This window comes from Subsaximicrobium wynnwilliamsii, assembly GCF_007997225.1.
GTDB lineage: Bacteria > Bacteroidota > Bacteroidia > Flavobacteriales > Flavobacteriaceae > Psychroserpens > Psychroserpens wynnwilliamsii.
This window is the reverse complement of the sequence record NZ_VORM01000017.1, coordinates 1-57,671: the sequence shown is the minus strand read 5'-3', so window position 1 is coordinate 57,671 and position 57,671 is coordinate 1. Positions and strand designations below refer to the sequence as shown.

56 protein-coding genes (1 of these 56 running past the window's edge) are annotated in these 57,671 nt (G+C 39.7%); 18 read left to right on the top strand and 38 right to left on the bottom strand.

The window, feature by feature from the left end:
- From rplE to rpsL, 17 genes are all read right to left on the bottom strand, one after another.
- Nucleotides 1-62, bottom strand: the start of a protein-coding gene (gene rplE, locus ESY88_RS14050; protein WP_147087389.1) for a 50S ribosomal protein L5. Its footprint begins 490 nt before the window's first position; 62 of the gene's 552 nt are visible here — the first part of the coding sequence; the start codon lies at nucleotides 60-62; its stop codon lies beyond the left edge, outside the window.
- Nucleotides 63-64: 2 nt separating this feature from the next.
- Nucleotides 65-376, bottom strand: a complete 312-nt coding sequence (rplX, locus tag ESY88_RS14045; protein ID WP_147087388.1) for a 50S ribosomal protein L24 — start codon at nucleotides 374-376, stop codon at nucleotides 65-67.
- A 36-nt stretch (nucleotides 377-412) separates the two neighbouring features.
- A complete protein-coding gene (gene rplN, locus ESY88_RS14040; protein WP_147087387.1) occupies nucleotides 413-781 on the bottom strand; it encodes a 50S ribosomal protein L14 in 369 nt (122 codons plus the stop codon).
- A 2-nt stretch (nucleotides 782-783) separates the two neighbouring features.
- Complete coding sequence (gene rpsQ / locus ESY88_RS14035) at nucleotides 784-1,041, bottom strand: 30S ribosomal protein S17 (protein WP_147087386.1); 258 nt, start codon at nucleotides 1,039-1,041, stop codon at nucleotides 784-786.
- 18 nt (nucleotides 1,042-1,059) lie between these two features.
- Nucleotides 1,060-1,251 (bottom strand): 50S ribosomal protein L29, encoded by a 192-nt coding sequence (gene rpmC / locus ESY88_RS14030; protein ID WP_147087385.1) that lies wholly within the window; start codon nucleotides 1,249-1,251, stop codon nucleotides 1,060-1,062.
- Between the two features lie 11 nt (nucleotides 1,252-1,262).
- Entirely contained in the window at nucleotides 1,263-1,682 is a 420-nt protein-coding gene (gene rplP / locus ESY88_RS14025) for a 50S ribosomal protein L16 (protein WP_147087384.1), read from the bottom strand.
- Between the two features lie 17 nt (nucleotides 1,683-1,699).
- Nucleotides 1,700-2,425, bottom strand: coding sequence for a 30S ribosomal protein S3 (rpsC, locus tag ESY88_RS14020; RefSeq protein ID WP_147087383.1), 726 nt, complete (start codon nucleotides 2,423-2,425; stop codon nucleotides 1,700-1,702).
- A gap of 8 nt (nucleotides 2,426-2,433) precedes the next feature.
- Nucleotides 2,434-2,841, bottom strand: coding sequence for a 50S ribosomal protein L22 (gene rplV / locus ESY88_RS14015; protein ID WP_147087382.1), 408 nt, complete (start codon nucleotides 2,839-2,841; stop codon nucleotides 2,434-2,436).
- Between the two features lie 8 nt (nucleotides 2,842-2,849).
- Nucleotides 2,850-3,128, bottom strand: coding sequence for a 30S ribosomal protein S19 (rpsS, locus tag ESY88_RS14010; protein ID WP_147087381.1), 279 nt, complete (start codon nucleotides 3,126-3,128; stop codon nucleotides 2,850-2,852).
- Between the two features lie 10 nt (nucleotides 3,129-3,138).
- Nucleotides 3,139-3,966, bottom strand: a complete 828-nt coding sequence (gene rplB / locus ESY88_RS14005; protein ID WP_147087380.1) for a 50S ribosomal protein L2 — start codon at nucleotides 3,964-3,966, stop codon at nucleotides 3,139-3,141.
- A 10-nt stretch (nucleotides 3,967-3,976) separates the two neighbouring features.
- The gene (gene rplW, locus ESY88_RS14000; RefSeq protein WP_147087379.1) at nucleotides 3,977-4,267 is read right to left on the bottom strand and encodes a 50S ribosomal protein L23; all 291 of its coding nucleotides are present in this window, start codon (nucleotides 4,265-4,267) and stop codon (nucleotides 3,977-3,979) included.
- A 6-nt stretch (nucleotides 4,268-4,273) separates the two neighbouring features.
- Entirely contained in the window at nucleotides 4,274-4,903 is a 630-nt protein-coding gene (rplD, locus tag ESY88_RS13995; RefSeq protein ID WP_147087378.1) for a 50S ribosomal protein L4, read from the bottom strand.
- Nucleotides 4,903-5,520, bottom strand: coding sequence for a 50S ribosomal protein L3 (gene rplC, locus ESY88_RS13990; RefSeq protein WP_147087377.1), 618 nt, complete (start codon nucleotides 5,518-5,520; stop codon nucleotides 4,903-4,905). Before rplC ends, rplD begins: the two co-directional genes overlap by 1 nt.
- Nucleotides 5,521-5,787: 267 nt before the next feature.
- Nucleotides 5,788-6,093, bottom strand: a complete 306-nt coding sequence (gene rpsJ / locus ESY88_RS13985) for a 30S ribosomal protein S10 (protein WP_147087376.1) — start codon at nucleotides 6,091-6,093, stop codon at nucleotides 5,788-5,790.
- Between the two features lie 11 nt (nucleotides 6,094-6,104).
- Nucleotides 6,105-8,231, bottom strand: coding sequence for an elongation factor G (gene fusA / locus ESY88_RS13980; protein WP_147087375.1), 2,127 nt, complete (start codon nucleotides 8,229-8,231; stop codon nucleotides 6,105-6,107).
- A gap of 6 nt (nucleotides 8,232-8,237) precedes the next feature.
- On the bottom strand, nucleotides 8,238-8,714 hold the full coding sequence (gene rpsG, locus ESY88_RS13975) for a 30S ribosomal protein S7 (protein WP_147087374.1): 477 nt from the start codon (nucleotides 8,712-8,714) through the stop codon (nucleotides 8,238-8,240).
- A 79-nt stretch (nucleotides 8,715-8,793) separates the two neighbouring features.
- Nucleotides 8,794-9,168 (bottom strand): 30S ribosomal protein S12, encoded by a 375-nt coding sequence (gene rpsL, locus ESY88_RS13970; RefSeq protein WP_010181934.1) that lies wholly within the window; start codon nucleotides 9,166-9,168, stop codon nucleotides 8,794-8,796.
- Nucleotides 9,169-9,428: 260 nt separating this feature from the next.
- Between rpsL and ESY88_RS13965 the strand changes: the two genes are divergently transcribed.
- The 5 genes from ESY88_RS13965 (at nucleotide 9,429) to rlmB (ending at nucleotide 18,786) form a co-directional block, all read left to right on the top strand.
- Nucleotides 9,429-11,030, top strand: a complete 1,602-nt coding sequence (locus ESY88_RS13965) for a BamA/TamA family outer membrane protein (RefSeq protein WP_223270832.1) — start codon at nucleotides 9,429-9,431, stop codon at nucleotides 11,028-11,030.
- Nucleotides 11,031-11,186: 156 nt separating this feature from the next.
- Nucleotides 11,187-14,390 (top strand): SusC/RagA family TonB-linked outer membrane protein, encoded by a 3,204-nt coding sequence (locus tag ESY88_RS13960; protein ID WP_147087372.1) that lies wholly within the window; start codon nucleotides 11,187-11,189, stop codon nucleotides 14,388-14,390.
- Nucleotides 14,391-14,393: 3 nt separating this feature from the next.
- Nucleotides 14,394-15,980, top strand: a complete 1,587-nt coding sequence (locus ESY88_RS13955) for a SusD/RagB family nutrient-binding outer membrane lipoprotein (RefSeq protein WP_147087371.1) — start codon at nucleotides 14,394-14,396, stop codon at nucleotides 15,978-15,980.
- Between the two features lie 390 nt (nucleotides 15,981-16,370).
- Nucleotides 16,371-17,990, top strand: coding sequence for an aryl-sulfate sulfotransferase (locus ESY88_RS13950; RefSeq protein ID WP_147087370.1), 1,620 nt, complete (start codon nucleotides 16,371-16,373; stop codon nucleotides 17,988-17,990).
- Nucleotides 17,991-18,051: 61 nt separating this feature from the next.
- A complete protein-coding gene (rlmB, locus tag ESY88_RS13945; protein ID WP_147087369.1) occupies nucleotides 18,052-18,786 on the top strand; it encodes a 23S rRNA (guanosine(2251)-2'-O)-methyltransferase RlmB in 735 nt (244 codons plus the stop codon).
- A 136-nt stretch (nucleotides 18,787-18,922) separates the two neighbouring features.
- Here rlmB and ESY88_RS13940 read toward each other — a convergent pair whose 3' ends face one another.
- Nucleotides 18,923-19,690, bottom strand: coding sequence for a rhomboid family intramembrane serine protease (locus ESY88_RS13940; protein WP_147087368.1), 768 nt, complete (start codon nucleotides 19,688-19,690; stop codon nucleotides 18,923-18,925).
- An 88-nt stretch (nucleotides 19,691-19,778) separates the two neighbouring features.
- Between ESY88_RS13940 and ESY88_RS13935 the strand changes: the two genes are divergently transcribed.
- Complete coding sequence (locus ESY88_RS13935; protein ID WP_147087367.1) at nucleotides 19,779-21,059, top strand: replication-associated recombination protein A; 1,281 nt, start codon at nucleotides 19,779-19,781, stop codon at nucleotides 21,057-21,059.
- A gap of 239 nt (nucleotides 21,060-21,298) precedes the next feature.
- Here ESY88_RS13935 and ESY88_RS13930 read toward each other — a convergent pair whose 3' ends face one another.
- From ESY88_RS13930 to radC, 4 genes are all read right to left on the bottom strand, one after another.
- Nucleotides 21,299-22,201, bottom strand: a complete 903-nt coding sequence (locus tag ESY88_RS13930; protein ID WP_147087366.1) for a hypothetical protein — start codon at nucleotides 22,199-22,201, stop codon at nucleotides 21,299-21,301.
- A 57-nt stretch (nucleotides 22,202-22,258) separates the two neighbouring features.
- On the bottom strand, nucleotides 22,259-22,948 hold the full coding sequence (locus tag ESY88_RS13925; RefSeq protein ID WP_147087365.1) for a YjjG family noncanonical pyrimidine nucleotidase: 690 nt from the start codon (nucleotides 22,946-22,948) through the stop codon (nucleotides 22,259-22,261).
- Nucleotides 22,949-22,993: 45 nt separating this feature from the next.
- Nucleotides 22,994-24,316, bottom strand: a complete 1,323-nt coding sequence (locus ESY88_RS13920; protein ID WP_147087364.1) for a polysaccharide deacetylase family protein — start codon at nucleotides 24,314-24,316, stop codon at nucleotides 22,994-22,996.
- Nucleotides 24,317-24,429: 113 nt separating this feature from the next.
- Nucleotides 24,430-25,128 carry a RadC family protein gene (gene radC, locus ESY88_RS13915; protein ID WP_147087363.1) on the bottom strand — a complete coding sequence of 233 codons (699 nt, stop codon included), beginning with the start codon at nucleotides 25,126-25,128 and terminating at the stop codon, nucleotides 24,430-24,432.
- Nucleotides 25,129-25,394: 266 nt separating this feature from the next.
- On the opposite strand from radC, the gene ESY88_RS13910 reads away from it, so the two are divergent.
- Nucleotides 25,395-26,111, top strand: a complete 717-nt coding sequence (locus ESY88_RS13910) for an FMN-binding negative transcriptional regulator (protein WP_223270831.1) — start codon at nucleotides 25,395-25,397, stop codon at nucleotides 26,109-26,111.
- A 202-nt stretch (nucleotides 26,112-26,313) separates the two neighbouring features.
- Here ESY88_RS13910 and ESY88_RS13905 read toward each other — a convergent pair whose 3' ends face one another.
- The 4 genes from ESY88_RS13905 to ESY88_RS13890 all read right to left on the bottom strand — a co-directional run bounded on the left by ESY88_RS13905 (nucleotide 26,314) and on the right by ESY88_RS13890 (nucleotide 30,453).
- Nucleotides 26,314-27,234: a pseudouridine synthase gene (locus ESY88_RS13905; RefSeq protein WP_147087362.1), complete on the bottom strand. Its 921-nt coding sequence runs from the start codon at nucleotides 27,232-27,234 to the stop codon at nucleotides 26,314-26,316.
- Between the two features lie 192 nt (nucleotides 27,235-27,426).
- On the bottom strand, nucleotides 27,427-28,329 hold the full coding sequence (locus tag ESY88_RS13900) for a geranylgeranylglycerol-phosphate geranylgeranyltransferase (protein WP_147087361.1): 903 nt from the start codon (nucleotides 28,327-28,329) through the stop codon (nucleotides 27,427-27,429).
- A gap of 11 nt (nucleotides 28,330-28,340) precedes the next feature.
- Entirely contained in the window at nucleotides 28,341-29,270 is a 930-nt protein-coding gene (locus tag ESY88_RS13895) for a mevalonate kinase family protein (protein ID WP_147087360.1), read from the bottom strand.
- A gap of 94 nt (nucleotides 29,271-29,364) precedes the next feature.
- Complete coding sequence (locus tag ESY88_RS13890) at nucleotides 29,365-30,453, bottom strand: diphosphomevalonate/mevalonate 3,5-bisphosphate decarboxylase family protein (RefSeq protein WP_147087437.1); 1,089 nt, start codon at nucleotides 30,451-30,453, stop codon at nucleotides 29,365-29,367.
- A 364-nt stretch (nucleotides 30,454-30,817) separates the two neighbouring features.
- On the opposite strand from ESY88_RS13890, the gene ESY88_RS13885 reads away from it, so the two are divergent.
- On the top strand, nucleotides 30,818-33,061 hold the full coding sequence (locus tag ESY88_RS13885) for a response regulator (RefSeq protein ID WP_189702608.1): 2,244 nt from the start codon (nucleotides 30,818-30,820) through the stop codon (nucleotides 33,059-33,061).
- Between the two features lies 1 nt (nucleotide 33,062).
- Here ESY88_RS13885 and ESY88_RS13880 read toward each other — a convergent pair whose 3' ends face one another.
- The 7 genes from ESY88_RS13880 to ESY88_RS13850 all read right to left on the bottom strand — a co-directional run bounded on the left by ESY88_RS13880 (nucleotide 33,063) and on the right by ESY88_RS13850 (nucleotide 41,032).
- Nucleotides 33,063-34,271 carry a BaiN/RdsA family NAD(P)/FAD-dependent oxidoreductase gene (locus ESY88_RS13880; protein WP_147087358.1) on the bottom strand — a complete coding sequence of 403 codons (1,209 nt, stop codon included), beginning with the start codon at nucleotides 34,269-34,271 and terminating at the stop codon, nucleotides 33,063-33,065.
- Nucleotides 34,272-35,311: 1,040 nt separating this feature from the next.
- Complete coding sequence (gene clpX, locus ESY88_RS13875) at nucleotides 35,312-36,544, bottom strand: ATP-dependent Clp protease ATP-binding subunit ClpX (protein ID WP_147087357.1); 1,233 nt, start codon at nucleotides 36,542-36,544, stop codon at nucleotides 35,312-35,314.
- Between the two features lie 326 nt (nucleotides 36,545-36,870).
- The gene (gene clpP, locus ESY88_RS13870) at nucleotides 36,871-37,545 is read right to left on the bottom strand and encodes an ATP-dependent Clp endopeptidase proteolytic subunit ClpP (protein WP_147087356.1); all 675 of its coding nucleotides are present in this window, start codon (nucleotides 37,543-37,545) and stop codon (nucleotides 36,871-36,873) included.
- Between the two features lie 88 nt (nucleotides 37,546-37,633).
- A complete protein-coding gene (gene tig / locus ESY88_RS13865; protein WP_147087355.1) occupies nucleotides 37,634-38,956 on the bottom strand; it encodes a trigger factor in 1,323 nt (440 codons plus the stop codon).
- A gap of 107 nt (nucleotides 38,957-39,063) precedes the next feature.
- The gene (locus ESY88_RS13860; RefSeq protein ID WP_147087354.1) at nucleotides 39,064-39,411 is read right to left on the bottom strand and encodes a phage holin family protein; all 348 of its coding nucleotides are present in this window, start codon (nucleotides 39,409-39,411) and stop codon (nucleotides 39,064-39,066) included.
- 61 nt (nucleotides 39,412-39,472) lie between these two features.
- Nucleotides 39,473-40,246 (bottom strand): alpha/beta fold hydrolase, encoded by a 774-nt coding sequence (locus tag ESY88_RS13855; protein WP_147087353.1) that lies wholly within the window; start codon nucleotides 40,244-40,246, stop codon nucleotides 39,473-39,475.
- 69 nt (nucleotides 40,247-40,315) lie between these two features.
- Nucleotides 40,316-41,032, bottom strand: coding sequence for a pyridoxine 5'-phosphate synthase (locus tag ESY88_RS13850; RefSeq protein ID WP_147087352.1), 717 nt, complete (start codon nucleotides 41,030-41,032; stop codon nucleotides 40,316-40,318).
- Nucleotides 41,033-41,121: 89 nt separating this feature from the next.
- Between ESY88_RS13850 and ESY88_RS13845 the strand changes: the two genes are divergently transcribed.
- The 8 genes from ESY88_RS13845 (at nucleotide 41,122) to murI (ending at nucleotide 49,545) form a co-directional block, all read left to right on the top strand.
- Entirely contained in the window at nucleotides 41,122-41,778 is a 657-nt protein-coding gene (locus tag ESY88_RS13845; RefSeq protein WP_147087351.1) for a CBS domain-containing protein, read from the top strand.
- Between the two features lie 4 nt (nucleotides 41,779-41,782).
- On the top strand, nucleotides 41,783-42,658 hold the full coding sequence (locus ESY88_RS13840) for an NAD kinase (protein ID WP_147087350.1): 876 nt from the start codon (nucleotides 41,783-41,785) through the stop codon (nucleotides 42,656-42,658).
- A gap of 99 nt (nucleotides 42,659-42,757) precedes the next feature.
- Nucleotides 42,758-43,447 (top strand): type IX secretion system protein PorG, encoded by a 690-nt coding sequence (porG, locus tag ESY88_RS13835; RefSeq protein WP_147087349.1) that lies wholly within the window; start codon nucleotides 42,758-42,760, stop codon nucleotides 43,445-43,447.
- A complete protein-coding gene (locus ESY88_RS13830; protein WP_147087348.1) occupies nucleotides 43,447-44,187 on the top strand; it encodes an isoprenyl transferase in 741 nt (246 codons plus the stop codon). Before porG ends, ESY88_RS13830 begins: the two co-directional genes overlap by 1 nt.
- Before the next feature lie 10 nt (nucleotides 44,188-44,197).
- On the top strand, nucleotides 44,198-46,744 hold the full coding sequence (locus ESY88_RS13825; RefSeq protein WP_394343963.1) for a BamA/OMP85 family outer membrane protein: 2,547 nt from the start codon (nucleotides 44,198-44,200) through the stop codon (nucleotides 46,742-46,744).
- A 166-nt stretch (nucleotides 46,745-46,910) separates the two neighbouring features.
- On the top strand, nucleotides 46,911-47,951 hold the full coding sequence (locus ESY88_RS13820) for an OmpH family outer membrane protein (RefSeq protein ID WP_147087346.1): 1,041 nt from the start codon (nucleotides 46,911-46,913) through the stop codon (nucleotides 47,949-47,951).
- Between the two features lie 33 nt (nucleotides 47,952-47,984).
- Nucleotides 47,985-48,494, top strand: a complete 510-nt coding sequence (locus ESY88_RS13815) for an OmpH family outer membrane protein (RefSeq protein WP_147087345.1) — start codon at nucleotides 47,985-47,987, stop codon at nucleotides 48,492-48,494.
- A gap of 268 nt (nucleotides 48,495-48,762) precedes the next feature.
- Complete coding sequence (murI, locus tag ESY88_RS13810; protein WP_147087344.1) at nucleotides 48,763-49,545, top strand: glutamate racemase; 783 nt, start codon at nucleotides 48,763-48,765, stop codon at nucleotides 49,543-49,545.
- 373 nt (nucleotides 49,546-49,918) lie between these two features.
- Here the strand turns inward: murI and ESY88_RS13805 are convergent, their stop codons facing one another.
- The 3 genes from ESY88_RS13805 to ESY88_RS13795 form a co-directional block, all read right to left on the bottom strand.
- Nucleotides 49,919-50,431 carry a gamma carbonic anhydrase family protein gene (locus ESY88_RS13805; protein WP_147087343.1) on the bottom strand — a complete coding sequence of 171 codons (513 nt, stop codon included), beginning with the start codon at nucleotides 50,429-50,431 and terminating at the stop codon, nucleotides 49,919-49,921.
- A 140-nt stretch (nucleotides 50,432-50,571) separates the two neighbouring features.
- Nucleotides 50,572-51,306 (bottom strand): LytR/AlgR family response regulator transcription factor, encoded by a 735-nt coding sequence (locus ESY88_RS13800; RefSeq protein ID WP_147087342.1) that lies wholly within the window; start codon nucleotides 51,304-51,306, stop codon nucleotides 50,572-50,574.
- 243 nt (nucleotides 51,307-51,549) lie between these two features.
- Nucleotides 51,550-53,706 carry a histidine kinase gene (locus tag ESY88_RS13795; protein WP_147087341.1) on the bottom strand — a complete coding sequence of 719 codons (2,157 nt, stop codon included), beginning with the start codon at nucleotides 53,704-53,706 and terminating at the stop codon, nucleotides 51,550-51,552.
- Between the two features lie 438 nt (nucleotides 53,707-54,144).
- Here ESY88_RS13795 and ESY88_RS13790 point away from each other — a divergent pair, with 438 nt between their 5' ends.
- Both ESY88_RS13790 and ESY88_RS13785 read left to right on the top strand, forming a co-directional pair.
- Nucleotides 54,145-55,158 (top strand): SIMPL domain-containing protein, encoded by a 1,014-nt coding sequence (locus ESY88_RS13790; protein WP_147087340.1) that lies wholly within the window; start codon nucleotides 54,145-54,147, stop codon nucleotides 55,156-55,158.
- 46 nt (nucleotides 55,159-55,204) lie between these two features.
- On the top strand, nucleotides 55,205-56,359 hold the full coding sequence (locus tag ESY88_RS13785; protein WP_147087339.1) for a vWA domain-containing protein: 1,155 nt from the start codon (nucleotides 55,205-55,207) through the stop codon (nucleotides 56,357-56,359).
- Between the two features lie 184 nt (nucleotides 56,360-56,543).
- On the opposite strand, the gene ESY88_RS13780 is transcribed toward ESY88_RS13785, so the two are convergent.
- Together ESY88_RS13780 and ESY88_RS21905 are read right to left on the bottom strand one after the other, a co-directional pair.
- Nucleotides 56,544-57,551, bottom strand: a complete 1,008-nt coding sequence (locus ESY88_RS13780; protein WP_147087338.1) for a PorP/SprF family type IX secretion system membrane protein — start codon at nucleotides 57,549-57,551, stop codon at nucleotides 56,544-56,546.
- 5 nt (nucleotides 57,552-57,556) lie between these two features.
- Nucleotides 57,557-57,671 (bottom strand): T9SS type B sorting domain-containing protein (locus tag ESY88_RS21905; RefSeq protein ID WP_147087337.1); only part of this gene is annotated, 115 nt, incomplete at its 5' end.

Genomic DNA, 57,671 nt, shown 5'->3' with positions numbered 1-57,671 from the left:
TCTGTAAGAGCAGTGACAACTTTGTCCTGGTACTCTTTTTTTAATCTAGGAGTATAAGCCATAACTATATTACTTCATTTGATTTTTTAGAATATCTTACTTTCTTATCGCCTTCCATTTTGTAACCTACACGGGTAGTTTCTCCCTTAGCGGTCAACAAGGATAGATTGGATATATGCAAAGCAGCTTCCTTTTCTACGATTCCACCTTGAGGGCTTTGTGCTGTTGGTTTAGTATGTTTCTTAACCATATTCACGCCTTCTACGATGGCTTTGTTCTTATCTTTCAATATCTTGATAATCTTACCTTCAGATCCTTTGTGATCTCCGGCTATAATTTTAACGATATCTCCCGATTTAATTTTAAACTTTGTCATTTTTGTCATTTATTTACAATGGAGCCCGCTCTATTGTTACAGCACTTCAGGTGCTAATGATACAATTTTCATGAATTGCTTATCACGAAGTTCTCTAGCTACTGGGCCAAAAACACGTGTACCTCTCATTTCACCCGTTGGGTTTAAAAGCACGCAAGCATTGTCATCAAATCTTATATAAGACCCATCTGGACGTCTTACTTCCTTCCTAGTGCGCACAACTACTGCTGTAGAAACCGCTCCTTTCTTGATGTTTCCGTTTGGTGTTGCATCCTTAACAGATACTACAATCTTATCACCTATAGAAGCATATCTTCTATTTGTCCCACCTAGAACACGAATGGTCAAAACCTCTTTTGCTCCAGTGTTATCAGCTACCTTTAATCTTGATTCCTGTTGTACCATAATTACTTAGCTCTTTCAATTATTTCTACTAATCTCCAACATTTGGATTTACTCATAGGTCGTGTCTCCATGATCTTAACAGTGTCACCAATGTTGCAGTCGTTTGTTTCGTCATGAGCAACATATTTCTTTGTTTTCAAAACGAATTTTCCGTACATAGGGTGTTTTACCTTTTTTACTTCGGCAACAACGATTGATTTCATCATTTTGTTACTAGTAACAACTCCTATGCGCTCTTTTCTTAAATTTCTTTTTTCCATCTTTCAGCCAGAATACAATTATTGTACTTCTCTTTTAGTTAATTCCGTTGCAATTCTTGCTACCGTACGTCTTACGTTGCGTAACTGAATTGGATTCTCTAAAGGGGATACTGCATGTGCCATTTTAAGGTCTGCATAACTTTTTTTGGTTTCGCCGAGTTTGTCATTCAAATCAGCTACCGATAGCTTTTTAATTTCTGCTTGCTTCATAATTCTTTAAATTAAGCCTCGTAATCTCGAGCTATTAAAAACTTAGTTTTGACTGGTAACTTTTGAGCTGCCAAGCGTAACGCCTCTTTTGCAACTTCAAGTGGCACGCCACCAATTTCGAATAAAATTCTACCCGGTTTCACAACTGCCACCCAATATTCAACAGCACCTTTACCTTTACCCATACGTACTTCTAATGGTTTTTTGGTAATTGGTTTATCTGGGAACACCTTGATCCACAATTGGCCTTCCCTCTTCATGTAACGCGTTGCCGCGATACGTGCTGCCTCAATTTGGCGCGAGGTTAGGAAGTTTGTATCCATCGATTTTATACCAAACATACCATAGGATAGTCTGTGACCTCTTCCGGCATTTCCTTTCATACGTCCTTTCTGGACCTTACGAAATTTTGTTCTTTTAGGTTGTAACATTTTTGTTTGTCTTTAAATTACTTTCTGCGACGGGGCTTAGTGTTCCCACCACGACCTCCTCCTGCAGTTTTGCCGCCTTGTTTTTTAGACAGGCCAACTAAAGGAGAAAGATCTCTTTTACCATACACTTCACCTTTCATGATCCATACTTTCACACCCAATCTACCATAAGTAGTGTGTGCTTCAACTAAAGCATAGTCAATGTCTGCTCTAAATGTAGATAACGGAATTCTACCTTCTTTGTAATGCTCATTACGCGCCATTTCAGCACCATTTAAACGACCACTAATTTGAATTTTGATTCCTTCAGCATTCATTCGCATTGCTGCTGCAATAGCCATCTTGATTGCGCGTCTATAAGAGATACGATTCTCAATTTGACGGGCAACGCTAGATCCTACCAAGAATGCGTCAAGCTCAGGTCTTTTGATTTCAAAGATATTTAACTGAACTTCCTTATCAGTAATTTTCTTAAGCTCTTCTTTCAACTTGTCTACCTCTTGGCCACCTTTACCGATAATGATACCAGGTCTAGCAGTAGTGATAGTAACGGTTACAAGTTTAAGCGTACGCTCAATAATTACTCTAGATACACTTGCTTTAAATAAACGAGCATGGATGTACTTTCTGATTTTATCGTCTTCAGCTAGTTTGTCACCATAATCATTTCCACCATACCAATTGGATTCCCATCCTCTGATAATTCCTAAACGATTTCCGATTGGATTTGTCTTTTGTCCCATATCTCTACTTAAGCTTGTGTATTATTTTTAGCTCCAATCACCACTGTAACGTGATTTGAACGTTTTCTTATTCTGTGTGCACGACCTTGAGGTGCTGGACGCAATCTTTTCAACATTGCTCCACCGTCCACTCGAATCTCTTGTATAAACAAATCTGCATCTTCTATAGAAGCGTCTTCATTTTTTGCTTGCCAGTTTGCAATTCCCGATAAGACCAATTTCTCTAATCGGCGAGATGCTTCTTTAGAACTGAATCTCAAGATTTGAAGTGCCTTTTCAGCTTCTTTTCCTCTCACTAGATCTGCAACCAAGCGCATTTTTCTTGGTGAGGTAGGACAATTATTAAGCTTAGCGAAAGCGATATGCTTTCTTTCTTCCTTAATAGCGTCTGCCATTTGTTTTTTACGACTTCCCATAGCGCTTCTTATTTTTTACCTTTATTTTTCGCACCGGTATGACCTCTAAAAGATCTGGTTGGTGAGAATTCTCCTAACTTGTGACCTACCATGTTCTCAGTGACGTACACTGGTACAAATTGACGACCATTGTGAACTGCGATTGTTTGTCCAACAAAATCTGGGGAAATCATTGAGGCTCTAGACCACGTTTTGATTACCGTTTTTTTGTTTGAAGCTACATTCTCAGCAACTTTTTTGTCTAATTTATAATGAATGAAAGGTCCTTTCTTTAATGAACGTGCCATATTATTTCAGTTATTTCTTTCTACGTTCTACAATATATTTATTACTCGCTTTGGTTTTAGAACGTGTTCTATAACCTTTGGCTGGAACACCATTCCTAGATCTTGGATGACCCCCTGAAGATTTACCTTCACCACCACCCATTGGGTGATCTACTGGGTTCATGACTACCGGTCTAACTCTTGGTCTTCTACCCAACCATCTTGAACGTCCAGCTTTACCTGAAACCGTTAATTGATGATCAGAATTGGAGACCACACCAATAGTTGCCATACATTCTGCAAGTATCAATCTCGTTTCACCAGATGGCAATTTAATAGAGGCAAATTTGCCGTCTCTAGCCATTAACTGAGCGAAAGCGCCTGCACTTCTTGCCATGACCGCTCCTTGACCTGGACGCAATTCTATACAAGAAATGATCGATCCAAAAGGGACTTGACTCAAAGGCATTGCATTTCCAATCTCTGGAGCGACACCTGTTCTATCAGACAATACTGTCTGTCCAACTTGCAAGCCGTTTTGAGCGATAATATAACGCTTCTCACCGTCTTGATAGTTGAGCAATGCAATAAATGCTGTTCTGTTTGGGTCGTACTCGATAGACTTTACTTCGGCAGGGATTCCCGCTTTGTTTCGTTTGAAATCGATTATACGATACCTTCTTTTGTGACCTCCACCTACTTGGCGTATGGTCATCTTTCCTTGACTGTTTCTACCACCAGACCTTTTATTCGGAACGAGCAAGCTCTTTTCCGGCTTATCAGTAGTTATGGCGTCAAATCCATTTACTACTCTAAAACGCTGTGCTGATGTGATTGGTTTTAATTTTCTTACTGACATTTTCTTCTAATTACATATTAGCGTACAAATCAATCTCTTCCCCTTCCGCCAGTTGTACAATTGCTTTCTTAACAGCGTTTGTTTTACCATGCTGAACACCAGTTTTTGTAAACTTGGTACTGCGATCTGGACGGACATTTATAGTACGAACTTTTTCAACAGAAACACCATAAGCTGCTTCAACAGCTTTTTTGATTTCCACCTTGTTCGCCTTGGTATTCACTTGAAACGTAAAGCAGTTGTTCAACTCACTCTTAGTTGTCGCTTTTTCAGTGATTATAGGTTTAATTAAGATACTCATGGTCTTCTATTTACTTAAATTCGATTCAATTCCTTCTAAAGAACCCTCCAAAAGGATTATTTTATTAGCATTTAATATTTTATAAGTGCTTAATTCTGAGTTCATTATGACTTCAGAGCCCTTAAAATTACGTGCTGACAAATATACATTATTATTTGACGCTCCCAACACAAACAACGATTTTTTGTCTTGAATATCAAGCGCTTTCAAAATTGCCGTGAAATTTTTGGTCTTTGGCGCATCAAAATTTAGGTCTTCAATCACTACGATTGCCTTATCATTCGCCTTCATCGATAGCGCCGATTTACGTGCCAATCGTTTGAGGTTCTTGTTCAATTTGAAACTGTAGTTTCTTGGTCTAGGGCCGAACATACGTCCACCACCTTTAAATACACCAGATTTAATACTACCTGCTCTCGCAGTACCAGTACCTTTTTGTTTCTTGATCTTACGTGTACTTCCAGAAATCTCAGCTCTTTCTTTAGCCTTGTGGGTACCTTGACGTTGGTTAGCCAAATATTGCTTAACATCTAAGTAGACCGCATGGTTATTAGGCTCAATAGCGAACACATCTTTAGACAGCTCTGCTTGTCTACCTGTGTCTTTTCCGTTGATATCTAAAACTGCTATTTTCATTACTTCTGAATAATTACATAAGAGTTATTGTGTCCTGGGACGCATCCCTTAACAACTAGTAGATTCTTCTCAGGCACCACTTTATAAACTCTTAAATTTTCTACATTGACTCTCTCGCCACCCATACGTCCTGCCATTTTCATTCCCTTGAATACTCTCGCAGGATATGACGCAGCACCAATGGAACCTGGAGCCCTTAAACGGTTGTGTTGGCCATGCGTTGCTTGTCCAACTCCACCAAATCCATGACGTTTTACAACACCTTGGAAACCTTTACCTTTGGAAGTACCAGCGATATCAACGAATTCACCTTCAATAAAGTGATCCACTGTAATGGCATCCCCCAATTTAAACTCTCCTTCAAATCCTTGAAATTCGACGACTTTTCTCTTAACAGAAGCACCGGCTTTCTTGGCGTGGCCAAGTTCAGCTTTTGTAGCACTTTTCTCTGTCTTGTCATCGAAACCAAGCTGAAGGGCACTGTACCCGTCGACCTCTTCGGTTCTGACTTGGGTAACGACACATGGTCCAGCTTCGATTACTGTACATGGAATGTTTTTTCCATTTTCATCGAAAATACTAGTCATGCCGATCTTTTTTCCTATTAACCCAGACATAATTATTATTTATTTACAGACAATTCGCGACTTGCCATTACTTATTAATATTAAAATTCAATTTAAAATTGTACAATCAAGTCGCGACTTGACCCTACGATTTTAAAACACTCAAGGCCGAAAATACATTCGACCTTGAATTGTATTTTTACCGTTTTTCCTTTGCACGCAGCTCGGGACATGTTTGTGATTTACCATAATGCACTTATGCATAATATGCATAAAATGAAACGCGGTACATCGTTTGATACGCGATGAATCGCGTAACTACACTTTGATCTCTACTTCCACACCACTTGGCAACTCTAATTTCATTAGAGCGTCAATCGTTTTGGAAGAGGAGGAGTAGATATCCAATAAGCGCTTGTAAGAACTTAATTGAAACTGCTCTCTCGATTTCTTGTTAACGTGAGGCGAGCGCAATACAGTGAATATTCTCTTATGCGTTGGCAACGGGATTGGCCCCGTAACCACTGCACCTGTACTTTTTACTGTTTTTACAATCTTTTCAGCAGACTTATCAACTAAACTGTGATCGTAAGACTTTAATTTTATTCTAATTTTTTGACTCATTTTCTTTAGTTTTAAGCTTCTATGCCTTTAGCTGCTTTGATAACTTCTTCTGAAATATTAGAAGGTGTCTCAGCATAGTGTGAAAATTCCATTGTTGATGTTGCACGACCAGAAGACAAGGTTCTCAACGTGGTTACATACCCGAACATCTCTGATAATGGGACAGTAGCCTTTACAGTTTTTGCACCTGCTCTATCTCCCATACTCGTCATTTGACCTCTTCTTCTATTCAAATCACCTACGATATCACCCATGTTTTCTTCTGGCGTGATAACTTCGATTTTCATAATAGGCTCCATAATTACAGCCTTAGCAGCTTTTGCTGAATTTTTAAATCCAAGCTTTGCAGCCAATTCGAACGATAATTGATCAGAATCCACATCATGATAAGATCCATCTTTCAATGTCACTTTCATAGAATCCACCTCGTATCCTGCCAACGGTCCATTGACCATCGCCATTTTAAATCCTTTTTCAATGGAAGGTATAAATTCTTTAGGAACGTTACCACCTTTTATTGCAGACACAAACTGAAGTCCGGTTACACCTTCATCAGCTGGCTCAATCGTAAAGACAATATCGGCAAACTTACCACGACCACCAGATTGTTTTTTGTAAACCTCTCTGTGATCTGCAGCTCTTGTAATAGCCTCTTTGTACTCGACTTGTGGTTGACCTTGATTTACTTCAACTTTAAACTCGCGACGTAAACGATCAACGATGATATCTAAGTGAAGCTCTCCCATTCCAGATATAATCGTCTGTCCTGAAGATTCGTCAGTTCTTGCTGTAAATGTTGGATCTTCTTCGGCCAATTTAGACAAAGCCATACCTAATTTATCAACATCAGCCTTAGTTTTAGGCTCAACCGCTATACCAATTACTGGATCTGGAAAGTCCATGGATTCCAAAACAATTGGATGTTTCTCGTCAGACATAGTATCACCCGTCTTGATATCCTTAAACCCTACTGCTGCTCCAATATCACCTGCCTCGATAAAATCAAGTGCAATTTGTTTATTAGAGTGCATTTGGTAGATACGTGAGATACGTTCCTTTTTACCTGAACGGTTGTTCAAGATGTAAGAACCTGCATCCAATCTACCAGAATAAACCCTGAAAAATGCCAGACGACCAACAAAAGGATCGGTTGCAATTTTAAATGCTAATGCAGCGAAAGGTTCGTGAACGCTAGGCTTACGTCTTTCTTCTTTATCTGTATCTGGGTTCACACCAATAACGCTTTCTCTATCCATTGGAGAAGGCAAATATCTACAAACAGCATCCAATAAAAACTGAACACCTTTATTTTTGAATGAAGAACCACAAACCATTGGAATGATTGCCATGTCCATAACAGCAGCTCTTAAAGCGGCGTGTACTTCGTCTTCTGTAATAGAGTTTTCATCTTCCATGAATTTCTCTAACAGGTTTTCGTCGTAACTCGCAACTTCTTCAATTAAAAGTGCTCTGTACTTACGTACTTCCTCTTTCATGGATTCTGGTATATCAACTACGTCGAAAGTTGCACCAAAATTCTCATCATGCCAAACCACAGCTCTATTCTTAACTAAATCTACGATACCTCTGAAGTCTTCTTCCTCACCAATGTTAAGTACAATTGGCACTGCATTAGACTTCAACATATCTTTTACCTGTTGGCAAACGTCCAAAAAGTTAGATCCTTGACGATCCATTTTGTTGACGAAACCAATTCTTGGCACCTTGTAATTATCTGCTAGTCTCCAGTTAGTTTCAGATTGAGGCTCAACGCCATCAACTGCACTAAACAAGAATACCAACCCATCAAGCACACGAAGCGAACGGTTTACTTCTACCGTAAAATCAACGTGACCAGGTGTGTCAATAATATTAAAGTGATAATCTTTTGCTTCTGCTGTTGGCTCTCCGTTTTCTTTAGGAAACGTCCAGTCACAAGTAGTTGCAGCCGAAGTAATTGTAATACCTCTTTCTGCCTCTTGCTCCATCCAGTCCATCGTAGAAGCACCATCATGCACCTCACCTATTTTATGTGATACACCGGTATAAAATAAGATACGTTCTGTTGTAGTGGTTTTACCAGCATCAATGTGAGCTGCAATCCCAATATTTCTAGTAAGTTTTAAATCTCTTGCCATTTCTTATTAAAATCTAAAGTGTGAGAATGCTTTGTTTGCTTCCGCCATTCGGTGAGTATCCACTCGCTTCTTAACAGCTGCGCCTTCTTCTTTAGCTGCTGCAATAATCTCGGCCGCCAATTTTTGGGGCATTGATTTTTCATTTCTTTTTCTTGAGTAACTAATCAACCATTTCATGGCTGTAGATACTTTACGGTCTGGACGAATCTGCATTGGGATTTGAAACGTTGCTCCACCAACTCTACGACTACGTACTTCTACGTGAGGCATAACGTTAGACAGGGCATCTTTCCAAACTTCCAGCGCCGTTTTCTCTTCATCGGTTTTTTTGGATTCCACAATGTCAATTGCATCGTAAAATACTTTAAACGCAACGGATTTCTTACCGTCCCACATCATCATGTTCACAAAACGTGTCACTAACTGATCGTTAAATCGTGGATCTGGTAAAAGCGGTCTCTTTTTTGCTGCTCTTTTTCTCATGTCTTCTTCTTAAGTGTTTAGTTGTTAGTTGTTAGTTGTTGAGGCGTTATGCGCTCAAACTTGCAACTCTTAACTTGTTTTACTTTTTAGGGCGTTTTGCACCGTACTTAGATCTACGTTGTGTTCTACCTGCGACACCTGCTGTATCTAAGGCACCACGAACAATGTGATATCTAACTCCTGGCAAATCTTTTACCCTTCCACCTCTAACCAATACTATCGAGTGCTCTTGTAGATTGTGACCCTCTCCACCAATGTATGCATTCACCTCTTTACCGTTTGTTAAACGAACCCTTGCCACCTTACGCATTGCTGAGTTAGGTTTCTTTGGCGTCGTTGTATAAACACGAGTACATACACCACGTCTTTGAGGACACGAATCTAAAGCAGCCGATTTACTCTTCTTGGTTATTTTGGCTCTTCCTTTTCGTACTAATTGTGAAATTGTTGGCATATATTTCTATATAAATTTATTAAACCCTCACTTTAGAGGGCTGCAAAGGTAGAAATAAATATTAATTTTTCAAACGTAATGAGATTAATTTTTAGAACTTTATGAAAAAAAATCCCGAGCACATATTTTTAGTTTCACTTTTCCGTTAGATTTGGAGCATTATTCGATTCATGACCAAACGAACACTTTTATATTTCTCAATACTCATTTTCCATTTTTCGGCGGAACAAGCCCTCGCCCAGAATTTAAAATTGAGCATTTTGGGTAAAACTGAAGCCGAAACCAAAACTATCGACTCTTTAGGTTATGCCTCTAGGTTTGAGGATTTGCAGTCTTTGAAGTTAGAGCTGGCGAATTTCAGCAAAAAAATAGAAACCATAGGGTACATCGATCAAAAGCTGCTATCCTATTTTAAGGAGAATGACAGTTTGTACCTGGCACAATTCAGCTTAAAGAAACGTTTTTCCCAGGTACGCATATACAATAAGGAATTGGTGCCTCGATCAATCTTTAAAATGATCGACACTAAAGTTGAAAACGATCATTTTACAGTACCCATAGAAGAACTGGAGCTAACACTACAGCTTATCAATGCCGAAATCGCGAATGAAGGCAGCCCGTTTTTGACCCTTACATTAGAACAAATCAATAAGAACGATGACTTTACCCTAAGTGCTAGACTAACCGCATCAAACACTTCAGCCAGGACCATAGATAATATCATTGTGAAGGGATACGAGAAATTTCCGGAGTCGTATTTGAAACACTTCTTGAAATTAAAGACTGGGCAGGATTTTAATCTCAAAAAAATCAAATTGAAATCGGCCTCGCTCAACAACCTCATGTTTGCAAACGTCATTAGAGACCCTGAAGTTCTATTCACCCAAGATTCAACACTGCTCTACATGTATATAGAAAAAAACAAGAGCAACACCTTTGATGGCTTCTTAGGCTTTGGAACCAATGAAAACACCAATAAAATAGAATTTGATGGCTATTTGAGACTTAATTTAACCAACAATTTGAATTATGGCGAATCCTTAAAGTTACTCTATAAAAGCGACGAGATCGAACAAAAAACATTTGACCTTAGTTTACAAATGCCTTTTTTATTTGGCTCTCCCTTAGGTGCAACCGTAAAGCTCAATATATTCAAAAGAGATTCAACATTTGTCACAGTAGAGCAATCTGCAAGAATAAATTACCAGTTTGATCCTAAAAACTCTGTTTCCCTTGGGGTAAAAGCTATTAATTCTACCGATTTGTTAGACCTAAACACAAGCATAATCAATGATTACAGGAGCAATAGTTACTTTGCAAATTACCAGTATACACAGCAACGCCAAAAAGACCCACTATTTCCCATAGATGCACTATTTGATTTTACAGCAGGCACAGGAAGCAGGATATTTGATCAAAACAGAGACGCCCAAAATCATTTTGCCCTGGAGACCTATAAAATCTTCGACTTCAACGCGACCAACAGTTTCTTCTCTAGGCTCACAAGTGAGTACTTTACATCCAACACTTTTCTAGAAAATGAATTGTTTAGGTTTGGCGGCATCAACTCCATAAGAGGTTTTGAGGAAAATAGCTTGTTGGCCAATCTCTATGCTGTTTTGAATACAGAGTACCGATATCGATTAAACAGCACGCTATATGTACACTCGGTCGTTGACGCTGCCTATTTCGAAAATCAATTGATTGACCAAAAAGGAAAACTGTTTGGATTTGGCTTTGGTTTTGGCCTACTAACTAAAGCCGGACTGTTTAAATTCAATTACAGCAGTGGAAAAACAGAAAACCAGAGCTTCAGTCTCACAAATTCTAAAATACACTTGAGTTTAACGGCATTGTTCTAACATTATCTAAATGATCGCATTGAAAAAATTGCTGCGCCATTATTTAGCATTTAAAGGGTGTCCAAACATTATATTCTGAAATTTTAAGACCCTATTATTGTATGCTTAACATATTATTGTGATATTTGGCCAAGGCTAATTCAAATTAAATAAAATATGAAAACAAAGTTTAGTGGAATTCTAACACTATTATTAGTGTTTGTAGTGCAAATAAGTTTTGCACAAGAAGTTTCAGTAACTGGAAAGGTTACTGATGAAAATGGCATGCCGCTCCCAGGAGCGACGGTCGTGATTCAAGGAACGACAACAGGAGCATCAACAGATTTTGATGGTAACTACGCTATTAACGCGAGTCAAGGCGAGGTTCTTGAGTTTCGTTATGTGGGCTATTCTACCAAATCAATCACCGTTGGAGCGAGTAATGTCATCAATGCAAGTTTGGCATTGGATAACACCTTAGACGAAGTGGTAGTTACCGCTTTGGGTATAAGTAGAGAGAAAAAATCTCTTGGATATTCAACACAGCAAATTGCTGGGGAAGAACTCACAGAAACCAGAAATGCTACAGCGCTTAATGCACTTAGTGGTAGGGTTGCGGGGGTTCAAATTAGCACGCCGTCTGGTAACTTGGGAGGTTCTACGCGAATCCTTATTAGAGGTATTGGTTCTATTACCCAGAACAACAGACCCTTAATTGTAGTGGATGGTATCCCATTGGATAACAGTAACTATAATTCAAACAGCGCACAAACTGGTGGTGGTGGTACCGATTTTGGTGATACCGGTTTTGACATCAACCCAGATGACATAGCGTCGATGAACGTTTTAAAAGGTGGCCCTGCGGCTGCTCTTTATGGAAACAGAGCGAGTAATGGTGTAATCATTATTACTACGAAGACTGGTAAAAAAGGAAAAGGCGAAATCGTCTTAAACTCTGGTGTTAGTTTTGAAACCATCAACGTCGTCCCACAAGTTCAAAAGCTTTATGGTGGTGGTGGTGGAATCGCAAGTACTTTTGAGCAAAGCGATTTCAACTCTGTAAACATCAATGGGCAACCTTTTGACATTGTAGATTACGCAACAGATGAATCTTGGGGTCCACGTTATGATCCTACGCGTTCAGTGTTGCACTGGGATGCATTCGATCCAGAATTTCCTAATGAATTTTTACAACCACGTGCATGGGTTTATCCTAAAAACGATCGTGAGGACTTCTTTAACACAGGAGTATCCGTCAATAATGGGGTTTCCTTCTCAAGTGGTACAGAAAAAGGACAAATGAGATTGTCTATCAACAATACGCAGCAAACAGGAATCGTTCCAAATTCTGAGCTAGATAAAACATCTTTCAATTTCAATGGTTCTTCAAAAATCACAGAAAAACTTGAAGTTAGTGCTGGTATCAACTACACGGTCACAAACGGCTTTAACAGACCAGCGATAGGGTATACTGGCGCAGGTGTCATTCAGCAATTTTTTCAGTTTGGTCAAACGTCCGTAGATATGGAACGCTTGAAACAATATCAATTGCCAGATGGCACACAACGTACTTGGAACAGAATTGCGTATGACAATCCTAACATAAGATATTCTGACAACCCTTATTGGACGATCAACAAGAATGTCACTACCGATAAAAGAACACGCTATTTTGGTGATGTGGGCATGAAGTATAATTTTACAGACGAGCTTTACGTCACAGCTAAAATATATTCAGATACTTATGACGACAGAAGAAGTTCAAGGACTGCACAAGGTTCTGCAGAACAATCTCTTTATACAGAAGTAGATCGTGATTTTTCGGAGACTAACTATGAAGCTATTTTATTCTACGATACCGACATTGCAAATGACCGAATAAGCATTAATAGCTTTTTTGGTACCAATAAGAGGGTGTCTAGCTTTCAATCATTAGACGGCAGCACCAATGGAGGTTTAGTTGTAGATGGTATTTACAACCTCAACAACTCTGTGGCTAACCCATTCGTGAACGATTTCGATTCTAGAAGACAAATCGAGAGTGTTTTTGCATCAGCATCTTTTGGATTTGACGACACTTACTATTTAACCGTAACTGGTCGTAACGACTGGTCATCAACTTTACCAGAGGCAAATAACTCTTTCTTTTACCCATCTTTATCTGGTAGTGTTGTGTTTTCAGAATTTTTTGAGGCAGACTGGTTTACTTTTGGTAAAATACGTGGTGGTTATGCAGAGGTAGGTGGTGACACTGAACCATACAACTTGAGAAATGCGTTTGCTAGTAACCCCGCATTTTTTGATGGTATTCGTTTCACTCAACCAAGCCAAAACAATAATCCAAATTTAAGACCTGAGAATAAAAAGACTTGGGAAGTTGGTTTGGAAATGGGCTTTTTCAAAAATAGGGTCAATATGGATTTGACTTACTATAACGAACGTACTGAGGATTTAATTACTCCGGTGCAGGTTGACCCATCCACTGGCTATACTTCAACAGTTGCAAATGCAGGTGTATTAGAGAATAAAGGTTTTGAGGCTTTAGTGAATATCACCCCGATTAGAACGGACGATTTTGACTGGACCGTTACCTGGAATTTCGCAAAAAACGACAACGAGCTCTTGGAATTATTGCCAGGTGTTAACTCACTTGAATTGGCACGTTTCCCATTCAACGGTGTAACTCTAAATGCAATCGTTGGTCAACCTTACGGTATCATTAGAGGTACAGATTTTGTTTATGACGATAATGGAAATAAAGTGATAAAAGCAAATGGTCTCTATGCAGAAACCGTCACACAACAAAATTTAGGCTCAGTCCTTCCTGATTACAACATGGGTTTTAGAAACAGTATCAGTTACAAAAACTTTGATTTCAGTTTCTTGATCGATGTTCAAAAAGGTGGTAAATACAGATCACTTACCAACATTTGGGGGCATTACTCCGGGATTCTAGAGAGCACTGCTGCCAACAATATTCGTGTTGAAGGTGTGGTACTTGAAGGGGTAACTGGCACTATTGATTATAACGACGATGGCTCTTACACTGTAACAAACACCGCAGAAAACACACAAGCAGTACCTGCACAAAGATGGGGTCAAGATCACTTTTTTGGTGCAGATGCGTTAAACGTATTTGATGCCGATTACGTAAAATTGAGAGAAGTTGCTCTTGGTTACACATTCCCTAAAAAATGGACAGGAGATGTTGCTTCTATTAGACTTAGTGCTTTTGGAAGAAACCTTTTTGTATGGGGCTTGGACAATGAAAACTTTGATCCTGAAGTTGCAACCTCTGGTAGTGGAAACATCCAAGGATCTGAAGGTGGTTCATTACCATCTACAAGAACTTATGGTCTTAACTTAGAAATAAAATTATAAAATATGAAAAAGATTAAATTTATAGGAATATTAACCATGATTGCCAGCCTTTCGCTGGTATCATGTGGTGACGAAATTGAGGATGTAAACATCAATCCAAATTCTCCTGAAGTCGTTCCAACCAATACTATTTTCAACAGTGCCACTGAACAATATTTCACGAATTCAAGAAACGAATTCAATCATGGAAGATTTACATTGAACTGGGTTGAGTATTGGGGACAGAATAGTTATGCAGATGAAGATCGGTATTTATACCGTGAAACCACAGTGCAAAGCTTATACACTGCTATATATCTAGTAGGTACTGATTTGAAAAGTATTATTGAAATAAACACAGATGAAGCTACAAGAGTTGGAGCATCGGCAGTAGGAAATAATAACAATCAAATTGCAGCCTCAAGAATTATTTTGGCTTACATGTTCCACCAACAAACCAACACGTTTGGTGATGTGCCTTACTATTCTTATGGTTCTGACGATCCTGATTTTCAAGCCTTGCAAATAGACGAATTTTTGTCTCCTGTCTTTGCACCGCAAGAAAAAATCTATGCTGATATTTTGAAGGAACTGCGCGAATCTGCAGATATGATCAACGTGAATGAGCCAGTGTTTACTAGTGGCGATAACATTTTCAATGGTGATGCTTCTAAATGGAAGAAATTAGCAAACTCTTTAATATTAAGAGTTGCCGCAAATCTCAGAGAAATTGATGCTGCAACCGCTAATACGGCAATCGCTGCTGCTTTAGCCGATGGTGTTATGACTAGTAATGATGATAATGCTGCTCAAGCTTATGAAGACGGCGATGCTAATGCAAACCCAATTTGGAAGTCTTTTATTAACAGAAATGATTTTGCAGTGTCTGCGCCATTTGTTGATCTAATGAAAGGTACCACTGGTAACTTTGGTCCAGATCCAAGATTATTTAGCATGGCCGCACCTATAAGTGCAAGTATTCCATCTATCAAGGCTGGAGATTACACGCCAAGTACAGACTATGCCGATTACGTTGGTGTACCTTATGCTTACGGTAACGTGAATCAATTAGGGTTTGACTTGTACTCTTTTCCAAGTAGTCAAGTTTTAAAGCCAAGCTACGCTGAAATCTTAATGGAATACGCAGAAGTGCAATTTTTAATTTCTGAATATAATGGATTTGCTCAAGTAAACTATGAAAACGCTGTTGCTGCTTCCATGCAAAAATGGGGTGTGCCTGCAGCTGATATCACTGCATTTGTAAACAACTTACCTGCTGCAAATGAAGCGAACGTGCTTAATCAAAAATACGTCGCGCTTTACATGCAAGGGCATCAAGCTTATGCTGAAATTAGAAGAACTGGATATCCAAACACTTCTATATTATTCTTGCCAAATGAGACCTATACATTGTCTCCAGCGCAAGCTGCTGCAACAGGAGAGTCAACTTATACATTTGTATCGGGTGTTGATGGGCTTACCACACTACCCTTCCGTGTGACATATCCTGCTACCCTGCAAAGCTTAAATGGTGCTAATAGAGCTAGTGCAGTATCTGACTTAAGTGATGGAGATACCGTATTTAGCAGACTATTTTGGGATGTAGACTAATTATTTTCATCTTAATGAATCTTTAAGAAGAGGAACCGTTTTACGGTTCCTCTTTTTTATTTTGATATAACAGCCCGATTTACAAAATGTTTAAATAACTTTATAGGTATGAAAAAAAAGACAAAAGAGTTTTTGGTGTTATAGCCGCTATCGAAGTCATGAAATCTTAAAACAACATCGCTAAAATATTTATCCATAGTGGGAATTTGTTTTCAGAATTAGAAGACTTCCTCAAAAAAGAACAACTCAACACCTCACAGAATCTGATCGAAAAATTGAATCGGCTTACAAAAAAGAGGTCGCACTTATTCATTGAAAATTAATGAGTGGTACTGCCATTCCAAATTTGCCTGTTGCACTTAAAACAAGAACCGGTAATTCATAAAAATCATGAAAAAAATTACAATCTTTTTATTATGCTTCTATTCTAATTTATTAAGTGCTCAAAATACGATGGGCGCCGTTTCTATTGCCCCAGATGTGTTTGATGGCTACACACTATTTACTGCGCACACCAAGACCTATTTGCTCAATAATTGCGGAGCGTTAATCAATGAATGGGACAGCGAATATCTTCCTGGCAATGCGGTTTATCTACTTCCTAACGGCAATTTGCTTAGAGCAGGACAGGTTGATGATGACAGCAGTAATATTACTTTTGGTGGACAGGGAGGCATCGTAGAGTTATTTGATTGGGATGGTCAACTCCTTTGGTCTAAACGCTACAACTCAAATAGTATAAGGCAGCATCATGATGTCTTTCCCATGCCAAATGGCAACATCCTCATACTTGCCGCAACCGTAATAACCAATCAAGAGGCTATCGACTTGGGCAGAGACCCTAGCAAACTTACTGAAGGCAGGCTATATAACGAACGAATTTTTGAAATTGAACCAGTAGGAACCGATGCCGCAAATGTAGTTTGGGAGTGGAACATTCAAGATCATTTGGTACAGGACTTTGACGCTCAAAAGTCTAATTTTGGAAATGTGGCAATGAGTCCAAAAAAATTGGACGTCAATTTTTTAAATGCTGGCAACGGTGCCTCCAATTGGTTACATTTCAATTCCATACAATATGACGAAACCTTAGACCAGATTGTTATTAGCTCCCGCAACTTGAGCGAAATCTATATCATCGATCATTCCATAAGCACTATTGAAGCAGCAACAACTGCCGGCGACTTTCTCTATCGCTGGGGAAATCCTCAAGCGTATCGTCAAGGATTGGCTTCAGACCGAAAGTTGTTTGGACAACATTCGCCATATTACATCCAAGAAGGCTTAGAAGATGCTGGCAAGCTCATGTTATACAATAATGGTAACGGGAGAACACCACTTTACTCTGAGGTCTTGATCCTTGACCCACCAACTACTGCCCCTGGCGTTTATGATTACAGCCCCAATACCGCGTTCGGACCAATTGCCGCAGACTATAGTTATGCAGATCTTTCCGCTACCCCTTCACCATTTTACTCAGGTATATTAAGTAGTGCTCAACGCCTCCCAAATGGTAACATATTGGTTTGCGAAGGCATCAACGGTGAAATTTTCGAAATCAACGCAAATGATGAACTCGTCTGGAAATACATCAACCCAATAAACACAGCAAATGGCTCCCCAGGTATTCAAGGAAATCCACCTCCTAGCACAAATTTAATCTTCAGAGCGAAAAAATATGCACCAGATTTTCCAGCATTTGTTGGTCGAGACTTAACGCCTGGACAAGCTTTGGAACAAAACCCAAATAGCATCTGTAATGACTTGGGTATTGCGTCGCACGATTTTCAAGCTGTTGAGATGTATCCCAACCCAACCTCTGGGCAACTTTACATTAGATCAACACATCCCATTGAAAGTATTAAAGTTTATTCGCTTTTGGGAGCATTGGTTTCTGAGACAAGGTCATTTAGCAAAAGCATAAACTTGAGCGATTTAAACGCAGGAATTTATATTTGCCAGATAAATACCGGCACCAAGCGCGTAAGTAAAAAGATCATCAAGCATTAAGCAGTTTTTGACAGGTATACTTCATGCCAATGTATAGGTGTTTTTTTATACCTTTGCCCTTATGGAAAAAGACACCACTATATTTGGCATCAGGGCAGTTATTGAGGCCATCAAATCCAACGAGAACATCGATAAGATCTTTATTCAAAAAGGCCTTAGAGGCGAGCTTTCTTTAGAGTTGGAACAGTTGCTCAAGAAAGAACGCATCAACTTTTCATACGTGCCCATTGAGAAATTAAACCGTCTTACAAAAAAGAACCACCAAGGGGTTGTAGCACAAATTGCTCCAATAACTTTTTACGATCTGGATAACCTGGTTATGAATGTTATTGAATCTGGCAAAACACCTCTATTCCTTTTGCTCGATCAATTGAGCGATGTGCGTAATTTTGGCGCAATCATTCGCACCGCCGAATGTACTGGCGTTTCTGGGATTATCATTCAGAAAAAAGGCGGCGCACCTATCAATGGAGATACCGTGAAAACGAGTGCTGGTGCCATTTTCAATATTCCCATTTGTAAGGTCGACCATATCAAGGATGCTGTATTCCATATGCAGGCTTCAGGCATCAAAGTGATCGCTGCCACTGAGAAAACCGATAAGACGCTTTATGACGTTAGTTTTAAAGAGCCCTGCGCCATTGTAATGGGTTCTGAAGGTAAAGGCATCAACCCATCGGTATTGAAGGTAGTAGATGAGTTGGCGAAACTTCCTGTTCTTGGTGAAATCGAATCCTTGAATGTTTCGGTTGCCTGTGGTGCGCTCTTATATGAAGCACTAAGGCAACGTCGATAGTTTGTGGATTTTTGATTTACGGCCTGCTTCTTCTGTTGTTTCTTATAAATTCTGTGCACATAATACTAGCTCATTTAGAAATCACTAACACTTCCGAAGCATCAGAAACATGCAATGTGCTAGCATTGGAAGCGCTTCAACGGTCGGGATTTTCCTTGAAAATATAATTCACCTTCAGCGAGATCTGTGTTTCTTCAATTTTTGCTTCGGATTCAATTTCAATTTCAGGCTTTTCAGGCTCCAGATTTTCAATGAAATTTCCGTCAGCATCAAAATGTCTTAGAAAAGGGTCGTCGTCCTCGATATAGTCGGGCTCTTGCCAAACATAACGTTCTGGCTTTGCAACCGATTTCCTAAAAATAAGGGCAAAAAGCAATCCGGTGATGAGGCCTCCCAGGTGACCTTCCCAAGACATGCCTTCCTTTACAGGGAAAACGTACCAAATCAAACTTCCGTAGAGAAAAATAATCACTAGTGATAAAGCCACCAACCGAAAATACCTCGCGAAAATGCCTTTAAAAAATATGAAGCTTACCAAAACATAAACCAATCCGCTGGCGCCAATATGGTTCGAAGGCCTTCCTATAAGCCAAGTGATGAGACCAGACAATAAGATGCCATAGACCAACACCTTCCAGGAGATATTTCGGTAAAAATAAAAAAGTGCCACACTCAATATAAAAAGTGGCAGACTATTGTGAAATAGATGTTCAATGTCGGCATGAATGAAAGGACTGGTAAAAATACCGAACAATCCCTGCCATTCTTGGGGCCGAATGCCCATATGCTTGATCGAGGGAAAAAAACGGACTTGCAACCAGAATACCATCCAGATGGAAAGCACAAAAATGAGCGGATATAAAATCACACTGGTGGAATATCTAAATTGGGCTTGCTGTTCCATTCCTAAATTTAAATTATTCTAAGCAATTAACCTTCCAATTTGGACTTATATGAAAAATTGTCACGTGCATTTTTTGTAATTTTGCCGAATGACCGCACCCCTAGCAGAACGTTTAAGACCAGAAACTCTTGATGACTACCTAAGCCAGAATCATTTAATAGGCGAGAAGGGTGTTTTGAGGCAACAGTTGCAACAAGGCGTCATTGCCTCAATGATTTTTTGGGGACCGCCAGGAACTGGCAAGACCACCTTGGCAAACATTGTTGCCAATGAGTCCAAACGCCCATTTTACACCTTGAGCGCCATTAACTCGGGCGTAAAAGATATTCGTGAAGTCATTGACAAAGCCAAACAAAGTGGTGGTCTCTTTACCACGAAGAATCCTATTTTATTCATCGATGAGATCCATAGGTTTAGCAAATCACAACAAGATTCGCTTTTACAGGCTGTGGAAAAAGGCTGGGTCACGCTCATAGGAGCCACCACTGAAAACCCCAGTTTTGAAGTCATCCCTGCCCTACTCTCACGATGTCAAGTCTACGTCCTAAATTCCTTTTCAAAAGACGATCTGGAAGCGCTACTGAAACGTGCGATGGAAAAAGATGACATTTTATCAAGACGGAAGATAACGCTTAAAGAAACCGAGGCTTTAATCCGTTTTTCTGGTGGCGACGCTAGAAAACTGCTCAACCTTTTTGAGCTGATCGTGACCTCCTATTCCGAAGAAACCCCTGTGGTAATCACCAATACTGAAGTTGCGAAACGCATACAGAGCAACACCGTTAGGTATGACAAAACCGGAGAACAGCATTACGATATCATTTCGGCATTTATAAAATCAATTCGAGGAAGCGACCCCAATGCTGCCGTGTATTGGTTGGCACGAATGATTGAAGGCGGTGAGGATGTGAAATTCATTGCAAGACGTTTACTCATATTAGCAAGTGAGGATATTGGAAACGCCAATCCCACGGCTTTGGTCATTGCGAATAACGCCTTTCAAGCGGTTTCGGTCATTGGCTATCCAGAGTCGCGAATCATCTTGAGCCAATGTGTGACCTATTTGGCCACTTCAGCCAAGAGCAACGCCTCTTATGAAGCCATTGGCAAAGCACAGCAATTGGTAAAACAAACTGGAGACCTCTCAGTACCCTTGTCGTTGAGAAATGCCCCAACAAAACTGATGAAGGAGTTGGGATATGGCGATAACTACCAATACGCACACCGTTATGAGCAGAATTTTGTACCGCACGAATTTCTACCCGATGCCATAAAAAGCACTAAACTATACGAACCCGGAGACAACGCGAGAGAACAAGCGCAACGTGATTTTTTAAAAGCGCGTTGGAAGGAGAAATATGGGTACTAGGAGTTATCTGTTGTGTGTTGTGTGTTTTGTGTTGTCTGTTGTCTGTTGTCTTGTCTGTTAAGTATTGAGAGAACTATTCTATTGAGATGAATGAATCTAGCTGAATTAGACCTGATTTTGTTATGGATGTATTCCGACCAATATTGGTCCCAAACCTAGTTTTATTTTCGAATAGGAGCCCAGTACCAACTTCTGCTTAAGATCGCTAAATAATATAGATCTAGCTAAAACCAGTAAAACTAGAATTTCAAATTAAGGGTTTTGGTTTCCAATTTTTCAGTTTCGTAAGATTCATAAACCCAGGTGTTGCCTCTCTTATAAACGATGGCGTCCTTACCTTTTACAAGAAACGTATTTTGTACGCCAGTGTTCAATAGGATCATAACCTTCTTCGGTTCAGTATCCACAATTTGATAGCCATTGTCTAAGGGCTGTGCATATAACAAATCTGCAGTGTCTTCAACGATTGTGTTTTTGGGAGCCGATGGCATGACCTCTGTCTTGGACTCTGCCTTGATCACTTGCTTTTCAACTTGAGATACAGCTTCTCTTTCTTTATTTTTCAAGGATTCCACTTCATTTTTTAGCCGCTCAATTTCCTTTTTAGCCGCCTTTTGATCTTTGATGGCTGCGACGTCGGCCTTTGTGTCATCCATTTTTGAGTTTGAATCTGAAGTTGGCTGGTAAGCGTAGTCAAAATTTTGAAAGGTCTCAAAGGCCTCCCTCAAGGCTAGGTTATAAGCGACTTCGTATTTCTTTTCCCTAGTCTCACCTACTTTAGACGCTGCCACCACCTTATTATTGCAGTCCAACAATGACATTTGAAGCTTGGTCTTTAGAAACCCACCACTCACCTTGTTCACATCGGCTTTTAGCGCCAAGCAACGATCACGCTTTAGATCCTCTGGCAATTCCTCATCCTCTAAAAACGCGGTATAACCGTACTTATTAAATAGAAACTTGGTCAAGGAATTGATTTGATATTGATCTTTAGCACTCAAAAATTCAAACTGATTGGGGATGAGAACGTATTTATAGGCATTGATCTGTTCTTGAGACCATGCAGTGAATTGGGTGCAAATGGCTATAATTAGTATTAAAACGGACTTTTTCATATGGGTTTTCATTAAAGTAATGCTCATGTAAAGATACAATTTACGGTAAAATCAGATTTTATAACAGCGGTATTTAACGCTCATTCACAAGTACTGCCTTAGCTCTTGCAAAAGCTTTACTTGCTTGATATTTGCTTCAACAACACTATTGTGGTAATTGAACAAAATCACTTCGAGACCCAATGCTTTGGCACCCAAAATATCGGCTTCGTAATTATCGCCAATCATGATACTTTCTCCAGGGCTAGCTTTTGCCAGCTCCAATGCATAATTAAAAATAATGGGATCTGGCTTTTTCACACCTGCAATTTCAGCATTGGTCATGGTTTTAAAATACGGCGCAATCTTGGAGTTGTTCATCTTCTTATGCTGCGCCTCATCAAAACCATTGGTAATGATATGCAATTCATAATTGGGCTTTAGATAATCCAACAGCTCAAATGTACCTTCAAAAAGATGGGTAAAACTACTGAGATGTACCACGTAGTCACTGGACAATTTATCAATTAACGCATCTTCCACAAATACGTTCAAGACGTCAAAAGTATCTTTGAGCCGCTGGTAACGCAAGTTTTCCTTGTTGATCTTTTCCTCGCGATACAGTTTCCAATAATTGAGATTTATAGGCTCGTAGGCTTTTACAAAATGCTCATGGTTGATATCCACATTGTGCAAGCCAAAGATCTTTTGGAAGGTTAAGGAAGAATTTTTATCAAAATCCCATAGCGTGTGATCCAAATCGAAAAATATATGTTTAATGCCTTTTAATTTCATAGCGTTGATTTATTTTACTTCGGAAGGATGTGCAATCATACACATCTAAGCTGTCTTTTTCGGAATATTGCCGCCTTCAACAGAATTTAAGATTTGTGTGAACAATTTTCTGTAGCCTTTCCATGTGGGCTCGTCGCCGAAACTGTAATTGTGAAATACCGGTGTAAAGGTACCATTCACTTTTTTGACTTCTTTGATCATGCGCTCCAAAGCTTCAGATTTATCTAATTGGGATTGGTGTTTCAACAAGGCGTGATCAATGCAATGAAACGAGTTGATTATCAACGGTGTTCTAATTTCATAATCAAGATCATAGTAAAGAAAAGGCGTGCAAGTACCAGCCCTAAAGCCCATATAATTGAGATAGCCCATGGTATAATCTTGCTTAATCTCTAGTTCCACTAGGTTTCTGTAGGAGTGTGGCAAATTAATTTTAGAAAATGAATTACGGGTAGCTTCCAATTCGTAATTGGTAATGGATTCCATCTTTTTCTTCTCTTTCTTGAGTCTCAAAATATCCTCCAATGCCAAAAAGGAGACCTTTAGACCCACTTTGCAATAATCCCCAACCGACTTGATAAGTGACACAAATTCTTTCTTATTCACATTGACGTTTTTGTCGTAGGTAGAAAAGTCTCCTATCAAAAAAAAGACGATGAACTTAAACTTGTATTGTTTCTGTTTATTGATAATCCATTTGAAGGTATCGTAAGGATCCCGTTTGAATCCAAAAAGAACCAAAAATCGCTGTGACAGTTGTTTCAGTTTAAGATTGAAAACCTCATTCAAGGTGCCACCAATAATTCGCATCAAACCCTTTTGCTTAAACAAATAAGCCACGGGGACATCAATGATAGGTTGGACCTTATAAATTTGTTTAGGAAATTTAAAGTTCTCAAACTTCTGTTCTAGAACCGTTTTCAAGCGGTATGCCCAGATATCGACTACCGGTTGATGCAGAAAACCTTCCTTAAACGCCAAGCTTTCAGTAGCCGTAAAACGACCATAATCATCCTTTACATGCGGCAAATATTCCTCATAACGGCTTATGAGATAAAACGCAGCTGCAAAAATATCATAGGGCAACGCACTGTTTTCGCCGGCTGGAAAAAAGCATTTGGTACCGTACCATTCTTGTACGTTAATCTCAACGTCTGATAAGCCTTGCTCAAAGAGCAACTCATGACTTTTCACAAAGATCTCATTGCTCAATGCCTTCTTTGTGTAAGACATCTTTATGCTGTCGTGCGCAATAAACTCTTCAATGGTGGTTGTAAATGATACTGGGATCCCAAGAATACGTGTGCACAGGTGCTTGAATGCATATTGTACGCGAGGAGTGATTTTATGTGTGTAAACTAGTAGCATTTTCTATCTAAAATTCCAAAGCTTAAAAGTACCAAATTCAATAGTTAATCCCCTCGTCTTAGCTACGGAATTTAAAATTTGGTTCCGAGGTTTCAAGTTTGGAATTTGGAAATTTACATGATGTTCTCATCTGCAAAACTGAAATAGGCTTTCTCGGTAATAATGAGATGGTCCAAGACCTTTATATCCAAGCTTTCAGCAGCCAATTTCAGTTTTTTGGTAAGATCCTTATCGGCAGTACTAGGTTTTAAGGTGCCAGAAGGATGGTTATGTGCCAAGATCAAACCTACTGCACCCAATTCCAAAGCGCTTTTGAGCACCAGGCGCACATCAACCAGCGTGCCTGTGATACCGCCTTTGCTCACTTGATTTTTGTGGAGCACCTTATTGGAATTATTGAGGTAGACAATCCAAAATTCTTCGTGCGGCAGTTCGCCAATAATAGGCTGCATGAGTTCAAATACCGAGGTGCTTGAACTGATTTTCATCTTTTCGAGTGCTTCTTCCCCCCTACGTCTTCTGCCCAACTCCATCGCAGCGACAATTGTGATCGCCTTCGCTTCACCAATGCCCCTAAAGGTCATGAGTTGCTTTATGGACAGCTTGCCCAACTGGTTTAAATTATTGTCAACACTCGACAGTATGCGCTGGCTCAAACTAACGGCACTTTCACTTCTACTGCCGGTGCCCAAAAGTATGGCGATCAATTCGGCATCACTAAGATTGGCTTTTCCCTTATCGCGAAGTTTCTCGCGAGGACGATCATCCTGTGACCAATTTTTAATTGAAATAAAGACAGGTTTATCGGCCATGTTGCTTGTTTATTGAAAGACATACCTGAAACAAGAGTTGTTTCAGGGTATTTTATAAAGATATATATATTGTAAGTCTCTGATGCAATTAATTTTAAAGAATCAATAAGCTCGGGGCAAGCCCACAAGCTATGCATTGAAAGATGTTCTTTGTATTTCGAGACAAGCCTCGGGGAATTAGACCCTCTAGAGGGATTAAGACATCTGTATCTTGAAGTAGAAAAAATAAAAAAGTCATTGGCTTCAAAAGCCCTATAAAAAATAAAATGAAAGCTCTAAAATCAAAAGCATATACAATTGGCACTTTCAAGAACAAAGAGTTTCAGAAAAAAGCTAAATTTGATCCAATCAATACCAGTGCATTACAATTAACCACTAAAAACAGAAACCAATTGACCTATCCACCGCCAAAGCATCAAGAAGACGATAAGAACCGATTGATTGAAGTAATAAAAACCTATCCATTGGCCACACTCATTTCGGTGGCAGATGGGCTGCCGCTCATAACACATTTGCCGCTCATCTATGAACGTGGAAGACTCATAGGCCACATTGATAAGATGAATCCGCAGACGCATTTATTGAAAGACCAGATAGATGTTACCGTGCTTTTTTCAGGACCTGAATGTTATATCTCTCCAAGCATTTTCAGCAGTACGCATCTCCCTACTTGGAATTATATAAAGGTGCATCTCAAAGGGAAAGTCACTGCCATTGATGATCAGGCCGCCCTAAAAGCCTCACTCATTAGCATGACCGAAGCCTTGGAAGCTCCAGACCACAAGTACGTTTTGGATGCCAACAACCCAAGAATGGACCAGAATTTAAAATACATCCAGCTTTTTGAAATCCATATTGAGTCTTGGGAAGGAAAGTTCAAGCTATCTCAAGATAAAGCCCCAAAAGACATTAGACATGCTCGAGAAGCACTACTACGTTCACAGCAGTTGAGTATCGAAAATTTTCTGGATAAGGTGTTTTGAGACACTAGTTTTAAATAAAAGACCTAAGACCTCTAATTCGACTCGGCTCAATACGGGTCGCTTTTAGAGTCAATCCCGAGGCGTCGGGAAAGACTTGATTCTAATAAACTGACTACAGATTAAGATTAAAGCGAAAATTGCTTGGTCTAGCTCTATACAAATTTTCCTGAAAAATAAGCTAATATTGAAAGCATTAGCTTTTCTAAATCATCTTAAGGGTATTGATTTCTTGTGTGGTCAAATGTTTCCAATGGCCACGAGGAAGATCTTTTTTGGTAAGGTGACCTATGGCCACGCAGTCTATTCTAACGATCTCATATTTAAGTTCATCAAAAATGGTATGGATAATAATATTACCAATATTCTTGATTTTTAAACCGATCTTAGATTTTGGAGCGTCATGAATATAACTAATTTCCTCAACCGCAACCAATTTACCTGCCACTTTAAAACCTTCTTGGATTTTTTTGAAATCCTCATATTTGAGGGCTTTATCCAACTCGATCTCAAAAAGTCGCGAGACGCCATTTTTAGATTTGGTAAATTTATTGGTAATTACATCATCGTTTGTAAATAAGAGTAACCCGGTGGAATTCCTCCCCAAACGACCAATGGGCTGTATTCTTGCAGAGGTGGCATTCGCGACCAAATCCATAACCGTACGCCCTTTGGATTGGCTGGTTGTGGTGGCAAATCCCTTGGGCTTATTGAGCAGCACGTAAGTCTTTTTTTCTGGATTGATGCGCGCCCCATCAAAACGAACCTCATCATCCAACTTGACCTTGTAACCCATTTCTGTGATGACTTCGCCATTAACGCTCACACTGCCAACGGTAATGTGCATATCGGCATCACGACGTGAGCACATGCCTGAATTGGCGATGTACTTGTTCAACCGAATCTCATCTGGATTGGACGGTCTAGATGGCTTTGAAGGACTTGCTGGTTTTGACGGGCTTGCTGCCGCCTTATCCGAGCTGGTTTTCTTGATAGGTGCATTTCCTCTAACAGTACCTTTGTCTGAGGATTTGCCTTGCCGAGCACCCGCTTTTTTATTGGTGGGTTTGCTCTGTCTGTTCCCCGAAGATTTACCTTTTCCGCCTGTGCCTTGATGTCTGCTCATGTCTTTGAATATTTTTGCAAAGGTAGAATAAATGTTGTAACAAATCGAAAAATTAAATCGTGTATTCCACATCGCTTATTATGCTGAATTTGAGCAGCTTCAAACCATCCTAAACGCAGACTTTGATGGGCTCGGAAAACCTTCAGCACAATTAAGCACTCTGATTTTTTACTGAAGATTTTGAAATATTACCTAAATACGATTTAAAACCACGCTTACCTCAATCAATACAATTGAAAATACGCCAACTACAATGATAAACTTCAAAATATTATGAAGTATCAAATAATGCGTTTTTGTTTTGGAGTACCAGAGCAATAGCATGAAGATAAACAACAAAAAAATAGACATGTAAAAAAAGAGGTACATGTGACCAATTTGATATTTAAAAAGCAACAGTTGAGTGGGAATCAAGGTTAGCAAAGTCAAAACCGTTAACATGATTTTTGATGCTTTTTCCCCATAAACCACTGGGATTGTTTTATAATTGAGCAACAAATCACCTTTAATATTCTCGAGGTCTTTGGTCAATTCACGCATGGAGATGATGAGAAACAAGAAAAAGGCATGTACAAAAATGACCTGTTCAAAATTTTTGTAGTACAGAAAAACCACAAAAAACGGTGTGATCATTAGAATTGCTGAAGTGAGGTTGCCTATAAATGGTAACTTTTTTAGCTTATGGGAATAAAACCAAATCCCAAAAATATAGATCGAAAAGAATACCACTGCCCTAAAAGAGACATAGCTCGCCATGATCGCTGCCGAAAAGTTGAGGACAAAATAAAATGAGAGTTTCGTGTTCTGACTGATCAAGCGATCCAATCTCGATTTGTGGGGCCTATTGATTTGGTCCTTTTCTGAATCGTAGAAGTTGTTAATGATATAACCGCCTGCTATCACTGCGGAAGACGCAAGCACCAACATCAATAAATTGAGGTCAAAAAGTACTGCTTTTAACGGTTTATCGTGGGCGAGGATATAAATGGAAGTCAAATATTGCGCAATCACAACAATCAAAATGTTATATCCACGAACCACAGAGAACATACTGAAAAATTTCAGCAGGATGTGTTTTTGTTTACGCGATAACATATTTGAAGCTTCTAGAAGTTGTAAACCACTTCCAACTTGTAGTCTTTTAAAGCCTGTTGGGCTTTTTTATAATCTTCAGTAAAACCGAGAATATAGCCACCGCCGCCAGAACCACATAATTTGAGATAGTAATCGTTGGTGTCCAGTCCTTTTTTCCAAAGCTCATGAAACTGTGCCGGGATCATTGGTTTAAAATGGTTGAGCACCACCTTAGAAAGCTGTTTGGTATTACGAAACAGGGATTTGATATTGCCCTGTAAAAAATCATCCACACAGGCATCGGTATGTTTGATGAACTGATCTTTCAACATGTTTCTAAAGCCTTCCTGCTTCATATTTTCCATAAAAATCTGAACCATGGGAGCGGTTTCCCCAATACTGCCAGAGTCAATCAAAAAGACTGCGCCTTTCCCACCGGTTTGCTGGGCAGGTATTCCTGTAGCTTCAATATGGTCTGGAGAATTGATCAAGATCGGGATGCTCAAATAACTGTTTAGCGGATCGAGACCTGAGGATTTTCCGTGGAAAAAAGATTCCATTTCGGCAAAAATGGTTTTGAGTGCCAATAATTTCTCACGGGTTAAATTTTCCAACACCGTGATTTTTTCTTTGGCATATTTATCATAAATAGCCGCAACCAAAGCACCGCTACTCCCAACGCCATAGCCTTGAGGAATGGAAGAGTCAAAATACATGCCTTCTTCAACATCCTTGGTAAGAGCTTCCAAATCAAATTGTACCAATTGGGTGTCTATGGTTGCCAAATATGCAACATATTTACTCAAACCAGCATTGGACTTTATAGCCTCTTCTGAGGTACTACCGTCGCTTTTAAGTGCGCCATTGTAAAAGTTATATGGTATAGACAAACCCTTAGAATCCTTTATGATTCCGTATTCGCCAAAGAGTAAAATTTTAGAGTAAAATAGTGGTCCTTTCATATAATTACGACGCATTAGTATGGCAAATATACGTATATTTCTGTGATCTCGTTTTTTGACTTCAGTTTAAACACTTATTTTGAAGGATCTCAAATTATTTAGATCCCAATAGCTCCGCTCCAAGCCCAAGTTGATCGTTAATATAATGACCATTTTGACAAAATTTGGCCAAATCACTCTCAATAAACTTTAGAACACTGTCTTTTTCTTGCTTCGGAAAAAGCAGGTGAACATTCGCACCGGCATCTAAGGTAAAACAGACTTTTGAGCCTGTGTTTTGTCTAAACTTCCAAATGGCATTGATGATGTGCAGGGTATTGGGTTTCATCAATATGAAATAAGGCATGCTGGTCATCATCATGGCATGTAGGGTCAAAGCTTCACTTTCAACAATAGCGACAAATCGATCCAAATTACCAGTTTTAAAGATGTCAATAAGTTTTGACAGGTGCTCATGTGCTTGTTCAAAACGCCTTTCGGCATAGGGATGCTCATGCATGAGGTTATGACCAAGGGTGCTGCTCACTTGTTTCTCGCCTTTATCTACCAGTAAAATGACATCTTGATAGTCCTTAAAATGCTCATGTACTTCATAAGGATATTTTGTTCCGAAGTTATCTGAACTGCCTTCGATTTTTGCATGTTCTCCCCAAACAATGAGCTCCCCTTCCAGACTTCGGCAGGCACTTCCTGAGCCCAGACGCGCGAGAAAGGATGCTTTTTTGTAATTGGATTCCTCTGCATTTTCGGCGTTCAATTTTTGCTCTAGCTGCACAAGGCACAAGGCCAGCGCTCCCATTCCCGATGCTGAGCTGGCAATGCCAGAACTGTGTGGAAAGGTGTTGGAGGTCTCAATCTCGAAATGATAGGTCTTAAGAAAAGGAACGTACATTTCAATACGCCTAAAAAAAGTTTCGATTTTTGGTTTGAAATCCGGTTTCGGGATCCCGTCCAAATAGATGTCGAAAGAAAACTGGTCTTGATCCTTCTTTTTCTTGTAGTGAAGCGTAGTTATGGTTTTGCATGCACTCAGCGTAAAGCTAATTGAAGGATTTTCAGGAATCTGGTCCTTTTTTTTCCCCCAGTATTTGACTAGGGCAATGTTGCTGGGAGCAGCACAAGTGATGCTGCCATTCGCTATGGCAATGGGATAAGGCTTGGGGAGGAATTCGTTTACAGTCATTGGCTTATTTTCACTTGCCAAAGATACTAACTTTTGCAATGTTTTGAAATTTCTTGTGATTGCCGCTAACTATATTTGTAGAACAAATATTTGATGGTGGTTTTGGTCCTTCCGTGGCCATTTTTCTAAAAGGTGCCCACACAATCGTAATACAAATCAATCTGCGACTCGATAAAAACCGATTTTGAGCGTGTCGGCCATTGCTTCCGCAGGCATGAAACCGCGTAAGAAATTGAAATCGTTGGCTTTTTCGTCCACATCTAAGAGGTCATTCTTAAATCTGTTATAGTCTCTTTCCTACATATTAATGCGATTTAACAATAAATTTGTATGTTTGCCCCAAATAAACTGTATTGCCCTAACAATGAATTACCCCAAACCTACTTTTATAGCAGTATTACTGCTTTTTTTTGGTTTTCAAAATCTTTTTTCGCAGGAACTATTAGTTTTTGATAAGCAGTCAAAATGTTCATTCAATAATGAGCGTGTTGAAACCCTTATACAAAATGATAGTCTCTACAAAGCTACCATACTCTTAAATGAAGCTTTGGCATTTACGAAGAAATATGGTTTCACAAAGTACGAGGCACAAGCTTATAATGGTTTGGGCATGGTGTTTTCTGAAATGGGAAACAACAATAGCGCCAAGATGTATTATTACAAGGCGCTAAGCATCTACGACAGCATTCATGAGCCACACGGCAGGGATTATGTGCTTTCCAATCTTGCAAACACCTATCTCCTTTACAAGAAATACAAGCAGTTTGACAGCATTTACCCCATCGCTCAATCTTCAGCAAAAAAACTCAATAGTGAACTCTTTTTTATAAATCTGGAAAATGAAATCAAACGCAACTATTACACCAATCGCAACGACGCACTCATCAAGCTTGCCGAATACAGCTTTAATCAACTAGCTCGCACAGATTTTGATAAACTCAGTTATTCTAGAGACTACAAGTCTGAGACTCTAGAAAAACGCCTAAAGTATAATAGCTTGTATTACAAAGCTATTGGGCTAATCAAGCTAGGACATTTTGATGAGGGTTATACACTTTTGTTTAGCATTGACATTAAGGACTTCAAGAAGAGTATTGTTCTAAATAATGATGCAAACCGTCAACTTTCCACCCTAAACTATTATAAATTTCGTTACTTTCATGAATTCAAAAAGCAAAAGGATTCTGCTGTTGCCTATTTGTTAAAAAGTGATGAGTACAAATATTCTGCAATGCTTGAATATGAGCGCGCTACCTCACAAAATGGCGAACTTATCTACAAGATCCTCAAAACTGAAGAGCAACTTAGCAGCGCCAACAAGCTGCGAATAAATGATGCAAAGCTATCAAGGTCATTTATTGCCTCTACCATAATTTCAAGCATCTTACTTGTTGTGGTAGTCATTTTCTTTTTCTACTATTACAAGACGCGTAAAAATATTGAGACCATAAATGAGGAACTTAAGAATAGTAACAAAAAACTGATCAAGCGAGACAAGGATCGCTCTGAATTTTTCTCGGTATTGAGCCATGAGCTGAGAACGCCAATTTATGGCATCAGTGGATTGTCCACTTTGATTGAGCAGGAACAGTCTGAAGTCAAAAAAGAGGCCTATCTCAAGTCACTCATTTCGTCGAGCAATTACATCTCCATACTTATTGACAACATCCTTCAAGCCACCAGAGCCAAATTTGAAGACAAACAATTAAGACTTAAACCCGGCCGAATAGACCCCATTTTACAAAATGTGATCAACACCGTGAAAGTGGCTGCAGAGAATAAAGGCCTGAATTTGTTTTCAAACATCGCCCACTCTGATGAAGATGAATATATCATGATTGATAAAGTTGCCTTTAGTCAAATAATGATAAACTTGGCCTATAACGCCATAAGGTATACCAACAAGGGATTTATTTCCATAGACGTCTCTGAGGTAAATAGGACTGATGCGCAAATAGAATTACTTTTTGAGGTCAAAGACTCTGGCATAGGCATAAGTGAAGAACACCGCCAAACGGTTTTTTCTGCCTTTGAAAACAAAATGTTTCTGCAAAAGAACAGCAGTGGCTCAGGCTTAGGACTCTATATTGTAAAGACCTTACTCAAAAGCCATGGTACAGAAATAGACTTCGTATCTAAGCCAAATAAGGGCTCCAGTTTTTTCTTTAATGTCACTTTTGACCTTTGTGAAAAACCAGAAACAGTTGCACATCACGAAGATCTCGAGGCTAGAATAGATAATCATGTGCTCATTGTGGACGATAACAAGATCAACTTGCTCATTACCAAAAAAACACTTGAGCGTATCCCTGGATGTACCTGTGAGACTGCATCCAATGGGAAAGAAGCCATTTCATTGGTAAAGCAAAAGGATTTTGACATGGTTTTAATGGATATCAATATGCCAGAAATGGACGGTTTTGAAGTCACCAAACACATTAGACTGTTTAATCCCAACATTCCTGTTTTGGCATTAACCGCACTCAATTCTGGAGAGGTCTCTGCCAAAGCTGAAGCCTGTGGCATGAATCAGGTCATCACGAAACCTTATAATTTTGATGATTTCAAGGCCATTGTTAGGGGCTATTCCAAAGTCTACCAGGTCTAATTCAATACATGTGCTTCGCTGCGATGTAGCCTCCAGACCAGGCATTTTGAAAATTAAAACCGCCAGTGACGGCATCAATATTCATAATCTCACCTGCAAAATATAGGTTCTCATGGAGCTTGCTCTCAAAGGTCTTGAAGTTAATCTCCTTGAGATCCACACCACCTGCAGTGACAAACTCCTCTTTAAACGTGCTTTTGCCTGTCACTTTAAAAAAGGCTTTGGTAAGCTGAGCCGCCAAGTGCTCCAATTGCTGCTTATTGAGATCTGCCCAACGGGTTTCTTCGGAAATGTCTGCCGCCAGCACCAACTTTTTCCATAAGCGTTTGGGAATATCCAGTTGTGCCGATTTAGAGACTTGTTTTTTTGCCAAATCCTGTTTGAATTGTTTGAGCTGAAGCTGGCAATTCTCAAAAGGCTGTTTGATAAAATTGATCTCAATCTCAAATTGATAATTATGCTTTGCCAGTTCCAATGCAGCAAAAGCGGATAATTTTAAAATGGAAGCTGCGCTAAAACCCACATGTGTGATTAGCAAGGGACCTTCCGAAGTCAAACCTGAATCGCATAAGGTGACCTCAACATCCTGCACCACCACGCCAGGGATATCCTTTATGCGCTCATCTTTAACATCAAACGTAAACAAAGACGGCACAGGTTGCGCCACGGCATGCCCGAGGCTTTCCAGCAAATTCCATATTTTAGGGTTGCTTCCTGTAGCCAGAACTACTTTTTCTGAGGAAAACAGGCCAGTATTGGTCTTCATTTCCCACAATCCGTCAGTTTTCTGAAGCGTTTTCACGGAATGATTATACAATAGGTCCACCTGATGCTTTTGCGCTTCAGCCAAGAAACAGTCGATTATGGTCTGTGAGGAATCACTTACCGGAAACATGCGCCCATCGTCCTCGATTTTAAGGCTAACTCCTCGTGCTTCAAACCAAGCGATGGTGTCTCCAGTCATGAATTGATGGAAAGGCCCGAGAAGCTCTTTTTCGCCTCTGGGATAATTGCGCACCAATTCTGAGGGGATAAATTCAGCATGGGTGACATTACAGCGACCACCACCGGAGATCTTTACCTTTTGGAGACCTGTTTTACCGCGCTCCAATATGGCGACCTTTAATTGGGGATGGCGTTCTGCAAGGTTGATTGCTGTAAAAAAACCCGCCGCTCCACCACCGATGATTATGACATCATAATGTTTCATATACTGTTTTTAGACATAAGACCGCTTCGCTTTTAGAATCAATCCCGAAAGCTTATGGGAAAGACTTGCTTTTAACTATGTGATACTATTTATGACTCCTATTTATGCTTTTTAAATCATTGTTGCCCGATAAAGAACCAAGACCGCTTCGCTGCCAGAACATAGAATCAAGACTTGATTGTAACTAATTGAGAAACAGTAATTATTTGAAACGAAATTATTCCCTCCCTTTTGATAAAATCAATTTGGAAAAAGCAAGGTATCCATTTAAAAACAGTGTTAGATTTCATACATGTAAAGGCCTAGTCATCTTTAAATTATATTTACCCTTACACTAATGTTTTTAAATATTTATTGAACTTTTTGAAAAAAGCTATTTTTAAAAAATCGTGCATCAAAAAATACTCTTTACACTTTTGTGAACGTAGGTTCATTTAAACTTTCCTGCAAGGTTTCAAAAACCTTGCAGGTCTTTTCCAAATAATGAATCATACCTACAAGGTCAAAAAAGACCTTGCAGGATCATCCGAGCTTACTTTCGCCACCATTTAAAAAAACCCAATTTATCAAACTGACCTCATTTGTAAGTCTGAGCGCAGTACAAAGTGCCTATCAAGCAAAACTTAAAGGTCTTAGGTTGCGCTCAGACTGAAAGCTCGTGCTAATTTATAAAAGGCATCAATGCTAGAACCCGTTTTTTGAAGCGAACGATTTTCAACGACACAAAACTAATAAATAAAGTATTAGGTTCAATTTATCGTTGAACTGCAAAGCACACACCCGCTTAACGATTATTTTTCAGTCTTTATCCAAAAGAGGACAAACCTGTTTTATTTCTTAAATAATTGCCATTATATTAGCAGTGACAAGTTAAGAAACCAAACTAAAAAATACCAAATCCCTATCGAATAGGTTTAAAGTTTATAAATTTTAGCAGTATTAGTTTTTAATCCAACTAAAAAACCACTCTCGGGAAAAGAGTGGTTTTGCTTTTTAGATCGATTTCAAAAAACGCATTGTTTTTTGCGGTTTTATCAGTTTTAAGACACCGCCTTCAACTTTTTCAAGGTGGTTTTACTCAATTTGTCTTCTGCATAAGATTTAGTGACATGCAATTTTTTCTCCTTGCCACTTGGCAATTCAAACATCGCATCGGTCAATATTTCCTCGCATAAAGATCGTAGCCCCCTTGCGCCCAATTGATAATCAATCGCCTTAGTCACAATATAATCCAAGGCACCATCGGTAATGGTAAACTCAATATCGTCCATCTCAAACAACTTTTTGTACTGTTTGATGATGGCGTTTTTTGGTTCGGTCAAAATGGCGCGCAATGTTTTTGCATCTAAAGGATCCATATAAGTCAAGACTGGTAAGCGCCCAATGATTTCTGGGATGAGACCAAAATCTTTTAAATCTTTAGGGATCACATACTGCAAGAGATGGTCCATATCCAACACATCATTATCATGCGCTGCTTTGTAACCAATCGCCGCTAAATTCAAGCGTTTGGATATCTTTTTATCAATGCCATCAAAAGCACCACCTGCAATAAACAGGATGTGCTCGGTATCCACCTCAATAAATTTTTGATCTGGATGCTTACGCCCACCTTTTGGCGGCACGTTTACGGTGGTACCTTCCAGCAATTTCAACAATGCCTGTTGCACACCTTCCCCAGAAACATCTCTGGTAATGGATGGGTTATCACTTTTACGGGCAATCTTATCGATTTCATCAATGAAAACGATGCCTTTTTCGGCTTTTTCAAGATTGTAATCTGCTGCCTGCAATAAACGGGTCAGGATACTCTCTACATCCTCTCCAACATAACCAGCCTCAGTCAACACTGTGGCATCAACTATCGCCAAAGGCACGTTGAGCATTTTTGAAATGGTTTTTGCCATAAGGGTTTTACCGGTACCGGTTTGCCCCACCATGATGATGTTACTTTTTTGGATTTCAATATCGTCGTCATTGGCAGGTTGCAGCAAACGTTTGTAATGGTTGTAAACTGCAACAGACATTACCTTTTTTGAATAATCCTGACCAATGATATACTCATCGAGAAAGGCTTTGATTTGCTGTGGTTTTTTCAGCATTAATTCAGAAGACAACTCTGCGTTGTCGCTCTGTTTGCTTTCTTCCAACACAATACCATGCGCCTGCTCGATGCAGCGGTCACAGATATGCGCATCTAAGCCTGCGATCAATAAACTTGTTTCTGGCTTTTTCCTACCACAAAACGAACATTCTAATACTTCCTTTGCCATACTTTGCTATTCTAAGTTCAATGTTTTGGATCAAGGCTGATTTTCCAATGCTCCAAATCTTGATTTACTTATTATTATTTTAAGTCCATGGATTTGGGTTTCTAAGTTGATCCTCAAAAACCCCAAAACATTATTGACTTATTTATGTGCATTCCTTCAAGAACAATTATTCAGATTGAAATAGATCCTGAATATTAGAGCTTCCGAAGTAAACACTTTTTATTTCCGTTATTTCAATCAACTTAAGGCTATTAAAGGCCAATTCAAAATTTCCAGCCCTTATCCTCAATATGATCTTCCTTTAAATTTCTTCCGAAGAAAAGGGGTTACTTGCGCTTCAAGACTTCGTCGATCATCCCGTATTCTTTGGCCTTATCGGCTTTCATCCAATAATCACGGTCACTATCCTCATAAACTTTGTCAAAGTCTTGACCAGAATGTTTGGCGATAATATCGTACAATTCCTTTTTAAGCGTCACGATCTCACGTGCTGTGATTTCAATATCGCTGGCTTGGCCCTGAGCACCTCCCAAAGGCTGGTGAATCATGACCCGAGAATGTGTCAACCCACTACGTTTGCCTTTTGTGCCTGCGCACAATAGAACAGCTCCCATAGAAGCAGCCATACCTGTACAAATCGTAGCCACATCGGGTTTGATGAGTTGCATGGTATCGTAAATGCCCAAGCCTGCGTAAACGCTACCGCCTGGCGAGTTGATGTAAATCTGTATGTCTTTTGCCGAATCTGTACTCTCCAAGAACAACAATTGCGCTTGGATGATGTTGGCGACTTGATCATTGATGCCAGTGCCCATAAAAATGATGCGATCCATCATTAAACGGGAAAATACATCCATGGAGACCGCATTCATTTGGCGCTCCTCAATAATGTTCGGCGTGAGGTTGGTTGGGTACATACTGTTGATGATATTGTTATAGTAGGTACTGCTGATGCCTTGATCTTTTATTGCGAATTTCTCAAATTCCTTTCCGTAATCCATATTTTGGGTTGTGATATTTTAATGTGAAACAAAAAAGCGTAAAACCGCTAAGTTTTACGCCCAAATATATTAATTTATGATGTAAAGCTTAGCTGTAGAATTCTTTTACAAATTCGTCGTAAGTTATTTCTTTTGTCTTTAAATTGGTTTCGGCTTTGTAAAGATTTAACAGTTTGGTGCTCATTAATTGCTCACTCATACGCTTCACTTCTTCCTTATTGGAAAGAATTCTTGCCGCAATCCCCTCCAGCTCCTCATCGGACGGGTTGGTTTGTCCAAATTGTGCCATTTGCACTTTGATCATCTCTTTGGCATGTGCCTTAAGATCTTCCAATTTGACCTGCAAATCGTGCTTCTCAATAAGTTTGCCTTCAATCAATTGGTAGCGCATGCTCTTTTCGGTCTTCTCGTATTCCTCTTTTGCCTGATCGGCATCCATGGTTTCCTCGCCAGCAGTTTGCATCCATTTTTGCAAGAACGATGCTGGAAGGTCAAATTTGGTGTGGTCCACTAAATATTCGGTCACATCGTTCAACAACTTCTGGTCACCTTGCTGTGCGAATTGCTTTTCAGAATCCTCCTTGATTTTATCTTTCAACTCAGTTACCGTGGTTACGACATCCTTTCCGAAGAGTTTATCAAACAATTCCTGATCAAGATCTGCCATCTCCCTAGCGTTGATTTCCTCAATGGTAAAATTGACTTCAAGATCCATATCATGAATGTCGTCATGAGATACTTTGAGTGCTTTCATCAAATCGTGATCGTCTTTATAAAGGCCCTTGGTCTTTAAAGTGATCACATCGCCCACTTTGGCACCAATGAATTGTTTCTCGGTGGTTTTGCCCTTGAATTTATCTAAAGTGATCATGGTGGAGTTTTCGATGTCTTTCTCCTCGTTTTTGAAAGTTCCCGTGATTTCGGAATCTTTAGCCGCTGTATCTTGAGCAATGATCTTACCGTATTGCTTTCTAATATGCTCAATTTGGTCGTCGATCATTTTCTTATCGGCAACAATGTTGTAATGTGTGATGGCTTTTTTACCTTTCAATGCCACCTCAAATTCTGGTGCAAGACCCAACTCGAACTCGAAAGAAAAGACATCAGAATCCCAATCCAGATCATCTTGTGGCTTTGGTAAGGGGTTGCCCAGAACGTCCAACTTCTCTTCAGTAAGATATTTGTTGAGCGCATCTTGCAATAATTTATTGACCTCATCTACCAATACTGCTTTACCGTATTGCTTTTTGACCATTCCCATGGGCACATGGCCTTTTCTAAATCCTGGGATGTTAGCCGTTTTGCGGTAATCAACCAATATTTTCTCTACTTTATCGCTGTAATCTTCTTTGGCGATATCTACTTTTACAACCGCGTTCAATGCGTCGATGTTTTCTCTTGTAATGTTCATTGTATCTGCTATAGGCCCAAAAGGGCGTTACGTTTTACGTTAAAAAGGGCTGCAAAAATACGATATTTTTTGCAACCCAACAATTTTTTAAGTGACTGAATATTAGTCTATTTTCCATCTTTGCCTATCATGGAATTGGCAATGGATTGGCAGAAGGACAACAAGATGCTGAACAGCAACGCGATCCAGAAGCCGCTTACTGAAAATCCGTCCACAAAGGCATCGGCCAATAAAATGATACATGCGTTGATGACCAGCAAGAAAAGACCAAGTGTGACTATGGTAATTGGGATGGTCAAGACCACCAAAATAGGTTTGAGGATTGCATTGAGCAAAGCCAATACGATGGCAACAACAATGGCCGCGCCAAATCCAGTGACGCCTACACCTGGCAATAGGTAAGCAAGCAATATTACGATTACTGCGGTAATTAAAAGACGGATGATGAAGTTCATGGTTTTGTGGGTTGTGGGTTAAAGCATACGAAATTTCGAATTACCAAAACTGCGAGTTAAACTAAACATCAAAGTTAAGAAAGTCTTGCACAGCATCGTAAAAATCATCAGGATTCTCGGCATGCAACCAATGGCCTGCGTTACCAATGGTTTCTATTTTTGCTTGTGGAAAATGTTGCTTGATAATGGTTTCGTCGGAAGGCATCACGTATTCGCTCTTGTCGCCACGAAGGAATAAGGTGGGCTTATCAAAATTGGCATGCATGGGCAATGCTTCGCCTACTTCGGAAACATGCTCCTTTAATACCTCCAGATTCATGCGCAAAGCCAGTGTTCCCTTTTTGATCCAGTACAGGTTTTTCAGCAAAAATAGCCGCGTGCCAACATCGGGCACATATCGCTTCAGTTTTTTATCGGCCTCGCCCCTACTCTTGATGCTGTCAAAATCCAATTGACTCAAGCCGTCCAAAATGGCATCGTGGTGAACGGGATAATATCGCGGGCTAATATCTGCCACCATCAGTTTGGACACTAATTCGGGATACAATGTGGCGAATAGCATCGCGGTTTTGCCACCCATGGAATGCCCGAGCAGCAAGGCTTCTTTCAATTTGTGGGCGTCAATGTAGGTTTTCAAATCTTCAGCCATGACCTCATAACTAAAATCGGCATCATGAAAACTCCTACCGTGGTTGCGTTGATCTACCAAATGCACCTCGTAACCTACTTCACTAAACTTGGTGCCCAAGGTTTTCCAATTGTCGCCCATGCCCAGAAAGCCGTGCAAGATGATAAAGGGTTTGCCTTCGCCTAATATTTGTGAGTGGAGTGCCATTTAGTGTTGAGTTGTGAAGTTGTTTGTTGTTACTTTGTAATTTGATAAGCTGTAAAATGAGACTGAAAACTATTTAGACAAACGATGCAAATACATTTGCACTACGTTTTCAATACCTAGATAGAGACTTTCCGCAATGAGCGCATGGCCTATGGAGACTTCCAATAAATTAGGAATATGCTTTTGAAAAAACTCAATATTATCCAAAGAGAGGTCATGCCCTGCGTTGATGCCAATGCCAAGTCCATTTGCCAAAACAGCGGCATCTACGTAAGGTTTGATGGCAGCTTCTCTATTGTTCACATAATCTTCGGCATAGGCTTCCGTGTAGAGTTCAATGCGATCGGCTCCTGTGTTTTTCGCATTTTCCACCATTTTTAAAATGGGGTCCACAAAAATTGAGGTTCTTATACCATTGGCCTTAAATTCAGTAATCACTTCCGTCAAGAAAGCCTTATGCTTAATGGTATCCCAACCCGCGTTTGATGTGATGGCATCTTCCGCATCGGGCACCAAAGTGACTTGGGTTGGCTTGATTTCCAAGACCAAATCCATAAAGGATTTTATGGGATTGCCTTCTATATTGAATTCCGTGTAAACTTCAGCTTTCAAATCGCGCACATCCTGATAACGAATATGGCGTTCATCTGGCCTAGGATGAACCGTTACCCCTTGTGCGCCAAAACGTTGCACGTCCTTAGCGAACTGAATAACGTTTGGGGTGTCGCCTCCTCTTGAATTTCGCAAGGTGGCAATCTTGTTGATGTTTACGCTAAGTTTGGTCATTTTTTTAGGTGTTAGATTACAAAAATACAAAGTCCGCAAGGGTTTTTCTGCTTATTTTTAATTAATTTGCACAACTAATCACAACGCTTATGCCCTTAGAACAATACCTCATCAACGATATCAAGCCCTTGGATTATAGCGCCAAGGTAAGCGACTTAAAAATGATGTTCAACGAGCTTACTTACTCGCATATTCCAATTACAAAGGAAGGCATTTATATGGGTTGTATTTCTGAAACCGATGCCCATTGCTTTGAGGGCAAACAGGCCATTGAAGAATGCAGCCATTCCCTCGAAGGCTTTTATGTGCGTGACACCAGCAATTGGCTTGATGCGCTAGAGGCCTTTGCTCAAAACTCTTGCAACATCATGCCTGTTCTTAATGCTCAAAATCAGTATTTAGGGTATTACGAGCTCAATGATGTTATTGGCATTTTCAATGAAACACCATTCTTTGCCGAGCCCGGAGGCGTGTTGATCATTGAGACAACCACTCAAGATTATTCCTTTAGCGAAATAAGCCAAATCGTAGAATCCAACGACGCCAAACTCTTGGGTGCTTTTATATCCAAGATGGAAAGCGACATCATACAAATCACATTGAAAATCGGTGAGACAGGATTAAATGATGTCATCCAAACGTTTAGGCGCTACAGCTATAACATCATTTCTGGCCATGAAGATGACACTTACGTGGAAAACCTAAAGGAGCGCTCAGAATATCTTAAGAAATATCTAGACGTTTAACATTATGAAGATTGCAGTCTACAGCCAATATTTCGACGGAAAATCTACTGAATATTTTGAGCAATTGCTCGAAATACTTCTCACGAAAGAGGTTTCCGTATTTATAGAATCTGAATTCCGCCAAAAATTAGACCTGCCTCTACTGAAGGATAAGCGATTGCAAAGCTTTACATCTTTAGATGAGAGTTTCGATTTGCTTATTAGCGTAGGAGGCGATGGCACCATTTTGAGAGCAGTGACCTTTTTGCGGGATTTTTCCATTCCCATCGTAGGCATCAATACCGGAAGGCTTGGTTTTCTGGCCACGATACAGGTCAATCATGTTGAATTGGCCATCAACGAAATACTCAAAGGCAACTATAAAATCTCTGAACGCTCGCTTCTTACCGTAGAGACCAATCCAAAAAACATGGCGCTGCAAAGCATCAATTTTGCACTCAACGAAGTGGCCATAAGCAGAAAGAACACCACTTCCATGATTTCTGTAGACACCCATTTGGATGGGGAATATTTAACCTCATATTGGAGCGATGGTCTCATTATATCAACACCAACGGGCTCCACGGGATACTCACTTAGTTGCGGTGGCCCAGTGATTACGCCAGATACCGAAAGCTTGGTGCTCACACCCATCGCACCACATAATCTCAATGCAAGACCCTTGGTAATCCCAGACGCCACCGTGATTCAACTCAAGGTAAATGGTCGTGAGGACAATTATCTCATTTCATTGGATTCAAGAATTGCCACCTTGAGCAATGATACCATTGTTACCATCAAAAAGGCTAATTTTAAGATTAAAATGCTTCAAGTACTCGAAGAGAGCTTTATAGACACCCTTAGAAAGAAGCTGCTTTGGGGCGAAGACCGAAGAAATTAAACAATAAAAGTCTGTAAATACTGTTTAACTGCATGACTACTTGACACAAATTACAATGGTCAAATCTTAATTGTTATATTTGCAAACTTTTAAAAATTTATGAGGTATTTATTCCTTTTTATATTGACGATCGCTTTCGTGCCATCAAGCCATTCACAAATTTATGAAGTTGGTGTTTTTGCCGGTGGGAGCAATTTTATTGGAGACGTTGGCGCCACAGACTACATTTCGCCAAATGCAGCAGCTTTTGGTGCGATTTTCAAATGGAACAGAAGCCCCAGACACTCTTGGCGTATCTCTTTTATTTATGCAGATTTGGAAGGCATGGACTCCAAATCTGATGATCCCAGAAGAGTGCAGCGCGATTACAGTTTTGATAATTCCCTCTTGGAAATTTCAGCAGGTATGGAGTTCACTTTTTTCGATTTTGATTTGCACACCCCTGGGCTCAAGGTAACGCCTTACCTCTACTCGGGGATTTCAACCGCCTTACATAGCAACTATTATTTTGATGGCAATGGCAAATACACCGATGAAAACGTCAAGAGTTGGGCTTATGGCATCCCAATGGTGTTGGGCGTTAAATCAAATATCACAAACCATTTTGTATTGGGTTTTGAAGTTGGTGCACGGTACACGTTCTCCGATGAGCTCGATGGCAGCGTGCCAGATGGTGATTTTAGGGAAAATTTTAGCTTTGGGAATACCAACAGCAACGACTGGTACGTATTTACAGGCTTCACACTAACCTATACTTTTGGTCAAAGACCTTGTTATTGCAATTTCTAATGGATTTAAAATCACAAATACAAACCGATAAGCTGCCAAAGCATCTCGCCATCATTATGGATGGCAACGGTAGATGGGCAAAACAGCAAGGTTTCCTGCGAATAATAGGCCATGAAAACGGCACAAAATCCGTTCGGGAGGTGGTCGAGGCCACTGCGGAAATAGGCATTGAAAATCTAACACTCTATGCATTTTCCACAGAAAATTGGAACCGACCTAAAATAGAGGTTCAAACCTTAATGAAACTGCTCGTTAAATCCCTAAAAAAAGAGATTGCGACACTTCAGAAAAACAACATCAAGCTCTTAGCCATAGGATGCCTTAAAGATTTGCCAAAAAAAGCCCATCAAGAGCTTTTGGAGGTCATAGAAAAGACCAAAAATAATTCACACATGACACTAACCCTAGCGCTAAGTTATGGCTCTAGGGAAGAAATTATTAGTGTTGTAAAAACCTTGGCAGATAAAGTTAAAAATAATATAATTTCTATTGAAAGCATTGACGAATCGATTATTAATAAGCATCTTTACACGCAAAATTTACCAGACGTAGATTTGTTAATCAGAACTAGCGGTGAACATAGGATAAGCAATTTCCTCCTATGGCAAATTGCTTATGCCGAACTATATTTTACTCACATCCTTTGGCCTGATTTTACTAAAAAGGATCTTTATGAAGCTTTGATAGACTATCAAAATAGAGAACGACGATTTGGAAAAACAACCGAACAACTTAGCTAACATTTTACTTTTGAAAACATACTTTAAGTCATTACTAACTGTAACTGCCCTCCTTATTGCCTTTGCAGCAACCGCACAACAATCCAATTTCAATAAAGGCAAGAAATATATCCTTGAGGACGTTAAAGTTACTGGTAACACCAATTTTAGCGAGACCACCATCATTTCTTTTTCTAGGCTTAAAAAAGGCGAAGAGATTGTCATCCCTGGAGAAGACATCAGTAACGCCATAAAAAAACTTTGGGACTCCAACCTATTCAGCAGCATTGATGTGTATTTGACAAAAGTGGAAGGCGACAAAGCCTTCTTGGAAATAAACCTTTTTGACCTACCCGAACTCCGAGACCTCAAAATTGAAGGGGTCAAAAAAGGTAAAAAAGAAGCCATCATCAAAGACAATAGTCTTTCAAAAGGCATCAAGGTGACCGAAAACCTGATAACCACCACCCGTAATTATTTGACCAACAAATATAAAAAAGACGGTTTTTTAAATACCAAGGTTAGGGTAGACACTAGAGAAGTAACCGACGACTCCATTCAAAAAGCAAGGGTAGACATGTTAGTCTACATCGATAAAGGTGAAAAGGTAAAAATTCAGAACATCGCCATTGATGGCAATGAAAAGCTTTCCGACAAGAAATTAAAGAAGGCCATGAAAAACACCAAGGAAAAAAACTTCTTCAATTTTTTAAAACGCTCTAAATTTATCAGGGCCGATTTTAAAGAAGATCTCGTAAACCTCATAGATGTCTACAAAGAGAACGGCTATCGTGATGCACGTATATTATCAGACTCCATTGCTTATTTAGACAACGAAACCATTGACGTCCACGTAAAGCTTGAAGAAGGCGAACAGTATGAATTTGGTAAAATCACCTTCGTGGGGAACAGTGTTTACACAGACCAGCAATTGCAATCCGTATTGAGAATTAGGGGAGGCTCTACCTATAATGGCGTAGAACTTCGCAAGCGCATTGCAGACGACACCAAACCAGATGCGGCAGATTTGACTAACCTTTATCAAGATTCGGGCTACCTCTTCTCCTCTATCAATCCAGTGGAGGTAAGTGCAGAAGGCAACGTCATTGATCTTGAAATTAGAATTGTTGAAGGTAAACCAGCGTATTTCAACGCAGTTTCAGTCTCTGGTAACGAAAAAACAAACGACCATGTGATTTATCGTGAACTGCGTACAAAACCAGGCCAACTCTATCGTAAAAGCAACGTGATTAGAACCATTAGGGAATTAGGTCAACTAGGCTTCTTTGATGCGCAATTAATCACACCAAACATGAAAAACTTCAACACCCAAGATGGTTTGGTCGATATTGAATACCAAGTAGTGGAAAAAGGCTCAAGCCAAATTGAATTGCAAGGTGGCTACGGTGGTGGAGGGTTCATTGGTACATTAGGATTATCATTCAACAACTTTGCACTCAAAGATATTTTCAAGAAAGAAGCCTATAAACCAATTCCCACTGGTGATGGTCAAAGTTTGGCGCTGCGTTTGCAAGCCTCAAGATTTTTCCAAACCTATAGCTTCTCATTTTCTGAACCTTGGTTAGGTGGTAAGCGACCAACCCAATTAACGACTTCCATTTCACACACCAAACAGTTTTTATTTAACCCAATAACTCGTGATGCCGACAAAGACCGACGTTTCAACATCACAGGGGTATCGATTGGTATTGCAAAACGATTAAAAGAGCCAGATGATTATTTTCAATTGTCTCAAGCCGTGAGTTTTCAACATTACGACCTAAAAAATTATAATACAGGTTTGTTTACCTTCGGGAATGGCTACTCCAATAACCTTTCTTACACCGTAGGTCTTACGAGAAACAATACGGCAACTGATCCTATTTACCCTACACAAGGTTCAAATTTTTCTGTAAGTGCAAAATTATCCATTCCTTATTCTTTATTCAATTCAACAGATTATGGGGCCTTAAAGGAAGAACGCGATGAGTTGAACCCACAAAATCCAGATGAACTGGCAAGGATTGGAGAAATTGACCAAGAGCGTTACAAGTGGTTGGAATTTTATAAAGTCAAATTCAAAGGCGATTGGTACACCAATCCAGTAGATAAATTAGTATTGAAATCGGGCATGGAATTTGGCTTCTTAGGTGCTTATAACCAAGATCGTGGCATCATCCCATTTGAGCGCTTCTTTATTGGTGGCGATGGCTTAGGCAATTTTGCTTTAGATGGTCGTGAGATTATCCAATTGAGAGGTTATCCTAATCAAGCATTATCTTCGCAGGATGGTGGTACCATTTACAACAAATTTTCTTTAGAGCTGCGCTATCCAATTACCTTGGGAGCATCGGCAAAAATATATGGTCTTACGTTTCTGGAAGCAGGTAACTCCTTTGATAGTTTTAGGGATTTTGACCCATTTAGGTTAAAACGTTCCGCAGGATTTGGATTGAGAATATTTATGCCTGCCTTCGGCTTGCTAGGTATTGATTTTGGACATGGGTTTGATCCCTTACCAGGTGGTGTTCAGAAAAATGGTTGGGAAACACACTTCATCATTGGACAGCAATTTTAACTTTGGCACGATATTTTCTAAGTACTTTACAACGATTTATTTGGTGTGTTAAAATTTTTCAGATTAAATTTCGTTAATTTGAAAAATGAAACCCAATGACGGAATCGTATGTTAAATCTGTCATTTTAATTTTGAGATCATTTCAACGAACCATAAAACAAAACAGATGAAACGCAACGTTCTTTTTTTATTGACCTTAATAAGTTTAAGCTGCTTTGTTTCAAATGCGCAAAGAGGGGTGCGAATTGGCTATATTGATACCGAATATATCTTGGAAAATGTACCAGAATATACCGAAGCCAACACACAATTGGATCAAAAGGTACAACAATGGAAAACCGATATTGAGCAACGCCTAAATACAATTGAATCTAAAAAGAAGCAATTGAACGGCGAACGCGTTTTGTTGACCCAGCAATTATATGAAGAGCGCTTAGAGGATATAGGCTTTGAGGAGGCTGAAATATTGGACTACCAGCAGAAACGTTTCGGGCCCAATGGCGATTTAATGATCCAAAAGCAACAGCTTATTCAGCCCATTCAAGATCAAATTTTTGCGGCGGTACAGGAAATTGCTGAAAATAAAAAATATGATTTTATCTTTGACAAATCAGCAGATGTGGTCATGCTTTATTCAGCAGAGCGTTATGACATTAGTGAAATGATCATTAGAAGTATCACAAGATCTGCCAAACGTACCCAAGCGACCTCAAGGTCTGAGCGCAGGGAAGCCGAGCGTGAAGAGGTGGTGCCAGAAATAAATGAAGCGATGGATGAGCGGGAAAAAGTCTTGGAGGAAAGACAAACGGCTCGTGAGGCTGCCATGGATGAGCGCAATGCCGAACGTCTTAAACGTCGTGATTCACTCAAAGATGCAGCAGCAGCAAGACGCCAAAGCATTTTGGATGAGCGGGCAGCGGCCAAAGCAGCACGAGACAGTGTAAGCGGGGAAAGTGCAAGTCCAGATGTAGAAAGAAACACCGTGGTTGAAGACAGTACTAAGGCCACAGGCGCAACAGAAGCAACCACTTCAAAAACGCCAGAACAACTTGCAGAAGAAAAAAGGCAAGAGAAATTAACAGATCGCGAAGAACGTAAAAAAGCGTTGGAAGAGCGAAAAAAGAAAATCTTAGAAGCTAGAAAAAAAGCTAAAGAAGAACGGGAAGCCGCTAGAAACGAAGAGGAGCCCGACGAACAGGTTAACTAAAAACAATAATCATAACACGTAACAAATTTAAAAATGAAACATTTCAAAACCTTATTATTTACAGCTCTATTATTTGTTGGAACAACTAGCATTGCAACAGCACAAAGTAAAATTGCACATATAAACACAACAGAATTAGTGCAGGCCATGCCAGAAATGAAAACTGCACAAGCCGAAATCGAAAGATTGACAAAAACTTACGAGGCACAAATCAAGGAAATGGCCACTGAGATTCAAAACAAGGTCAAGCAGTATCAAGCAGAAGTTGATACTAAAACAGAAGAGGAAAACACTTCTAGATCTAAAGAAGTTCAACAAATGGAACAAGGCATTCGTCAATTTCAAGGTCAAGCACAAGAAGACCTTGGTAGTAAAGAAGCTGCGCTCTACAAGCCTATCTTTGAAAAAGCAAAAGCTGCGATTGAAAAAGTAGCCAATGCTCAAGGTATTCAATATGTATTAGACTCTACCCAAGGTGGTGGTGTCTTGGTAGCCGATGGCAAAGACCTTATGGCAGATGTCAAAAAAGAATTAGGATTCTAATTACAGACTAAAATATATTTAAAAAAGCCACTTTTAACGAGTGGCTTTTTTATTTTTGCCCAGTATGACCTGAAAAACTAATCACTATTCGTTAGTTTGCGATTGAAACTATTTTTAGTTTCATAAACCCTCTTGAAACCTAGGAGTTAGCATTAGACCTTTACCCTTAGTTCTAGGGATTTACCCTAGTAAACAACGAATACTGAGTTCAGTCAAGCGAAGTGGTTTTGAATTTTTATTGGGCAACCAACCATCCTATTTTTAAGATATGAGCACACAACCTATTGGCATATTTGATTCTGGTATTGGAGGGACGTCGATCTTCAAAGAGATCCATGAACTTTTACCACATGAGAATACCATTTATCTCGCCGATAGCAAAAATGCACCTTACGGCAATAAAAGCCAGGATGAGATCTTACAACTCAGCATCAAAAACACAGAGCTGCTGTTACATCGCAATTGTAAACTTATTGTTGTGGCTTGTAATACCGCTACCACCAATGCCATCGATTATTTACGATTGAACTATGGCGTCCCTATTATTGGGATTGAACCCGCCATAAAACCTGCTGCCCTCAACACCAAAACCAAGGCAATTGGCATTCTAGCCACCAAAGGAACCCTGTCTAGCGCGCTGTTTCATAAAACAACAGATTTGTACAAACGGGACATTGCCGTCATTGAGCAAGTGGGCGACGGTATTGTGCCACTTATTGAAGCTGGCAAAACAGACACTATAGAAATGAAAGCTTTGTTAGAACGCTATCTCAAACCTATGGTTGCCGCCAATATTGATTATCTGGTCTTGGGATGTACGCATTATCCCTATTTGATTCCCATGCTATCCAATCTTTTGCCAAAAGAAGTGACCATTATCGATTCTGGCCGGGCGGTTGCGAAACAAACCAAGTCTGTTTTAGAACAATACGGTCTTTTCAATACTACTAGCGTCACTGCAAAAAACCATTTTTACACCAATACAAATACGGAGGTTTTACGTCATATCTTAGATAACAATCACGCCATTGTAGAGGTTCTGGATTTTTAGTGAGTTTATCAAAGCGAAAGGCAAGCCTAAAAGATGACCTTATTAGATCAGTAGGCAGTGTGAAGACACTTGGCATTCACAGTTAAGCGCTACGCATAAAAATGCACTGAAGTGAATCAATAAGCTCGGGGCAAGCCCACAAGGTATGAATTGAAAGATGTTCTTTGTATTTCGAGGATGCCTTGGGGACTAAAACGCTCTGGAGGGATTTAAACCTATTTCCAGAAACTAAGCTTCGGAAGGCTTTGATTTCATGAGACCCTATAAAAAACGGCCAGCAAAAAAGAACTAAATGCTATGCCTTATTAATTACTGAAAAACACTACAGCAAAAACACATTTAGATACTTCGGAAGTCTTCCGCGGAAGCTGAATTATTTGAGCCAACTGCTATATTCCACATAATTATCGGCGATGCGGTTGATTTCACCTGAGATTAATTCCGCAGAAATATCCTTGACCTTTTTGGCTGGGACACCCGCATAAATGCTTCCAGACGCTACCACCGTATTCTTTGTAACCACCGCACCCGCCGCAATGATGCTGTTACTTTCCACGATGCAATCATCCATCACGATACTGCCCATCCCAATCAACACATTATCATGGATTGTACACCCGTGAACAATTGCATTATGCCCAATAGATACGTTGTCACCAATGGTGGTAGGCGATTTTTGATAGGTCGCATGAATAACCGCACCGTCTTGAACATTGACTTTATTGCCTATTTTGATGAAATGCACATCCCCCCGAATCACTGCATTGAACCAAACGCTGCATTGGTTCCCCAAGGTAACATCGCCAATGATGGTGGCATTTTCTGCAATAAAACAATCGCTGGGGATTTGTGGAGATTTGTCTTTAATGGATTTGATGATAGGCATAGTTGAAGAATTTACGATTGACGAATTTTGAATTTTATAATCTACATGTTTTGCTGCGACGTATCGAAATTATAATTTTAGATGATCCAAACCCGGAACCTTGAACCTTGAATCTTGAACCTTGAACCTTGAACCTTGAATTACCTAAAGTAAGATAACAAATCCGATTTCTTAGAAGCCGAGACTAATATTTCTTGCCCAGAGCTTAGGATCACGCTTCCGCCTTTTCCTTTTACGTATTTGGTAATCTCATTCACATTTACAAGGTAACTCTTGTGCACGCGCGCAAAGCCACTTTCTTTTAGAATGTCCTCAAAATACTTTAACGTCTTGCTTACCACCTTTTTTTTGTGATTGTTGAGATGGATTTCGGTATAATTATCATCGGCTTTGCAATAGAGAATATGAGCAGTTTCGATGACCTCGAAACCATCTTGTTGCGGGATGGTAATCCTACCTTGAACAGTATTGGTCTTTGGCACCAAAATCGTGTCCTGCAGGGCCTCTTCCTTGGCTTTGATTTCGGTTACATAATCTACGGCCTTGATGAGATCGTCAATAGAAATAGGCTTCATCAAATAATATGAGGCATGGGCATTGAGCGCCTCCATGGCATATTGGTTATAGGCAGTGACAAAAATCGTTTCAAAATCAACATCGCCCACTTGGTCCAACAAGTCAAAGGCATTGCCATAAGGCATCTCCACGTCAAGAAACACCAAATCCAAGGCTTCGTTTCTTATGAGTGCCAAGGCCTCCTTTACATTGGCTGCTTCTCCTAAGATGTCCACATTTGGGCAATATTTACCTAAGTAATTCTTGAGAATATCCCGGCTGGTCTCTTCGTCTTCTACAATAATAGCTCTTAATTTCATAATCCTAATATTTATGCTTGTTTCAAAGGCTGGTAAAACCTCTCCAAAAAATAGAGTCTTCAAATGTGATGTTTCACGCTCTTGTCTATTCGCTGTTCTCTGTTCTCTGTTCTCTGTTCTCTGTTATCTGTTCTCTGTTATCTGTTATCTGTTATCTGTTATCTGTTCTCTGTTCTCTGTTCTCTGTTCTCTGTGTTTTATTTACTTAATACATCGTACTTGACACTTAATACTATTCAAAGCTCAATCCTTCCTCAATGTCACTACAACCTTCGTTCCTGCATCCTCTTCCTCATGATAATCGGTTATCGCGACATCCACTTTATCCTTATACATATCGTTTAAAATAGCCACCCGTTTTTTAATGTTGCCCATGCCTTTGGAGTTCTGTTTTTGTTGATTCTCGGTTTTTAAGGCTTTCGAGCGCGCTCTGCCAATGCCATCATCCAACACACTAATGGTAATTTCGTCTACTGTCTTGTTTTCAATGAGAATTTGTAGTTTTCCTTTTTCGGTCTTGTAGCGCAATCCGTGCCACACGGCATTCTCGATGTAAGGTTGCAATAACATGGGTGGAATTTGATACGCCGCCACGTCCACATCATCATCAATTTTAATCTCATAATCAAACTTATCCTTGAACCTAAAATGCTCCAATTTGGTATAGAGTTGCAATAACTCTATTTCCTTTTGGAGTGGGATAAAATCTTCTTCGCTATTTTCCAGCACCGCTCGCATTAATTGGGAAAAATCAGATAAATATTTGTTCGCTGTGCGCTCATCATTTATCGCAATAAAACTATTGACTGAGTTGAGCGCATTGAAAATAAAATGCGGATTCATTTGACTGCGCAGCGATTTCAATGCCAACAGATTATTTGCCAGACGTTGCTGCTTGATGTACTTATACATAAAAAACGCGGTTACACAAAGCAAAATCGTCGCAGCAATCAAAGAGTAAATGATCAATTGCTGATTCTTACTGCGCTCATTCGCCAAACTTGAAGTGAGTTTGCGGTCACTTTCCAGACTCGTGATTCGGTTTTGCTGTTCCCTTATATTTCGCCTAAATCGATCGGCCTGAGAAAGCTCCTGCTCACGTTTGAGATACAATTCATCCACCACCAATTTGTAATCCTCAAAGGCAGCCTTCGCTTTCTCAAAATCGCCAGCACTCACGTATAAATCAGATAATTTTCGGGTGGCGTCTTTCTTGACCACTAAGTCGGCCTTGGCATCTGCTTCTTTGATGCTCTTTTCCAAATAAGGTATGGCTTCGGCATAATTCTGTTGTAAAAAATAGGCGTTCCCAATCTTGTAATTTTGCTTCTGTGAGGTTAGCGCACTGGCATTATCAATGACCGAGTCCCGTTCCGCCTCAGCAACATCCTTCACAATTTCCTTTCTCAACTCGATTTCTTGAGAATAATTACGATTGTTGTTTCTAAAATCGGCCACCGTTTCTTTTTCCTCCAAAGCACGCTTTTTGGTTTGTTTCGAAGCCAAATCCATGGCGTTTCCAAAAAACTCCTCTGCTTTGCCTGCCTTGCCACTGGCATTGTAAACTTGGGCAAGCTTGGAGTTTAGATCGACTTCCTTAGGCGAGATCAATGCGTTTTTCGCAATCTCGAGTCCGTTTTTATAGTTGGATATGGCAGCTTCATAATTCTTGATATTGGCGTAGGTGTCTCCTAAGCCTTCATAAAGTATGATGCTCTGGTAATTGCTTAGATTTTTTTTATCAATCGCGCTGTAGGTCTCTAAACTTTCTTGGTAGTTTTTATTGAGTTCATAGGCTTTACCCAAACCTAATTTTGCTTGGTTGGTTTCGGTATTTTGCAAGCTTACCCTATAGTTGGATACCGCAAGATCGTACTGTTTCCAGTACATATAAACTTCAGCAAGTAACAGGTAGGCCTCTGCGTTTTGTTGCTGCGAACTACTTTGCGATAAGGCCTCACCAACATAGGCAATGCTTTTTTCAACATCCCCCTTTTTGTATTTGGCAACAGAGTCCATCAAGGCATTAAAACTCTTGATGTCCCTTTTATAGTCTTTAGCCTTCAACTCTGTCTCTGCTGCAGGCTCTACTTCTAAGATAATGCGATCATCACTTTCAATGGTGTAATAGACCGTTTCAAAATCCTTATGCCTAATAACCAACTCATCACCTTTCTTGGCGCGAATCAAAAAAGAGCCATCAAAATTAGTACGCGTGTAAGCGCCACCGTTGATCTCAATGTTCACTTTCGGGATGGGTTTATAGGTGTACCTTTCCCTAACCGAACCTGTTATGGAGTATTCTGGGGCTTCCTTGCGAGTGTTTCCCTGTTGTGCATCTAGGTTTCCAAAGGCAAACAAAAAGAGCAGTACGAACAAGTATTTTGAGATGCTTTTCATCGTGTTTTTTTCAACGGAATAAACTTACACACTTTAATTGAGTAAATAAAATCCCGATGGGTCTTGTAATGCGGTTTGTCAAGCAACATAGCCAGCTTTACTCAATTTTATGCAATCCTCACTCATTGAAACCCAAGCTTTACTCATTGCTGCTTTTTTTCGAGAAAGTTTGTCTCTAGTTTTACTTCAGAATAACTTTAATCCTATATCCGCAAACAGTACTAAAAGTTAATTTTAATATCCCATAGCCGAATATGTCTTTACCCCTCCCGATAGCTATCGGGACTAAAGGGTGGTCATATTCTCAAAATTTAGAATAATTCTAAAATTTTTGCTTCAGCCGTAGCTGATGGGAGAAACAAAAATTTTTGCGTTTTTAAGTTTAGAATATCTATTAGGACGCAAAGCGGCTATGCATTAACCTTAAATCTATCAAGCATGTGCTTTCACAAAATCTTCTTCTTTTCGATCTTAGCCTCGACCAGCGTTTTTAGTAATGCCCAGCATAAAGGTAATTACGATCTTTTATCCCGACAGAATATTTTGCATTCGGGCAACGCCACAATCTACAATCCTGTAATTCAACAACAGCTTCAAAAGGTTTTGAACCCCAGCACCACTATTTACATCGATGTGAAGGCCTTACAAAATGAGGCTGCCACTACCTATACCGCCATTTTCAATATCAGTCAAATAGTGCCTACTGCAGATAGCACTACGGTATTGAGCAATCAACGTATTGAGCAGGTCAGAAAAAAATTACAGGCCGTCGGTATTTCTAAAAATGATCTTGTAATCGATGTGATTTCATTTGTGCCCAATTATGAGCTTGAAATAGAGAAAAAACTATTCAGTAAAACCTATACCGAAGTTCCTAAAGGATTTGAACTGCAAGAGAACCTTCACATTCGGTTCACGAAAACCAGTCAGTTTGAAAGCATTCTAAGCGCTTGTGCAGCAAATGAAATCTATAATCTCGTCAAAGTGGATTATTATATAGACAACATCGCTGAAGTTTATAAAAATCTTGAAGTGCAACTTTTGGAATTGATTACACAGAAAAAAGCCTACTACAATACCTTAGGCTTCGACTTGAACAACTATGATGTAGCCATTGCAGACGATCGCTATTGTTATTTTCCGAAGGATTTCTACCAAAGTTATCAGGCTTACAATAGCATTTCCTTCGATGCCATAAAACGAAAAAAAGGCGTGACTACTGCCAAGAAGCAAAGCTCCTATTATTATCAACCTTTATCTAATGAAACCTTTGACCTGGTCATCAAGCCTTCCGTTTTAGAGCCTGTTGTACAAATAGGCATGAACATTAAATTGCAATACACAGCAAAAGCCGCCAAGCCCCAGCCAGCTGTGAACACCGAAATCAAACACAAGTATTATATCGTCTCTCCTAATGGCCCGATAGACATCAAAGCTTTACAAACCGAATAATAACCCATTGGAATGCTAAATCCTTCCAATAAAAAATCCAGAAAAAATGAAAACACGCTTTAAAACAGGGATTGTACTATTTAGCTTGCTGTACTTTTTATGCTGTAACGCCAACGGGAAAAAACAAGACAATCTATTAGCCTTAGCAGAAACTCCTTCAAGTGCGCCCTACAAACAGTCCATAAAGGTGGCGCTCTTACTCGATACTAGCAATAGCATGGACGGACTCATTGACCAGGCAAAATCCCAACTTTGGGATATTGTTAGCGAACTTTCCTATGCCAAATGCGGTAAGGATAAACCCAATTTGCAAATCGCCCTTTATGAATATGGCAACGATAACTTAGCTGCCGCGGAAGGCCACATAAGACAAATCATAGCATTTAGCACTGATCTTGACGAGATATCGAAACACTTATTTTCTCTCAACACAAATGGCGGCAACGAATTTTGCGGACAAGTCATTGAGACCTCGCTGAATCAATTGTCATGGGGCACAAATGAAGCAGATCTCAAACTCATATTCATTGCAGGCAACGAACCCTTTACCCAAGGCAAAATAAGCTATAGGGATGCTGCCGAACAAGCCAAAAGGAACCATGTGAGTGTCAATACCATTTTCTGTGGCGATTATGACCAAGGCATAGCCACATCATGGCAGGAAGGTGCGCTCTTATCCAACGGTAATTATATGGCCATCAACCAAAACCGAACCACCACGTACGTATCCACGCCATACGATGACCAGATTTTAGAACTTAACCAGAAACTCAATACCACTTATGTGGCTTATGGCAGTTATGGGCATAAAAAAATGGCACTTCAAGCAGAACAAGACTCCAATGCCAATGGGTACAGTAAGGAAAATGCCGTTAGCAGAACTGTAAGTAAAAGTTCACATTTGTATAAAAATTCAAATTGGGACTTAGTAGATGCTTCGAACAAAAAAGATTTCAAGATTGAAGACTTAGACACTTCAGCATTACCAAAAGCACTCATAGGAAAAAGCGCGCAAGAGATTGAAGCCTATATTGCTCAAAAGAAACAAGAACGCAACAGCATCAATGAAGACATTCAGAATTTGAATGAAAAAAGACGTTCGTATCTTTCCGAACAAGAAAATACCACTGACGACAATTTGGAAAATGTCATGATCAAAGCCATTAAAACCCAAGCCAAAGCTAAAAACTATACTTGGTAATAGGCTATCAATTATTTAGCCGAAGGCAGGCGTTTCCAATATTAAATGGAAACTAAATTCCACCATCAAAATTACGCGACAGCATTTAAATAGAAAAGTCTCGACGGAAACATCGAGACTTTTTTCTGTAATGCTAGTTTAGGCCAAACTTCATGCTTAATACTTTGCACTAAATTGTATACCTTTAGTTCACTGCCGGACAGTTACATTCAAATTTCTCTCTTCTACAGTTAAAGTTGAACCCAAGTGTGATTTGATGGAAACCACCGTTATTAAATACTACTGAATTTGCTTGGTACGAATAGGTATAAGCAAACACAAAATTGTTGTAGTCAACACCCACAAATGGCGTAAAATACTGAAGCTTTTGACTGCTCACACCAGATCCATCTTGAAATTGTGCACCATCCAAACTTCTTCTGTAAGATAAACCACCCCATACTTTTCCAAAATCCATTTCACGGTAGGCTTTTAGATTAACATCAAATGAAGCCTCTTGAGTAGCATCCCTATACATAAACATGACTGAAGGTTCAAAACTAAATGGGCTGCCATATTTACTAAAAGTATTGCCTAGAGAAACTAAATAAGTTCTAAGGTTATTATAACTCAATCCTTGTTCATTAAAATTTATCCCGTCGTTATCAAGAAGATTCTTCACTGTGGCATGGGCATAAAAATCTATAAAATGATAAGAAAACCCAACATCCACATTAAAATTGGTTGCGCTTTGCTCAATACCCGCAATGATAGGATCAAAACCATCGGCCAAAAAATCAGTTTCATCGAGTTTATATTGAATAAAACCAGCGCTTAAACCAAAGGAAAGCATATTTAGATCAATCTCATTTCGAGAAAACATCAAATGGTGCGCATAGGTAAAATACGCGCCTGTTTGTGAGTGGTATCCATTTTTATCATTATAGACAATGGCTCCAACCGCCGAGGGTGAATCCCCGATACGACTATTAACGCTCAAGGTCTGTAAATTAGGAGCTTCATCTTGACCGAACCATTGGGCTCTTGCCGTAAGTCTTACCTTTGCACAATTAGCCACACCCGCCATAGATGGGTGGATCAAATAATAATTATCGGTTAAATAATCTGAGTAGATTGGCAAGCCTTCTTGGGCTGTCCCAATTTGTGTAAATAGTGCTGCAATTGCTATTAAACAATACTTTTTTAAATTCATGTCTGTTATCGTTTCAGTGTGAAATGGGCTTTAAACTCTCTTGTTGTCTGTGCTTGCTGTTCCTGGTACTCGACCACGAACCAGTAGTCGCTGGTGGGCACCTGGCCGCCGTTGTAGGTG

Excerpts from the sequence above, each read along its gene's own strand:
- rlmB (WP_147087369.1), top strand. The coding sequence starts at position 18,052 with ATGGAAAAAGACACCACTATATTTGGCATCAGGGCAGTTATTGAGGCC.
- murI (WP_147087344.1), top strand. The coding sequence starts at position 48,763 with ATGAGCACACAACCTATTGGCATATTTGATTCTGGTATTGGAGGGACG.
- ESY88_RS13895 (WP_147087360.1), bottom strand. The coding sequence starts at position 29,270 with ATGAAAGGACCACTATTTTACTCTAAAATTTTACTCTTTGGCGAATAC.
- ESY88_RS13820 (WP_147087346.1), top strand. The coding sequence starts at position 46,911 with ATGAAACGCAACGTTCTTTTTTTATTGACCTTAATAAGTTTAAGCTGC.
- ESY88_RS13795 (WP_147087341.1), bottom strand. The coding sequence starts at position 53,706 with ATGAAAAGCATCTCAAAATACTTGTTCGTACTGCTCTTTTTGTTTGCC.
- ESY88_RS13855 (WP_147087353.1), bottom strand. The coding sequence starts at position 40,246 with ATGGCACTCCACTCACAAATATTAGGCGAAGGCAAACCCTTTATCATC.
- ESY88_RS13960 (WP_147087372.1), top strand. The coding sequence starts at position 11,187 with ATGAAAACAAAGTTTAGTGGAATTCTAACACTATTATTAGTGTTTGTA.
- ESY88_RS13800 (WP_147087342.1), bottom strand. The coding sequence starts at position 51,306 with ATGAAATTAAGAGCTATTATTGTAGAAGACGAAGAGACCAGCCGGGAT.
- rplC (WP_147087377.1), bottom strand. The coding sequence starts at position 5,520 with ATGTCTGGGTTAATAGGAAAAAAGATCGGCATGACTAGTATTTTCGAT.
- rpsC (WP_147087383.1), bottom strand. The coding sequence starts at position 2,425 with ATGGGACAAAAGACAAATCCAATCGGAAATCGTTTAGGAATTATCAGA.
- rpsQ (WP_147087386.1), bottom strand. The coding sequence starts at position 1,041 with ATGGAAAAAAGAAATTTAAGAAAAGAGCGCATAGGAGTTGTTACTAGT.
- ESY88_RS13805 (WP_147087343.1), bottom strand. The coding sequence starts at position 50,431 with ATGCCTATCATCAAATCCATTAAAGACAAATCTCCACAAATCCCCAGC.
- clpP (WP_147087356.1), bottom strand. The coding sequence starts at position 37,545 with ATGGATTACGGAAAGGAATTTGAGAAATTCGCAATAAAAGATCAAGGC.
- ESY88_RS13780 (WP_147087338.1), bottom strand. The coding sequence starts at position 57,551 with ATGAATTTAAAAAAGTATTGTTTAATAGCAATTGCAGCACTATTTACA.
- porG (WP_147087349.1), top strand. The coding sequence starts at position 42,758 with ATGAGGTATTTATTCCTTTTTATATTGACGATCGCTTTCGTGCCATCA.
- rpsG (WP_147087374.1), bottom strand. The coding sequence starts at position 8,714 with ATGAGAAAAAGAGCAGCAAAAAAGAGACCGCTTTTACCAGATCCACGA.
- rpsL (WP_010181934.1), bottom strand. The coding sequence starts at position 9,168 with ATGCCAACAATTTCACAATTAGTACGAAAAGGAAGAGCCAAAATAACC.
- ESY88_RS13850 (WP_147087352.1), bottom strand. The coding sequence starts at position 41,032 with ATGACCAAACTTAGCGTAAACATCAACAAGATTGCCACCTTGCGAAAT.
- ESY88_RS13910 (WP_223270831.1), top strand. The coding sequence starts at position 25,395 with ATGAAAGCTCTAAAATCAAAAGCATATACAATTGGCACTTTCAAGAAC.
- rpsJ (WP_147087376.1), bottom strand. The coding sequence starts at position 6,093 with ATGAGTCAAAAAATTAGAATAAAATTAAAGTCTTACGATCACAGTTTA.
- ESY88_RS13840 (WP_147087350.1), top strand. The coding sequence starts at position 41,783 with ATGAAGATTGCAGTCTACAGCCAATATTTCGACGGAAAATCTACTGAA.
- rplB (WP_147087380.1), bottom strand. The coding sequence starts at position 3,966 with ATGTCAGTAAGAAAATTAAAACCAATCACATCAGCACAGCGTTTTAGA.
- ESY88_RS13880 (WP_147087358.1), bottom strand. The coding sequence starts at position 34,271 with ATGAAACATTATGATGTCATAATCATCGGTGGTGGAGCGGCGGGTTTT.
- ESY88_RS13860 (WP_147087354.1), bottom strand. The coding sequence starts at position 39,411 with ATGAACTTCATCATCCGTCTTTTAATTACCGCAGTAATCGTAATATTG.
- clpX (WP_147087357.1), bottom strand. The coding sequence starts at position 36,544 with ATGGCAAAGGAAGTATTAGAATGTTCGTTTTGTGGTAGGAAAAAGCCA.
- ESY88_RS13845 (WP_147087351.1), top strand. The coding sequence starts at position 41,122 with ATGCCCTTAGAACAATACCTCATCAACGATATCAAGCCCTTGGATTAT.
- ESY88_RS13905 (WP_147087362.1), bottom strand. The coding sequence starts at position 27,234 with ATGAGCAGACATCAAGGCACAGGCGGAAAAGGTAAATCTTCGGGGAAC.
- ESY88_RS13790 (WP_147087340.1), top strand. The coding sequence starts at position 54,145 with ATGTGCTTTCACAAAATCTTCTTCTTTTCGATCTTAGCCTCGACCAGC.
- ESY88_RS13900 (WP_147087361.1), bottom strand. The coding sequence starts at position 28,329 with ATGTTATCGCGTAAACAAAAACACATCCTGCTGAAATTTTTCAGTATG.
- rplX (WP_147087388.1), bottom strand. The coding sequence starts at position 376 with ATGACAAAGTTTAAAATTAAATCGGGAGATATCGTTAAAATTATAGCC.
- ESY88_RS13950 (WP_147087370.1), top strand. The coding sequence starts at position 16,371 with ATGAAAAAAATTACAATCTTTTTATTATGCTTCTATTCTAATTTATTA.
- ESY88_RS13920 (WP_147087364.1), bottom strand. The coding sequence starts at position 24,316 with ATGCTACTAGTTTACACACATAAAATCACTCCTCGCGTACAATATGCA.
- ESY88_RS13890 (WP_147087437.1), bottom strand. The coding sequence starts at position 30,453 with ATGACTGTAAACGAATTCCTCCCCAAGCCTTATCCCATTGCCATAGCG.
- rplP (WP_147087384.1), bottom strand. The coding sequence starts at position 1,682 with ATGTTACAACCTAAAAGAACAAAATTTCGTAAGGTCCAGAAAGGACGT.
- rplD (WP_147087378.1), bottom strand. The coding sequence starts at position 4,903 with ATGAAAATAGCAGTTTTAGATATCAACGGAAAAGACACAGGTAGACAA.
- ESY88_RS13830 (WP_147087348.1), top strand. The coding sequence starts at position 43,447 with ATGGATTTAAAATCACAAATACAAACCGATAAGCTGCCAAAGCATCTC.
- radC (WP_147087363.1), bottom strand. The coding sequence starts at position 25,128 with ATGGCCGATAAACCTGTCTTTATTTCAATTAAAAATTGGTCACAGGAT.
- ESY88_RS13815 (WP_147087345.1), top strand. The coding sequence starts at position 47,985 with ATGAAACATTTCAAAACCTTATTATTTACAGCTCTATTATTTGTTGGA.
- ESY88_RS13930 (WP_147087366.1), bottom strand. The coding sequence starts at position 22,201 with ATGAGCATTACTTTAATGAAAACCCATATGAAAAAGTCCGTTTTAATA.
- ESY88_RS13955 (WP_147087371.1), top strand. The coding sequence starts at position 14,394 with ATGAAAAAGATTAAATTTATAGGAATATTAACCATGATTGCCAGCCTT.
- rplW (WP_147087379.1), bottom strand. The coding sequence starts at position 4,267 with ATGAGTATCTTAATTAAACCTATAATCACTGAAAAAGCGACAACTAAG.
- ESY88_RS13940 (WP_147087368.1), bottom strand. The coding sequence starts at position 19,690 with ATGGAACAGCAAGCCCAATTTAGATATTCCACCAGTGTGATTTTATAT.
- ESY88_RS13935 (WP_147087367.1), top strand. The coding sequence starts at position 19,779 with ATGACCGCACCCCTAGCAGAACGTTTAAGACCAGAAACTCTTGATGAC.
- tig (WP_147087355.1), bottom strand. The coding sequence starts at position 38,956 with ATGAACATTACAAGAGAAAACATCGACGCATTGAACGCGGTTGTAAAA.
- rplN (WP_147087387.1), bottom strand. The coding sequence starts at position 781 with ATGGTACAACAGGAATCAAGATTAAAGGTAGCTGATAACACTGGAGCA.
- ESY88_RS13925 (WP_147087365.1), bottom strand. The coding sequence starts at position 22,948 with ATGAAATTAAAAGGCATTAAACATATATTTTTCGATTTGGATCACACG.
- rpsS (WP_147087381.1), bottom strand. The coding sequence starts at position 3,128 with ATGGCACGTTCATTAAAGAAAGGACCTTTCATTCATTATAAATTAGAC.
- ESY88_RS13785 (WP_147087339.1), top strand. The coding sequence starts at position 55,205 with ATGAAAACACGCTTTAAAACAGGGATTGTACTATTTAGCTTGCTGTAC.
- rplV (WP_147087382.1), bottom strand. The coding sequence starts at position 2,841 with ATGGGAAGTCGTAAAAAACAAATGGCAGACGCTATTAAGGAAGAAAGA.
- fusA (WP_147087375.1), bottom strand. The coding sequence starts at position 8,231 with ATGGCAAGAGATTTAAAACTTACTAGAAATATTGGGATTGCAGCTCAC.
- ESY88_RS13885 (WP_189702608.1), top strand. The coding sequence starts at position 30,818 with ATGAATTACCCCAAACCTACTTTTATAGCAGTATTACTGCTTTTTTTT.
- rpmC (WP_147087385.1), bottom strand. The coding sequence starts at position 1,251 with ATGAAGCAAGCAGAAATTAAAAAGCTATCGGTAGCTGATTTGAATGAC.